This is a genomic window from Acidovorax sp. BoFeN1, from assembly GCF_003345135.1.
GTDB lineage: Bacteria > Pseudomonadota > Gammaproteobacteria > Burkholderiales > Burkholderiaceae_C > Acidovorax > Acidovorax defluvii.
In genome coordinates this window covers 1-45,624 of sequence record NZ_QOZT01000024.1, presented here as the reverse complement: position 1 = coordinate 45,624, position 45,624 = coordinate 1, and the positions used below count along the sequence as shown (strand labels likewise).

The 45,624-nt window shown below is 65.2% G+C and carries 40 protein-coding genes and 1 pseudogene; 17 read left to right on the top strand and 24 right to left on the bottom strand.

All coding sequences use genetic code 11. From position 1 onward, the window contains the following. The 9 genes and pseudogenes from DTW89_RS08060 to DTW89_RS08020 all read right to left on the bottom strand — a co-directional run. Positions 1-3,081: MdtB/MuxB family multidrug efflux RND transporter permease subunit (locus DTW89_RS08060; protein ID WP_114655564.1), on the bottom strand; the 3,081-nt coding region annotated here is incomplete at its 3' end. 36 nt (positions 3,082-3,117) lie between these two features. Beyond that, positions 3,118-4,341 (bottom strand): annotated as a pseudogene (locus DTW89_RS08055) (efflux RND transporter periplasmic adaptor subunit); the annotation flags it as partial. 112 nt (positions 4,342-4,453) lie between these two features. Beyond that, the gene (locus DTW89_RS08050; protein ID WP_114655569.1) at positions 4,454-5,086 is read right to left on the bottom strand and encodes a LysE family translocator; all 633 of its coding nucleotides are present in this window, start codon (positions 5,084-5,086) and stop codon (positions 4,454-4,456) included. A gap of 108 nt (positions 5,087-5,194) precedes the next feature. After that, entirely contained in the window at positions 5,195-5,824 is a 630-nt protein-coding gene (locus DTW89_RS08045; protein WP_114655562.1) for an ABC transporter ATP-binding protein, read from the bottom strand. Between the two features lie 28 nt (positions 5,825-5,852). Beyond that, positions 5,853-6,761, bottom strand: a complete 909-nt coding sequence (locus DTW89_RS08040; protein ID WP_114655561.1) for an EamA family transporter — start codon at positions 6,759-6,761, stop codon at positions 5,853-5,855. Next, on the bottom strand, positions 6,758-7,774 hold the full coding sequence (locus DTW89_RS08035; RefSeq protein WP_114655560.1) for an NAD-dependent epimerase/dehydratase family protein: 1,017 nt from the start codon (positions 7,772-7,774) through the stop codon (positions 6,758-6,760). Before DTW89_RS08035 ends, DTW89_RS08040 begins: the two co-directional genes overlap by 4 nt. Further along, a complete protein-coding gene (locus DTW89_RS08030; RefSeq protein ID WP_114655559.1) occupies positions 7,771-8,706 on the bottom strand; it encodes a bile acid:sodium symporter family protein in 936 nt (311 codons plus the stop codon). The genes DTW89_RS08035 and DTW89_RS08030 overlap by 4 nt, the downstream gene beginning before the upstream one ends. Before the next feature lie 10 nt (positions 8,707-8,716). Then, entirely contained in the window at positions 8,717-10,051 is a 1,335-nt protein-coding gene (locus DTW89_RS08025) for a flavin-containing monooxygenase (RefSeq protein WP_114655558.1), read from the bottom strand. A gap of 33 nt (positions 10,052-10,084) precedes the next feature. Next, positions 10,085-10,909, bottom strand: a complete 825-nt coding sequence (locus DTW89_RS08020) for an SDR family oxidoreductase (RefSeq protein ID WP_114655557.1) — start codon at positions 10,907-10,909, stop codon at positions 10,085-10,087. Between the two features lie 90 nt (positions 10,910-10,999). Here DTW89_RS08020 and DTW89_RS08015 point away from each other — a divergent pair, with 90 nt between their 5' ends. From DTW89_RS08015 to DTW89_RS07990, 7 genes are all read left to right on the top strand, one after another. After that, positions 11,000-11,758 (top strand): IclR family transcriptional regulator, encoded by a 759-nt coding sequence (locus DTW89_RS08015; protein WP_114655556.1) that lies wholly within the window; start codon positions 11,000-11,002, stop codon positions 11,756-11,758. A 20-nt stretch (positions 11,759-11,778) separates the two neighbouring features. Then, positions 11,779-12,147, top strand: a complete 369-nt coding sequence (locus DTW89_RS08010; RefSeq protein ID WP_114655555.1) for a hypothetical protein — start codon at positions 11,779-11,781, stop codon at positions 12,145-12,147. A 138-nt stretch (positions 12,148-12,285) separates the two neighbouring features. Next, entirely contained in the window at positions 12,286-13,254 is a 969-nt protein-coding gene (locus DTW89_RS08005) for an MBL fold metallo-hydrolase (RefSeq protein WP_114655554.1), read from the top strand. After that, on the top strand, positions 13,232-13,834 hold the full coding sequence (locus tag DTW89_RS08000; RefSeq protein WP_114655553.1) for a histidine phosphatase family protein: 603 nt from the start codon (positions 13,232-13,234) through the stop codon (positions 13,832-13,834). Before DTW89_RS08005 ends, DTW89_RS08000 begins: the two co-directional genes overlap by 23 nt. A gap of 208 nt (positions 13,835-14,042) precedes the next feature. Continuing rightward, positions 14,043-14,213: a hypothetical protein gene (locus tag DTW89_RS19515; protein WP_198314713.1), complete on the top strand. Its 171-nt coding sequence runs from the start codon at positions 14,043-14,045 to the stop codon at positions 14,211-14,213. 126 nt (positions 14,214-14,339) lie between these two features. Further along, the gene (locus tag DTW89_RS07995; RefSeq protein ID WP_201740968.1) at positions 14,340-15,029 is read left to right on the top strand and encodes a glutathione S-transferase family protein; all 690 of its coding nucleotides are present in this window, start codon (positions 14,340-14,342) and stop codon (positions 15,027-15,029) included. Positions 15,030-15,089: 60 nt separating this feature from the next. Next, entirely contained in the window at positions 15,090-15,281 is a 192-nt protein-coding gene (locus DTW89_RS07990) for a hypothetical protein (RefSeq protein ID WP_114655551.1), read from the top strand. Here the strand turns inward: DTW89_RS07990 and DTW89_RS07985 are convergent. The 7 genes from DTW89_RS07985 to DTW89_RS07955 all read right to left on the bottom strand — a co-directional run bounded on the left by DTW89_RS07985 (position 15,278) and on the right by DTW89_RS07955 (position 23,457). Next, positions 15,278-16,366: an XdhC family protein gene (locus DTW89_RS07985; RefSeq protein ID WP_114655550.1), complete on the bottom strand. Its 1,089-nt coding sequence runs from the start codon at positions 16,364-16,366 to the stop codon at positions 15,278-15,280. The genes DTW89_RS07990 and DTW89_RS07985 overlap by 4 nt on opposite strands. Before the next feature lie 72 nt (positions 16,367-16,438). After that, positions 16,439-17,065, bottom strand: a complete 627-nt coding sequence (locus tag DTW89_RS07980) for a CoxG family protein (protein WP_114655549.1) — start codon at positions 17,063-17,065, stop codon at positions 16,439-16,441. A 56-nt stretch (positions 17,066-17,121) separates the two neighbouring features. Then, positions 17,122-18,324, bottom strand: coding sequence for a vWA domain-containing protein (locus DTW89_RS07975; RefSeq protein WP_114655548.1), 1,203 nt, complete (start codon positions 18,322-18,324; stop codon positions 17,122-17,124). A 152-nt stretch (positions 18,325-18,476) separates the two neighbouring features. Further along, on the bottom strand, positions 18,477-19,481 hold the full coding sequence (locus tag DTW89_RS07970) for an AAA family ATPase (protein ID WP_114655547.1): 1,005 nt from the start codon (positions 19,479-19,481) through the stop codon (positions 18,477-18,479). A gap of 135 nt (positions 19,482-19,616) precedes the next feature. Further along, positions 19,617-20,408 (bottom strand): FAD binding domain-containing protein, encoded by a 792-nt coding sequence (locus DTW89_RS07965; RefSeq protein ID WP_114655546.1) that lies wholly within the window; start codon positions 20,406-20,408, stop codon positions 19,617-19,619. A 150-nt stretch (positions 20,409-20,558) separates the two neighbouring features. Continuing rightward, positions 20,559-22,946, bottom strand: coding sequence for a xanthine dehydrogenase family protein molybdopterin-binding subunit (locus DTW89_RS07960; RefSeq protein ID WP_114655545.1), 2,388 nt, complete (start codon positions 22,944-22,946; stop codon positions 20,559-20,561). A gap of 40 nt (positions 22,947-22,986) precedes the next feature. Then, a complete protein-coding gene (locus DTW89_RS07955; RefSeq protein ID WP_024815926.1) occupies positions 22,987-23,457 on the bottom strand; it encodes a (2Fe-2S)-binding protein in 471 nt (156 codons plus the stop codon). A 260-nt stretch (positions 23,458-23,717) separates the two neighbouring features. Between DTW89_RS07955 and DTW89_RS07950 the strand changes: the two genes are divergently transcribed. From DTW89_RS07950 to DTW89_RS07940, 3 genes are all read left to right on the top strand, one after another. Further along, complete coding sequence (locus DTW89_RS07950) at positions 23,718-25,067, top strand: helix-turn-helix domain-containing protein (protein WP_236637075.1); 1,350 nt, start codon at positions 23,718-23,720, stop codon at positions 25,065-25,067. A 192-nt stretch (positions 25,068-25,259) separates the two neighbouring features. Next, positions 25,260-27,047, top strand: coding sequence for an ABC transporter ATP-binding protein/permease (locus DTW89_RS07945; RefSeq protein ID WP_236637074.1), 1,788 nt, complete (start codon positions 25,260-25,262; stop codon positions 27,045-27,047). An 85-nt stretch (positions 27,048-27,132) separates the two neighbouring features. Further along, complete coding sequence (locus DTW89_RS07940; protein WP_114655567.1) at positions 27,133-28,821, top strand: ABC1 kinase family protein; 1,689 nt, start codon at positions 27,133-27,135, stop codon at positions 28,819-28,821. Positions 28,822-28,981: 160 nt separating this feature from the next. Here the strand turns inward: DTW89_RS07940 and DTW89_RS07935 are convergent, their stop codons facing one another. The 3 genes from DTW89_RS07935 to DTW89_RS07925 are packed head-to-tail and all read right to left on the bottom strand — an operon-like array spanning position 28,982 to position 31,337. Next, the gene (locus DTW89_RS07935) at positions 28,982-29,809 is read right to left on the bottom strand and encodes a substrate-binding domain-containing protein (protein WP_114655543.1); all 828 of its coding nucleotides are present in this window, start codon (positions 29,807-29,809) and stop codon (positions 28,982-28,984) included. Then, entirely contained in the window at positions 29,806-30,603 is a 798-nt protein-coding gene (locus DTW89_RS07930; protein ID WP_201740967.1) for an ABC transporter ATP-binding protein, read from the bottom strand. Before DTW89_RS07930 ends, DTW89_RS07935 begins: the two co-directional genes overlap by 4 nt. Then, positions 30,600-31,337 (bottom strand): ABC transporter permease, encoded by a 738-nt coding sequence (locus DTW89_RS07925; RefSeq protein ID WP_114655566.1) that lies wholly within the window; start codon positions 31,335-31,337, stop codon positions 30,600-30,602. The genes DTW89_RS07930 and DTW89_RS07925 overlap by 4 nt, the downstream gene beginning before the upstream one ends. 50 nt (positions 31,338-31,387) lie before the next feature. On the opposite strand from DTW89_RS07925, the gene DTW89_RS07920 reads away from it, so the two are divergent. From DTW89_RS07920 to DTW89_RS07910, 3 genes are all read left to right on the top strand, one after another. Continuing rightward, positions 31,388-32,515 (top strand): substrate-binding domain-containing protein, encoded by a 1,128-nt coding sequence (locus tag DTW89_RS07920; protein ID WP_114655542.1) that lies wholly within the window; start codon positions 31,388-31,390, stop codon positions 32,513-32,515. A 181-nt stretch (positions 32,516-32,696) separates the two neighbouring features. Further along, positions 32,697-33,317 (top strand): TRAP transporter small permease subunit, encoded by a 621-nt coding sequence (locus tag DTW89_RS07915; protein ID WP_114655541.1) that lies wholly within the window; start codon positions 32,697-32,699, stop codon positions 33,315-33,317. Between the two features lie 14 nt (positions 33,318-33,331). Then, a complete protein-coding gene (locus DTW89_RS07910; protein ID WP_024815935.1) occupies positions 33,332-35,104 on the top strand; it encodes a TRAP transporter large permease in 1,773 nt (590 codons plus the stop codon). A 673-nt stretch (positions 35,105-35,777) separates the two neighbouring features. On the opposite strand, the gene DTW89_RS07905 is transcribed toward DTW89_RS07910, so the two are convergent. The 5 genes from DTW89_RS07905 to xseB all read right to left on the bottom strand — a co-directional run bounded on the left by DTW89_RS07905 (position 35,778) and on the right by xseB (position 41,559). Then, positions 35,778-36,857 carry a TRAP transporter substrate-binding protein gene (locus DTW89_RS07905; protein ID WP_024815936.1) on the bottom strand — a complete coding sequence of 360 codons (1,080 nt, stop codon included), beginning with the start codon at positions 36,855-36,857 and terminating at the stop codon, positions 35,778-35,780. Positions 36,858-37,008: 151 nt separating this feature from the next. Next, positions 37,009-38,091 (bottom strand): TRAP transporter substrate-binding protein, encoded by a 1,083-nt coding sequence (locus tag DTW89_RS07900; RefSeq protein WP_024815937.1) that lies wholly within the window; start codon positions 38,089-38,091, stop codon positions 37,009-37,011. A gap of 230 nt (positions 38,092-38,321) precedes the next feature. Further along, positions 38,322-40,220: a 1-deoxy-D-xylulose-5-phosphate synthase gene (gene dxs, locus DTW89_RS07895; RefSeq protein ID WP_114655540.1), complete on the bottom strand. Its 1,899-nt coding sequence runs from the start codon at positions 40,218-40,220 to the stop codon at positions 38,322-38,324. Between the two features lie 92 nt (positions 40,221-40,312). Next, the gene (locus tag DTW89_RS07890; RefSeq protein WP_236637073.1) at positions 40,313-41,308 is read right to left on the bottom strand and encodes a polyprenyl synthetase family protein; all 996 of its coding nucleotides are present in this window, start codon (positions 41,306-41,308) and stop codon (positions 40,313-40,315) included. Between the two features lie 8 nt (positions 41,309-41,316). After that, positions 41,317-41,559: an exodeoxyribonuclease VII small subunit gene (xseB, locus tag DTW89_RS07885; RefSeq protein ID WP_024815940.1), complete on the bottom strand. Its 243-nt coding sequence runs from the start codon at positions 41,557-41,559 to the stop codon at positions 41,317-41,319. A gap of 312 nt (positions 41,560-41,871) precedes the next feature. Here xseB and DTW89_RS07880 point away from each other — a divergent pair, with 312 nt between their 5' ends. From DTW89_RS07880 to flhD, 4 genes are all read left to right on the top strand, one after another. After that, the gene (locus tag DTW89_RS07880) at positions 41,872-43,011 is read left to right on the top strand and encodes an aromatic ring-hydroxylating oxygenase subunit alpha (protein WP_114655538.1); all 1,140 of its coding nucleotides are present in this window, start codon (positions 41,872-41,874) and stop codon (positions 43,009-43,011) included. 129 nt (positions 43,012-43,140) lie between these two features. Next, a complete protein-coding gene (locus DTW89_RS07875) occupies positions 43,141-44,052 on the top strand; it encodes a DMT family transporter (protein ID WP_114655537.1) in 912 nt (303 codons plus the stop codon). Positions 44,053-44,109: 57 nt separating this feature from the next. Beyond that, positions 44,110-45,009: a sulfurtransferase gene (locus DTW89_RS07870; protein WP_114655536.1), complete on the top strand. Its 900-nt coding sequence runs from the start codon at positions 44,110-44,112 to the stop codon at positions 45,007-45,009. Positions 45,010-45,241: 232 nt separating this feature from the next. Further along, on the top strand, positions 45,242-45,568 hold the full coding sequence (gene flhD / locus DTW89_RS07865) for a flagellar transcriptional regulator FlhD (protein ID WP_005800286.1): 327 nt from the start codon (positions 45,242-45,244) through the stop codon (positions 45,566-45,568). Positions 45,569-45,624 lie beyond the last annotated feature (56 nt).

Here is a 45,624-nt window from a genome sequence, read left to right as displayed (position 1 = left end):
CCTCTCAGCCCACCCCTCAAACGTCAAATAAATCACCGGCGTCGTAAACAGCGTGAGCAACTGGCTCACGATCAGCCCCCCCACCATCGTCACCCCCAGCGGATGCCGCAACTCACTGCCCACGCCAGTGCCCAACATCAACGGCAACGCACCCAACAAAGCAGCCAGCGTCGTCATCAAAATCGGCCGAAACCGCAGCAGACAAGCCCGGTATATCGCCTCCCGCGCGGGCAGCCCCTGGTCGCGCTGCGCCTCCAGCGCAAAGTCGATCATCATGATCGCGTTCTTCTTGACGATGCCAATCAAGAGCACGATGCCGATCACCGCCACGATGTCCACATCCAGCCCCGCCAGCCACAGCGCCAGCAGCGCCCCCACGCCTGCCGATGGCAAGGTCGAGAGGATGGTGACCGGATGGATGGTGCTCTCATACAGCACCCCGAGCACGATGTACATGGTGACCACCGCCGCCAGGATGAGCAGCAGCGTGTTCGACAACGAAGCCTGAAATGCCAGCGCCGCGCCCTGAAAGCCCGTGTCCACCGCCAGTGGCAACGCACCGGCCTCACGCGCCGCCGCCTGCTCGGCCTGGATGGCCTTGACGGCATCGCCCAGCGCCATGCCCGGTGCGGTGTTGAACGATATGGTGGCAGCAGGCAGCTGGCCGACATGGTTCACGGCCAGGGGCATGCTGCGCTCTTCAATGCGGGCCACCGATGACAGCGCCACCGGTTTGCCGGCGCTGGACGCAACGTAGATGCTGTTCAGCGCCTCGGGGCCCAGCTTGAACTGGGGCGCCACCTCCAGCACCACGCGGTATTGATTGGACTGCGTGAAGATGGTGGAGATGAGCCGCTGGCCAAAGGCGTTGTACAGCGCGGTGTCGATGCCCGCCACCGTCACGCCCAGCCGGCTGGCCTGGGCGCGGTCAATCTGCACAAAGGCCTGCAGGCCCTGGTTTTGCAGGTCGCTGGCCACGTCGGCCAGTTGCGGCAGGGCGCGCATGCGCTGCACCAGGTCGGCCGTGCTGGTCTGCAGCTGCGCCATGTCGGGCGACGAAAGCAGCAACTGGTATTGCGTACGCGCCACGCGGTCTTCAATGGTGAGGTCTTGCACCGGCTGGGCATACAGGCGTATGCCTGCCAGATCGCGCGTGTTGTCGGCCAGGCGGCGCAGCACCACGGGGGCACGGTCGCGCTGGTCGTGGGGCATCAAGTCGATGAGCAGGCGGCCGGTGTTGAGCGTGGTATTGGCGCCATCCACGCCGATGAAGGACGACACGCTTTTGACGGCCGGGTCTTGGAGGATGCGCTCGACCAGCTGCTGCTGGCGCTCGGCCATCGCGGCAAACGAGATGGACTGGTCGGCCTCGGTGGTGGCCTGCAGCGTGCCGGTGTCCTGCACCGGGAAGAATCCCTTGGGCACCCACAAATACAGCACCACCGTCAGCACCAGCGTGGCGCCAAAGGCCAGCCAGGTCAGGCCCCGGCGGTTCAGCACCCACTGCAGCGCACGGCCATAGTGGGCGATGGTGCGGTCAAATAACCGGCCGGTGGCCTGGTACAGGCGGCCGTGGCTTTCTTCGGGCGTGTGGCGCAGCAGGCGCGCGCACAGCATGGGCGTGAGCGTGAGCGACACCACGGCCGACAGCAAGATGGCCACCGCCATGGTGATGGCAAATTCATGGAACAGCCGCCCCACCACATCGCCCATGAACAAAAGCGGAATCAGCACCGCAATGAGCGAAATGGTGAGCGAGATGATGGTGAAGCCGATCTGTTTGGCGCCCTTGAGCGCAGCCTGCAGCGGTGGCTCGCCCTCTTCCACGTAGCGGGCAATGTTCTCGATCATCACGATGGCGTCGTCCACCACAAAGCCGGTGGAAATGGTCAGCGCCATGAGCGTGAGGTTGTTGATGGAAAAACCCGCCAGATACATCACCCCAAACGTGCCCACCAGCGACAGCGGCACCGCAAAGCTGGGGATGAGCGTGGCCGAGGCGCTGCGCAAGAACACAAAGATCACCGCCACCACCAGGCCAATGGCCAGCGCCAGCTCGGTCTGCATGTCTTTGACAGAGGCGCGGATGGTGGTGGTGCGGTCGGTGAGCACCTGCACATCCATCGACGCGGGCAGCGTGGCCTGCAACTGGGGCAGCAGGGCCTTGATGCGATCGACCGTGTCGATCACGTTGGCACCGGGCTGGCGGCGGATGTTGAGGATGACGCCAGCGCGCGATCCGGTTTCGGGCGTGCCCGCCCAGGCAGCCAGGCGGGTGTTCTCGGCATCGTCCACCGTTTGCGCCACATCGCGCAGGCGGATGGGGTTGCCGTTTTTGAAGGCCAGGATGAGGTCGCGGTATTCCTGTGCGGACTGCAACTGGTCGTTGGCGTCGATGGTCGAAGCGCGCGCCGGGCCATCAAAGCCGCCCTTGGCCTGCTTGACGTTGGCGGCCGCGATCACGGTGCGCACATCCTCCAGCGTCAGACCGAGGCTGGCCAGCGCAGCAGGGTTGGCCTGGATGCGCACCGCCGGGCGGCGCCCGCCTGCAATGGCCACCAGCCCCACGCCATTGACCTGCGAGAGCTTGGGTGCCAGGCGGTTTTCCACCAGGTCGTTGAGGCGGATGACGGGCAGCGAGGGCGAGGTGATGGCCAGCGTGAGAATGGGCGCGTCCGCGGGGTTGACCTTGCTGTAGATCGGCGGCATCGGCAGGTCATTGGGCAGAAGGTTGCTGCCCGCGTTGATGGCCGCCTGCACCTGCTGCTCGGCCACATCCAGTGCCATGTCGAGCGCAAAACGCAGCGTGATGACCGATGCCCCGCCCGAGCTGGTGGACGACATTTGCGACAGGCCCGGCATCTGCCCAAACTGGCGCTCCAGCGGGGCGGTGACGTTGGACGTCATCACGTCAGGGCTGGCGCCGGGGTACAGCGTGGTGACCTGAATGGTGGGGTAGTCCACCTCGGGCAGGGCCGAGATGGGCAGCAGCCGGTAAGCCAGCAAGCCTGCAATGAGCAGCGCCACCATGATCAGTGACGTGGCGATGGGGCGCAGGATGAAGATGCGCGAGAGGTTCATGGCAGCAGTGCCGGCACGGCGCGGTGCATGATTTCAGCGCGCAACGGCCGCTGCCTCGATCACGCCCACCTTGGTGCCTTCGCGCAGGCGGTCGATGCCGTCGGTCACGACCTGGTCGCCATCTTTCAGGTCGCCGTCCACGCTGACCCGGTCCCCATCGGTCACGCCGACGCGAACGCGCCGCTGGGTCACCGTGCCATCGGGCTGCACCAGGTAGACATGGTTGTTCTGCACCGCCGTGCCCGGCACGGTGAGCGCATTGGGCAACAAGTTGAGCTGCAGCCGCACATTGACAAACTGGTTGGGGAACAGCCCGCCGTCCTCATTGGCAAACGCGGCCTTCGCCTTGATGGTGCCGGTGCTGGGGTCGATGGCATTGTCGACCGCGCCCAGGCGCCCGCGTGCCAGGCGCTGCTTTTGCTCGCGGTCCCACAGCTCCACGGGCAGCTCTGCACCTTGGTGCAGGCGCTGGTTGATTTGCGCCAGATGCGCCTCGGGCACGGCAAAGGCCGCATCGATGGGCTGGACGAGGTTGATGGTGACGATGCCATTGGCGTCCGCAGGGCCGACCACATTGCCCCGGTCGGCCTGGCGCAGGCCCAGGCGCCCGGCAATGGGCGCCGTGATGCGCGTGTAGCCCAGTTGCAGGCGGGCCGCATCCACCTGCGCGCGTCCGGCAGCCACAGTGCCCTCAAGCTGGCGCACCAGGGCCGCCTGCGTGTCCACCTGCTGGGTGGCAATCGAATCCTGGGCCAGCAGGTCTTTGTAGCGCTGCAGATCGAGTTGCGCATTCGTCAGCAACGCCTGATCGCGCTGCAGGTTCCCCTGCACCTGGCTCAACGCGGCCTGGTAGCTGCGCGCATCGATCTCGGCCAGCAACTGGCCCGCCTTGACCTGTTGGCCCTCTTTGAAATGCAGCGCCGTCAGCTCGCCGCTGACCTTGGCCCGCACCACCGCCGTGGCGCGTGCACTCATGGTGCCAATGGCCTGGACCATTACGCGCACATCCTGGCGCCGCACCACGCCCACCGACACCGGTTGCACCTGCCCGCCAGCACTGAAGCGCCCCGGCCCGCGCGCCTCCGCCGTTGAGGCTCCGGCCGTGGCGCTGGACCCATCTGGGCCTGCCTGGCGCTGTTTCCACCACCAACCCCCGCCCGCTGCGAGCGCCAGCACCACCAGCAACCACCACCAGAACACGCGTCCTTTCTGGCGCAAAGCAGAACGCACCGGGGAGCGAAAAATACGTTGGGACAGCATGGGAGGCGCGGCAAAGTGAAGTCGGGCAATGGTAGCCACCCACCGCAACGCCCCTGATTGCATCCGGCAATGGTCGGCTGCTGTGCCCGGGTTTTACAACGTACTCACGTTGTCAGCGGTTGGTGGCCAGTAACAGGCCGCCTGCTCCCATGAAGAACCCGCCGGTGGCCTTGTTCAGCCGCACCACCCCGCGCGAGGTGCGGATGAACCGGCGAATCTGCCTGCCGCCCGTGGCATACGCCGCGGTGGATACAAACTCGCTGGCCAGATAGATGGACCCCAGCACCACAAATTGCCGTGCGGCGGGTTGCCCCGGATCGATGAACTGCGGAAAGATGGCAGCAAACAGGATGATGGCCTTGGGGTTGGTAATGCCCAGCAGAAACTCCTGCGCGATGAGGGCGCGCAGGCTGAAGGGGGCATCAACCGCCAAAGCACCCTCACCTTCCACCAGCGCCAGACCGCTGAACTCGCGGCTATGCCAGGCCCGCCATCCCAGCCAGAAAAGATAGCCAGCCCCCACCCATTTCACCGCCGTGAAAGCCGCTACAGAGGCCAGCAGCATGGCGCCCAGGCCCACGGCCGAGATGCACAAAAAAATCGCAAACGCCGCCACACGCCCCACCGTGGCCACCAGGGCCGCACCTACGCCAGCGCGGATGCCGTTGTTGAGGCCACAAAAGTTATTGGGCCCCGGGGTCAGCGAGATGGCAATGGCCACGGGCACAAACAAAAGCGCATCCATGATGAAGCGGTCCTTGCAAGCCAAGCCGATCAGCATAAGAACGTGTTCACGTTCTCAGGCAGCCCCCCGGCGGGCCGTTGGTTTGGCGCCGACTCCCTCAGAGGGCGATCAGGTTCGCGCCAGATCGACCACAGTGCCCCAGGGCACACCGGCCAGTTTTTCATAGTGAGCGACCACCACCAGCCGGCCTGGCTGGGCAGCCACCGATGTCAAGGCCCTCGCGAGGTACTGAAAAGACGGCTTGTCCAGCCCTGCCACAGGCTCGTCGATGAGCGTCAGCGGCGCGCCCGAGGCCAGCGCCCCTGCCATCAGCACCTTGCGCTTGCTGCCGGTGGACAACGCATAAAGCGGCTTGTCCAGATGCTCGTTCAGCGAGAACCCCTCGGTGTGCGCGGCCAGCGCAGCGGCATCCCACAGCGGACAGCTTGCGGGCAAGCCATCAAGCCAGGCGCGGGCAGTGAGCTTGTCCAGGTCATCAGAACGCGGATCGACCCAGAAGACCTTCTGCGCGTAGGCCGTGGGCGCGTCACTCAGGCTCACGCCCTGCAGCGTGATGCAACCAGCCTGTGCGGTCAGTTTCCCCGCCAGCAGGCGCAGCAGCGTGGTCTTGCCGCTGCTCTCATCGCCGCGCACCAGCGCAAGACCTGCGGGCAGCGCCACCGACCATTGGTTCAGCACCCCAGATTCGGGATAAAAAAAACACAGGCCCTCCACCTGCAAAACCACGTTGTCGGCCACCCTGTTCCTTTGCGGAAAAGAAGCAATTTTACGAAGCGCGCCGCGCCCACAGCCATCCGCCGACCTGGTTGATCACCAGGCCACACAGTACGGCTGCGGCGCCCGCCCATTGCAGCGGCACTGGTGTTTCACCCAAGAAAACATAGGCAGCCCACAGCCCCACCACGGGCACCAGCAGCGAAAACGGTGTCACCCGCCCGGCGGCATGGCGCTGCAGCAACTGCGTCCACAGCGTGTAGGCCAGCAAAGTGGCCAGAAAGGCCAGGTAGCCCACCGCGAGAAGCGCCGTGCCATCGATGGCCTGCAACTGCGCCGCCAAAGCGCTGGCACCTTCGGTCCACACGGCCAGCGCGAAGAACGGAACGATGGGCACCACGCTGCTCCACACGATGAACGAGAACGGCGCATAGGCTCCCACCTGCGCCGCGCGCCGCGCCACCAGGTTGGACACCGCCCACATGAAGGCCGCACCGAGCGTGAGCACAAAACCGGCCAGCGTCATCTGCCCTGGCCCTTCGCCATGGGCCAGGCCTATCGTCATCAATCCTCCAAACGCCAGCAGCAGGCCCCACCACTGCCAGGGCTTGGCGCGCTCTCCCAGCAAAGGGCCAGCCAGCAGCAAGGTAAAAAACGCTTGCGTCTGCATGACCACCGAGGCCATTCCCGCAGTCATGCCCAGCTGCAGCCCGAGGAACAGAAAACCAAACTGACCCAGCCCCTGCGCCAACCCATAGCCCACCACAAACCGCCAGGGCAAGGCCGGGCGCGGCACGAACAACAGAAAAGGCAGCGACGCCGCAGTGAACCGCAAGGCGCCCAGCAGCATGGGGCTCAGGCCCTGCAAGCCCAGCTTCATGACCACAAAATTCAACCCCCAGATAACCACCACAGCGAGCGCGCGCAGAAGGTCGCTGCGGCTCAGTGCGAGCGCCGTCATGCGGACACCGCTGGCGCCCCGGCAGCAGCCACCGGTCGCCCTTGGTGTGCGCGGGCCGCCACGAAGGCATCAAACGCCTGGGCGCTGGTCTTGCCGGGCACATAGCCCAGCACCTCTTTGAGCGCGGTGTTCAGTAGCACGGGGCGGTAGCGCAGAAAGTCCAGCTGCTCCGGCCCGTAGCGACTCACGCCCAATGTGGAGCCCACCGCCAACGCGGTGCGCAGCAGGCCTGCCGGGAGCTCCAGCACCGGCTTGCCCAGGCGCCGGGCAATTTCGCGCAGGGGCAGCGCGCCATCGCCTGCAAGGTTGAAGCAGCCCGCACGCTGCGTGCGCAGTGCATGCAGGATGGCGCCGGTCACGTCTTCGTCCCAGATGAAGACAAACGGACTCTCGCTGCCGCGAATGGCCAGCAGACGGGGTTTGTCGAACAGGGCGGTGATCTGGTTGTCCACCCGCTCGCCCAGGATGGTGCCGATGCGCAGCACCGTCTGAGCCAACGCGGGATGGTCGGCGCGGTACTGTGCGAGCATCTCTTCGACCAGCCGCTTGTGGTGGGCATACGCAAAAACCTCGTTGCCGCGCAGTGCATCGGTCTCCCGCAGCCAGGCCGGGTGGTCAGCGTGGTAACCATAGGCAGCCCCGCTGGAGCTGACCACGATGTGTTTCACCCCCGTGGCCACACAGGCGGCCAGCACATTCTTGCTGCCCAGGACATCCACGGAATATTCAAATTCACGGCTGGATCCTTTGCCCGGCGTGACGATGGAGGCCAGATGCACCACGCTGTCGACGGCATGGTCGGCGAGCGTCTGCGCCAGCGCGGGGTCACGCACGTCCTGCACCAGATAGATCACGCCAGGCAGGCGGCGCTCGGCAGGCACCTCGCGCACGTCGGCAGCGATCAGGGTGGATACGCCTTCACGCGCCAGCGCAGCCACTACGCCCCGGCCCAGAAAGCCGTCGGCCCCGGTTACCAGCACGCGACGCATTGTCAATGAGGGTGCATCAGTCATGCGCCGGACTCCTTGGCACCAACGACAGGCGGCACCACGGCGGGCCTGCGGCCCCACCATCCTGCCAGCATCAGGCCCGCGACGATGTCCCAGAATCCCCAGACCCCCGCCACCACGGCCATGCCGCCCAGGCCACCAAAGAAGCTGAAGACCAGCACCAGGCCCAGCCCGGCGTTGCGGATGCCCACTTCAATGGTCACGGCGCGGCGGTCGTAATCCGGCAGGCCACTGAGCCGCGCGCAGGCATATCCGGTGCCAAAAGCCAGCGCGTCGTGCAACACCACCGCCAGCAACACCAGCCCCACATAGTCGAGGAAGTAGCGCCAGTTGCCCGCCACGGCGCCGATGATGAAACCGATCAGGCAGACAAAGCTGAAGATGCGCACGGGTTTTGTCACGCGCTTGGTAAAGCGCGGCAGCTTCTCTGCACACAAGATGCCCAGCACGAACGGAATGCCAATGATGGCCACGATGTGCGCCGCCATCTCCGGCGGGTCAATCGCAATGCTGCGCAGCAGCGGTGCCGCCGTGGGGTGCAAGCCGCCCCAGAACGCAAAGTTGAGTGGCATGAGCACGATGGCCAGCGCGTTCGAGATCGCCGTCATCGACACCGACAGAGCTACATTGCCGCCCGCGCGGTGCGTGAGGATATTGCTCACATTGCCCGGCGGGCAACAGGCCACCAGGATCATGCCCAGCGCAATGCTGGGGCCGGGCTTGAGCAGCAGGGTGAGTACAAAGGTCACCGCAGGCAGCACGATGAACTGCGCTGCAATGCCCACTGCCATGGCTCCTGGCATGCGCAGCACGCGCCTGAAGTCGGCCACACGCGTATCGAGTGCGATGCCGAACATGAGAAAGCCCAGCACCACGTTGAGCGCCACGAGCGATGCGGGGTTGAAGTTGAGACGGATTTCGTCGACAGGCAGCATGGTGAGCCTTTCAGGCCAAAGCGGCGGAGGCTGTCCGCACGGCATTGCGGTAGGTGTCCTTGTGCACGTAGTACGCCATGCGTTCGAGCTTGAGGTACTTGAAGCCGCCCGACAGATCGGGCTGCGGGCCTGTCTTGGCCTGGCGCAGCGCTTCGGCGCGCGGCGATCCCTCTGCCTGCGCCTTGAAGAAACGCGCCATCAGCTCGGCCTGCTCGTAGCGGCCCTGCCAGCCGATGCCGCTGGCTTCGATCATGCCCATCACGGCCAGGTTGTCGAAACGCGGCGAGAGGATGTTGAGGTACAGCTGCGGCGCCATGCCCTGCCAGTTGAGCAGGCTGTGGTCAATAAACGGGTAGTGCAGCTTGTAGCCCGTGGCGCACAGCACCAGGTCATAGTCCTGTGCCCTGCCGTCCTTGAAGTGCACCGTGTGTCCCTCAAAGCGCGCGATGTCGGGTTTCACATGGATGTCACCATGGCCCAGGTGGTGCAGCACCAGCGAGTTCACCACGGGGTGGGACTCGTACATCTTGTAATCGGGCTTGGGCAGGCCAAAGCGTGCGGGGTCGCCGGTAAACCACTGCAGCACCACGCTGTCGATCTTCTGCTTGAGCCAGGGTGGCAGCGGGCGCTTGCCACCCAGCGTGTCGGCGGGCTTGCCAAACACGTACTTGGGCACGAAGTAGTAGCCCCGGCGCACCGACAGATCCACACTGCGCGCGTAATGCACCGCATCCACCGCGATGTCGCAGCCCGAGTTGCCCGCGCCCACCACCAGCACGCGTTTGCCCTTGAACAGCTCGGCACTCTTGTAGGCGCTGGTGTGCAGCAGTTCACCGTCAAACTGGCCTTCAAATTGCGGCATGTTCGGCTCGGCCAGTGTGCCGTTGGCAATGACCACACCCTTGAACTCCGCCGTCTGCGCCGGACCACCGTGCTGGCTCCAGGTGATGCGCCACAGCGGCGCGGCGCCCTCTCCTACGGGCTCGACTTTGAGCACCCGCGTGCCAAACCAGTAATGCGGGCGCAAGCCGAAGTGGTCCGCAAAGTCCATGAAGTATTGCCGCATCTCGCGGTGGCTGGGGTAGTCGGCCACATCCGCGCGCATGGGGAATTCGGTGAACTCCGTGGTGTGCTTGCTGGAGATGAGGTGCGCAGACTCGTACACGGTGCTGCGTGGGTTCTCGATGTTCCACAGGCCGCCCACATCGGTGTGCGCTTCGAAGCCCTGGAAAGGCACGCCAGCCTTTTGCAGGTTGCGCGCAGCGGCCAGTCCGCTGGGGCCTGCGCCGATCAGGGCGACTTGCGTTCGGGTGTCCACCACGGTGGGTGTTGTCTCGGGGTTCATGTGTATTTTTCTTTCGGGTGCAAGGGACTTTTTTTACTCACGCGGTTCGCCAGGCGGATACAGGCCGGGGATGGCCGTGGCCCCCGCCTCGCCCACACGCGGCTTGCGGGGCTGGCCCAGCAGCAGACGGTCGTGCAGCGCGCCAGGCAAGAGGTTGAGCAGTCGGGCCAGCCAGCCGATGCGGGCCGGCAGAACGATGTGGGTGCGGCCCCGGGCAATGCCCGCCAGCATGGCCTTGGCCGCCGCCTCGGGCTCCATGAGGCCGGGCATGGCAAAGCGGTTGCCCGCCGTGAGCGCGGTGCGCAGATAACCCGGGCTGACCGTGCTGACGACGATGGACTCGCTGCGCAACTCGGCACGCAGGCTCTCCAGGTAGCGGATCAACCCACCCTTGCTTGCGCAATAGGCGCCGTTGCCAGGCATGCCGCGCCAGCCCGCAATGCTGGCCACCCCCACGAGCGCGCCGCGTCGCTGCGCGCGCATGGCTTTTACAAAAGGCTGAAAGGTGGTGGCCGCGCCCAGCAGATTGACTTCCAGCATGCGGCGCAACACCGCCAGGTCGTCGGCCTCGGCCGTATCGAAGCCACCCGCCACCCCGGCATTGGCAATGACCAGGTCGGGCGTGCCCCGGCGAGACATCCAGTCGGCTGCCATGGCCTGCATGGCGGTGCTGTCCGCCACGTCGGGCGTGTAGACGGCACACCGCATTGGCGCCAGCGCGGCCAGGGCCTGAAGGCTGGGCCGGTGCAACCCCACCAGCGCCACGACGGCGCCCTGGCTTAGCAGCTCGCGCGCCAGCGCCTGCCCAAGGCCGCCGCAGGCGCCGGTGAGTACCGCGTTCTGGAAAGTCTCTGCCATGGAGTCCCTGTGAGATATGGCTTTGCAGCTTAGCCACAATGCTCAATAATCCCGAAATGTTTTACGGATTCGTCTCGAATTTCGGGATTTATGACACGCCCTGACTCATCCCCCAGCCTGCGGCTGTTTGAACTGCTGGAAATCATGTGCGCCCGGGGCCGGCCTTTCACCCTGGCAGATGCCATCGAGGCCAGCGGCTGGCCCAAGCCCAGCGTGCACCGCATGCTCGGTCAGCTCGAAACCGGCAGCTTGCTGGCCCGCGAGCCGGGTGGCCGCCGCTACACCCCGGCCCCGCGCCTGTTGCGCTTGGCCGAGAGCACGCTCAGTGCAGGCACCCAGCACGGTGTGCGCCACGCCGTGCTGCGCCAGTTGGTGGCCGACATTGGCGAGAGCTGCAACCTGACGGCACTGAGCGGCGCCGAGGTGATCTATCTGGACCGGGTGGAATCGGCCTTTCCGCTGCGCATGGAGCTGCGGCCGGGCACCCGCGTGCCCATTCACTGTTCGGCCAGTGGCAAGCTGTTCCTGGCGCACCTGTCGCCCGCGCGCCGGGCCGCCATCCTGGACGGCCTGCCCCTAACCCGCCACACAGCCACCACGCTGACCCACCGTGCCGCCCTGGAGGCCGAACTGGAGCAGATCCTGCGGCAGGGCTACGCCACCGATGCGGAGGAGTTTGTAGATGGCCTGGTCTGCGTAGCCGTGCCGGTGCTGGGCACCGGGCGCCGCCAGGTACGTTGCGCAGTGGCACTGCAGGCACCGGCCGCACGCATGCCCCTGGCCCAGGCGCTGCAGCAAGTGCCCCGGCTGGGCGAGGCCGCCCAGGCGCTGGGCCGCACCTGGGCATGACACTCTCCTGAATGACGAACATGGACCTGAACTATCTGGATTTTGATTACAGCGAAGACGCCGATGGCGTGGGCACTTTTGATGCCATGGCCAGCGTTGCGCCGGCACAGATCGCTGCGTTGCACGCCGAAATCAGTGCCGTGCTGACATGGGCACACCAGCATTGGCCCGATGCCTGCGCCCCCCTCGAAGAAGGTGGCGCGTGGCACTACGACCTGCAAGGCGTGCAAGAGATCAGCACGCCGCTGTTGCTGGATTTTGATGAAACCTCCGGTCAGCTGTGCACTGTGGCAGGCAACCCCGCAGCACCGCGCACCACCATCACCCTGACGATCAGTGGCGGTGCAGACTTTTGCGCAGCGCTGCGTGAAGCTTTCGGGCTGGAATAACCCAAACACCCGGGGCTCACCCTGAGCCGAGCCCCAAAAGCCCCACATTGCAAACAGGTTAGTGCATACGGTCACAGCAGATCCGCAGGCAGCGCTACAGTCGCGACTGATTAGTTCAACCCAATACTGGAGAGTTTTATGCTGTCACGCCGTCACTTCCTTGGCGCAAGCCTGGCCACCACCGTTTATGCAGCGGGCTCGTTTGTCCCGGTATGGGCCCAGAACGCGCCCAACTTCGGCACGCCCACCCTGCCCAGCCCCGGCTTTCGCCGCATGAAGGTGGGCGATGTGGAGGTGCTTGCCCTGAACGACGGCATCACACGCCGCCCGCTGGGCGAAGAGTTTGTGAAAAACGCGCCGCTGACCGAAGTGCGTGCGCTGCTGGCGTCCCAGGGCTTGCCTACGGACTACATCGATGTGCCTTACACCCCTTTCCTGGTGGTGGCGGGCGGGCGCAGGATCCTCATCGACACGGGCCTGGGCGAGTTTGGCGGCCCCACCACGGGCAAGCTGCTGGACAGCCTGCGCGCAGCGGGCATGCAGGCGGCCGACATCGACACGGTGCTGATCAGCCACTTTCATGGCGACCACATCAACGGCCTGCGCAACAAGGCAGGAGAGCTGATGTTCCCCAAGGCCAAGGTGATGGTGCCCGCCGCCGAGCACGCCTTCTGGATGGACGACGCCCGCATGGCCGCAGCGCCCGCCGGCATGAAAGGCGCGTTCGAAAACGTGCGGCGCACCTTTGCCGCCATGCCCGCAGACACGCTGGTGCAGTTTGCGGCGGGTGCGCAAGTTGCCCCGGGTATCCAGTCGGTGGCCGCTTACGGCCACACGCCCGGCCACACGCTGTTTGAGCTGACCTCATCGGGCCAGAAATTCTTTTATGTGGCCGACCTCACCAATGTGCCCGCGCTGTTTGCGCGCAACCCCGACTGGGCGGTGGCATTTGACATGGATGCCGAAGCCGCGCGCAAGGTGCGGCGCGAGGTGTTCCAACGCATCACTGCCAGCAACGCCATGCTGGGCGGTTTTCACTTCCCGTTCCCGGCGTTTGGGCGCATGGAAGCTTCCGGCAACGGCTATGCCTTCCTGCCGGCAGCCTGAACCAGCCCTGACCCGCCGCGCCCTGCTGGCGGCAGGGCTTGGCCTTGCCCCCTTGCAAGGTTGGGCCACACAAAACGCCGACACAGAGGCCCTGCTGCGCAAAGGGGGCGTGGTGGTGGTATTTCGCCACGCCCTTGCGCCGGGCACGTTCGATCCGCCCGGCTTGCGCCTGGGCGACTGCAGTACGCAGCGCAATCTCAGCGACGCAGTCCGGACACAGGCCCGACGCGTCGGCGAATGGTTTAGGGAGCGCCAGTTGCAACCCGCCGCAGTGCGCTCCAGCCCCTGGTGCCGGTGCATGGACAGCGCCACGCTGGCCTTCGGTGCCGCGCAGGCGTGGGCCGCACTGGGATCTCCCCACGGTGCCCCCGAAACCACGGGAGCCAGCCATCTGCAGGAACTGCGCAAGGAGTTGGTCACTGCAACCGGGCGCAGCGGCCGGTTTGAGGCGTGGTTCACCCACATGTTCGTTCAGTCCGATCTGGCCAACGACAGCACCCGATCGGGTGATGCCCTTGTTTTGCAGGCCCACCAACACGCCAACCCCCAGGTGCTGGCCAGACTCTCTGTGGCGCCGTGAGCACGCGTGCTGCGGGTGCAGCCAATGCGGCATCCGGCTGACCGCAGGGTTCATCACGCAATGGAGGGCGCGATTCCCACAGGGCCCAACCCCCCCTTTGCCCCATGCCCTTGCATCCGGCAGATCGAGGAGACAAGACCTCCTGAAAGGCCCTGATATCGGCTGTGGCCTAATATCACTCTTTTTTCCACTATCTCAGAGACCTACCATGGGCAACAAGATCGTTACCGAAGCAGACCGCAAGCGCACCCCCCAACCCAAGCCTCTGCCGGGCGTGAGCCTGCCAACGTCTGGCCGTGGTCAGCGCGTCAGCCTGGAGCGTGGCGTGGCTACGCGCAGCAAGAAGAACCCTGGCAAGCGCTCCAAAAAGGGCGGCTGATCGGCGTGGGGCCAAGCCCCCTCGCCAGCCAAAGGTGCCCTCGCCTTGAGGGCATTCTTTTTTCTGCCCCGGTAAACCTGAAACCAGGGCGCACCTGCCCGACGCAGCGCCGCTAAGATGGCGCGCATGATCACTGTCCACCACCTTGAAACTTCGCGCTCGCAGCGCGTGCTCTGGTTGCTTGAAGAATTGGGTGTTCCCTACGAACTCAAGGTTTACCAGCGCGACAAGGCCACCAGGCTGGCGCCGCCCGAACTCAAGAAAATCCATCCCCTGGGCAAATCCCCCGTGATCACCGATGGCAATGAGGTGATCGCTGAATCCGGCGCCATCATCGAATACCTGGTGGAAACCTATGGCGCCCAGATCGGCGGCGACTTGGCACACCTGCAGCCGACACCGCGCACCACCGAGCACCGCCAGTGCCGCTTTTGGATGCACTACGCCGAAGGCTCGCTGATGAACTGGCTGGTGATGAAACTGGTGTTCATGACCATTCCGACCCAGCCCATGCCATTCTTCGTGAAGCCCATCGCGAAGGCCCTGTGCGGCAAAGTACAAAAGAAGTTGATCGACCCCAACGTGGACACCGCGCTCGACTTCATGGAGAAGCACTTGGCCACCCACCGCTGGTTTGCGGGCGAGCACCTGACCATGGCCGACTTCCAGATGAGTTTTGCCGTGGAGGCCGTCCTCTCGCGTGCCAGCCAGGCCCGCGCATGCCCCCACCTGCTGGCCTACAAAGAGCGCATGACGGCACGCCCGGCCTACCAGCGCGGCCTTGCCAAGGGCGGACCGGTGGTGATGGCGGCCTGATCGCCGGAGGTGTAGAGATGCACATTCCCACCGCCACCGCACGCCCGCAAGGTGCGGCGCATGACCGGGTTCTGCCAGCGGTTCAACAGCCCCGTGGCACCCGACCCTCACTACAGTGGCCCCGCCGGGTTTGAAGAAGTGCTTGGCCTGGCAGAAGACGCCTGCGAAGGCCTGCTGCTGTATGTGCGAAAGCAGCTGCCATGGCAGGCCCAGACAGGAGCCCAGGCCGCAGCACCCCGTTGGCCTGGCTAAGCTGCCCGCACCCCGCACACCAAACCATCTGTTTCGCCCTGAGGCCATTCGCGGACGTTTTTCGCCTGGGCAACCTCCATGTCGCGCGGCAGGGTGACGCCATTCTTCACGGCCAGGACTTCCGCCATCACGCTCACGGCGATCTCAGGGGGGGTTTTGCTGCCGATGTAGATGCCGATCGGCCCGCGCAGGCGTAGAAGGTCTTCTTCGGTCTGATCGAAGTGCTCGATCATGCGGGCCCTGCGGGCTTGGTTGTTGCGGCGCGAACCAATGCCTCCCACATAAAATGCGTCGGTGCTCAGCGCCTCCAGCAGCGCCAGGTCATCGAGCTTGGGGTCGTGCGTGAGGGCCACCACACAGGTGCGGCGGTCAGGCTTGAAGGCCCGCACCACATCGTCAGGCATGTCGTTGACCACGGTGACGCCCGGCACGCCCCAGGCGGCCCGGTATTCGTCGCGCGGATCGCACACCGTCACGGCAAAGCCGCTGAACTGCGCCATGGTGGCCAGGTACTCGGCCAGCTGGCCCGCCCCGATGAGCAGCATGCGGTATTCCGGCCCGAAGCAGTTGGTGATCTGCACAGAATCGGCCACCAGATCGCCGGGGGTGGTTGCCAGCGACAGGGTGACCACGCCGTCGGCCAGACGCACGCTGCGCTGCACCAGCCTGCCGGCTTCCAGCGCCGCGATCAACTCTGCCAGGCTGACAGGATCGGGGTCGTATTCCAGCAGCAATTCCAGCGTGCCACCGCAGGGCAGACCAAAGCGGTGTGCTTCGTCGGCAGACACGCCATATTTCACGAACGTTGGCGGGCCACTGGGAATGCGGTGGTCGGCATCGGTGCGTGCAACGTCTGGCGGCGCACTCTGCGCATAAGCCCGGGTGTGCCGGTCGATCAGGTCGTCTTCAATGCAGCCGCCCGACACCGAGCCCACCACGGCGCCGTCTTCGCACAAGGCCATGATGGAGCCCACCGGCCGGGGCGACGAGCCCCAGGTGCGCACCACCGTGGCCAGCAAAGCACGCCGACCGGCAGCACGCCAGCCGTGCAGGGTGCGCAACACCATCACATCCAGGTTTTCCATGGCACCTTCACCAGTTACAACCGCACCATTTCAGATTTGCATTGCGCTGCGCGCCTTCTGCCGCCCACGCTCCTAGTTCAACCACAACGCTAGCACCACCAGCAGCGCTGCGCCAACCACCCACGCCCATACCGGGATGCCTCCAGGGGGATTGTCCTTACCGGCCGCGGCGCCCGATGCATCGTGCAGTTGGTCGTATTCCGAGGGCACCGTGTCCGGCGCATCGTCATCGCGGGGGTAAAGACGCTGCATCTCGTTGTCAAAACGCCTGAAGAAGTCTTCGGCCATGCTTTTGGCGGCGCCGTCGATCAGGCGCTGGCCCAGCTGGGCGATCTTGCCGCCCACGCTGGCATGCACCGTGTAGTTGAGCTCGCAACTGTCCTGCCCTGCCCCATCAACGAGCAGCGGCACCAGCAGAACCCGCGCCGTGCCCTTGCCAAAGCCGGCCACGCCGCCCGAACCGTCAAAGGCGATGGTGTAGCTCTCGGGCGGCACGATGTCGGCCAGCGTGATCTTGCCCGCAAACTTGGCAGACACCGGGCCGATCTTGACGGCCATGGCCACGGCGTACTGGTTGTTGCCCGCGGGCGCGAACTTGTCGCAACCGGGGATGCACAGCTTGAGCACCTCGGGATCGTTGAGCGCCTCCCAGGCCTGTTGCTGGCTGACGGCTAGGGTGCGGCTGGCTTGCATTTCCATGGGGAATTCCTCTCGCGTGGGTCTGAATCATCGTGGTGATCTGCTGTTTTGTGCAACTACTGGCGCAACACCGCGGCCATGCTGCCCGCCAGATCCTGCAGACGACCCAGGTTGTGCACCGCAACCATGCCGTGGACTTGCCGGTGCAGCACCGACGCCCCACGCGCTGTGGGCGCATAGCCGTCAAAGCGCAGCAAGGGGTTGAGCCACAGCAGACGGCCGCAGTGGCGCCGCAACCAGCCCAGCTCTTGCTCCAGCACCTTGGGCGCGCCGGTGTCCAGGCCATCGCTGATCAGCAGCACCAGCGTGCGCCGCCCCACCAGCCGCCGGGCATGGTGCAGGCGCAGTTGCGCAAGGCTGTCACCCATGCGCGTGCCGCCGGCATAGTCGGTGATGGCATGGCTGGCCCGCTGCAGCATGGCGTCGGTGTCGGCCAGCCGAAAGGCGGGCGTGAGGTCGGTCAGCCCTGTGCCAAACGCAAACACATCGCGACGCAAGGCGGCGCCGGTGTGGCGCGGCGCGGTGGCAGCGTGCAAAAACGCCAACAGCAGCCGCGCATACCGCTCCATCGAGCCCGACACATCCACCAGCACCAGCAGCGGCAACGGTTGCTGGCGGCGCTGCAGCAGTGGGATGCGCAGCACCTCGCCCCCATTGCGGGCCGCGTGGTGCATGGCACCGGGCCAGTGCGGGCGGCTGCCGCGCACGCCCGGCCGGGTGCGGCGGGCCGCATAGCGTGGCAGGGGCAAGGCAATGTCACGCGCCAGGCGCTCCACCAGCAGGTATTCGCTGGCCGAGAGCTGGTTGAAGTCGGCCTGGCGCAGGCGCTGCAGGTCGCTGGCCGTCATGGCGGCGTCGAAATCCACCTTGTCGTCCTCGCGGGGCGGCGCATTGCGCGCGGCCCGCACAGGGGCCAGCGCCTCGCTCACGCGCGGGCGGCGCCTGGCGGGCTCAGTCCTGGATTCGGCGCTTGGCAGCATCTGCGCCAGCAGTTTCTGGGCCACATCGGGGTTGCGAAAGTAGGCATCAAACAGCTCACGGAACACCAGGCGGTCCTGCTCGCGGCTCACCAGCACTGCCTCCAGGGCGGCGCAAAAATCATCGCGCCGCAGGCCTACCAGCATCACCGCCTGCTGGGCCAGCGCCATGCGGGCCGCATCCACGCACACGCCTGCGCGGCGCAGGGTGCGGCCAAAGCCGCTCAGGTTGTCGGCCAGCTTGCCGGTGCGCGCATCGCCGAGTTGGGAAACCGTGGTCATGATGGCGCTTGACCAGGGTTCACGCGGTTCGATGCGCCGGGCTGGCTGCTGGCCTCAGCCAGCCCAGCCCGGACAGTGCTGGCGAAGGCTCCTGCGCACCGGGCCACGCAGTGCTGCGTGATCCCTCGTTGGCTGCTGAACCGCCGCACGCCTCAGCCCTCTGCCGCCAAGGGTTTGAGCAATTGCGTTGCCATGTCGGCGGTGAGCGCCGCCACATCCTCGCGCTGCTTGAACAAAATGCCCGCCGTATCCGTCACCACTTCAGGGTCTACCACGATGGTGTCGAGCGCCACCAGCGCCTTGGCCCACTCCACGCTTTCGGCAATGCCCGGCGCACGCTGAAAGGCGTTGGCAAACGGCTGGCTGCGCAGCCGGCCCACAAAATCCGCCACCTGCGTGGCCAGCGCTTCGCTGGCGCCCGGCACCTGGGCGCGCACGATGGCCAGCTCGCGCTCGCGCTCGGGGTAATCGAGCCAGTGGTAGAGGCAGCGGCGCTTGACGGCGTCGTGCAGGTCGCGCGTGCGGTTGCTGGTGAGAATGGTGACCGGCGTGGCCGTGGCGCGCACGGTGCCGATCTCTGGAATGCTGACCTGGTACTCGCCCAGGTATTCGAGCAAAAAGGCCTCGAAGGGCTCGTCTGCGCGGTCCACCTCGTCGATCAGCAGTACCGCGCCGGGCGCGGGGGCCTGCAGGGCTTGCAGCAGCGGGCGGCGGATGAGGTAGCGGTCCTGGTAGACCTCTGCTTCGATATCGCGCGCGGCAGTGGCCGTGGGCGCTACCGAGCCGCCGCCGGGCCGCCCCCAGGCGGCGAGCGCCCCCTCGGGGGGCAGCGACGACACGTCAGTGCGGAGCGTGGGGTTCAACATTTCAGCTGCCCGCATGTGCAGCAGCTGGGCAGCGTAATTCCACTCGTACAGTGCCTCGCGCTGCTCCAGGCCGTCGTAGCACTGCAGGCGGATCAGGCTGCGCGCAAGCACCTTGGAGAGCGCCTGGGCCAGCGCCGTCTTGCCCACGCCGGGCTCACCCTCCAGAAGCAGCGGGCGCTGCAGCTTGAGCGCCAGGAACACCGCCGTGGCCAGCCGCCGGTCGGCAAAGTAGCCCACACCCTGCAAGGCCAACACCAGGGCATCAATGGAGGACAGCGCGGGCGCGGTCATGGGCGCTGGAGGGGAAACAGTCATTGCTATATTTTTTATAGCTACTAGCGCTTTATGGATAAGCGCTAGAGGCCAATTTCATTCAAAGACCCGCCCAGGGATACTGTGCGGTTGCAGCGGATGCGCTCCTGCCCGTCAGCCCAACATCTGCGCTACCGCCCGCTGGGTTTGCACGGTGATGAGGTTGGCCCGGTAGGCGGCGCTGGCGTGGATGTCGGCATTCAGATCGCTCGCGTCCACCCTCACGGCGGCCGCCGATTGCGGCGTAAAGCTCTGGTTGAGCGCCGCCTCCAGCCCGGCATGGCGAAACACGCAGCTGGCCGCGCCGGTGACGGCCACGCGCACGCCGCCATCGGTTTGCGCCACAAACACGCCCACCAGCGAAAAGCGCGAGGCCGGCTGCCTGAACTTGAGGTAGGCCGCGCGCTGGGGGATGGGAAAGCGGATGGCGGTGATGATCTCGCCCTCTTCCAGCGCCGTGGTGTACATGCCCACAAAAAAGGCATCGGCCGCAATCTCGCGCTGGTTGGTGATGACCGTGGCGTTGAGGCCGAGCACAGCGCTGGGATAGCAGGCGGCGGGGTCGTTGTTGGCTACCGAACCCCCCAGCGTGCCGCGTGCGCGCACCTGGCGGTCGCCGATGTGCGCGGCCAGGTCGGCCAGCGCAGGGATGGCGGCCTTGACCTCGGCACTTGCAGCCACATCGGCGTGGCGCGTCATGGCGCCAATGACCAGCGCGTTGCCATCGCGGCAGATGCCCGCCAGCTCGGGAATGCTGTTCAGGTCAATGATCTTTTCGGGATTGGCCAGGCGCAGGCGCATCGACGGCAGCAGGCTTTGCCCACCGGCCAGCAGCTTGCCACCCTGGGCGATCAGGTCCGCGGCGGCGGCGGTGGAAGACGGGGCTTCGAAGGTGAATGCGTACATGTTCTGTCTCCTATGGTTTCCGATGCAGGTGCTTGGGTAGCAACCCGCGAACGGCGTGCGGCTCAGGCCAGCGGCCGCCGCGCAAGGGCCGCCCCACCGCGCTGGCGGCGTCCCCCTGGGGGGAAGGCGCGAAGCGACTAACGGGGGGCTTCATGCTTTTGCGTTTTGAATGGCTTCCCACACGCGGTGCGGCGACGCAGGCATGTCAAAGTCCCTCACCCCCAGCGGGCGCAGCGCATCCAGCAGGGCATTGATCACCGCCGGTGGCGACCCAATGGCGCCCGCCTCCCCACAGCCCTTGGTGCCCAGCGGGTTGTGGGTGCAAGGCGTGCAGACATGGCCCAGCTGGAACGTGGGGAAGTCATCTGCGCGTGGCATGGCGTAGTCCATGAGGCTGCCGGTGAGCAGCTGGCCGGTTTCGCGGTCGTACACGCAGTTTTCCATCAGCGCCTGGCCAATGCCCTGCACCAGGCCACCGTGCACTTGGCCCTCCACGATCATGGGGTTGATGATGGTGCCGAAGTCGTCCACCGCCGTGAACTTGTCCACGCGCGTGCTGCCGGTGGCCGGGTCAATTTCCACCTCGCAGATGTAGGTGCCTGCGGGAAAGGTGAAGTTGGTGGGGTCGTAAAACGCGGTTTCGTTGAGCCCGGGTTCGAGCTTGTCAAGCGGGTAGTTGTGCGGCACGTAAGCCGTCAGCGCCACCTGGCCGAAGGGGATCTTCTTGTCGGTGCCACGCACGGTGAATTCGCCGTTGGCAAAGTCGATGTCGGCGTCGCTCGCCTCCATCAGGTGCGCGGCAATCTTCTTGGCCTTGGCCTCGATCTTGTCCAGCGCCTTCATGATGGCCGCGCCGCCCACGCTGATGGAGCGCGAGCCATAGGTGCCCATGCCAAACGGCACGCGGCCGGTATCGCCATGCACGATGTCCACGTTCTCCACCGCCAGCCCCAAGCGCGCCGCCACCACCTGAGCAAAGGTGGTTTCATGCCCCTGGCCATGGCTGTGTGAGCCGGTGAACACCGTCACGCTGCCCGTGGGGTGCACGCGCACCTCGCCGCATTCAAACAGGCCCGCGCGTGCGCCCAGGGCCCCGGCGATGTTCGATGGCGCAATGCCGCAAGCTTCGATGTAGCTGCTGTAGCCGATGCCGCGCTTCAAACCCTTGGCCTCGCTGGCGGCCTTGCGTGCGGCAAAGCCTGCCACGTCGGCCAGTTGCTCGGCCTGGGTCATGCAGGCGTGGTAGTCGCCGATGTCATATTGCAGCGCCACGGGCGTCTGGTAGGGGAAGGTGGTGATGAAGTTGCGCTTGCGGATTTCGTCCTGCGCAAGGCCCATGTCCCATGCGCAGCGCGAAACCAGGCGTTCGAGCAGGTAGGTGGCCTCGGGCCGGCCCGCGCCGCGGTAGGCATCCACCGGCGCGGTGTTGGTGAACCAGGCATCCACCTCCACGTAGACCTGCGGTGTGCTGTATTGCCCAGCCAGCAGCGTGGCATAAAGAATGGTGGGCACCGCGCTGGCAAAGGTGGAAAGGTAGGCGCCCACGTTGGCGTTGGTGTGCACGCGCAGGGCCAAAAATTTGCCGTTGGCATCCATGGCCATTTCGGCGTGGCTTGCATGGTCGCGGCCATGCGCATCCGACAAAAACGACTCACTGCGGTCGGCCACCCACTTGATGTTGCGGTTGAGCTTTTTGGAGGCCCATGTCAGGCACACATCTTCGGCATACAGAAAGATCTTGGAGCCAAAACCGCCGCCCACATCCGGCGCAATCACACGCACCTTGTGCTCGGGCAGGCCCATCACAAAGGCGGTCATCAACAGGCGCTCGACGTGCGGGTTCTGGTTGCTGACGTAGAGCGTGTAGTCGTCGTTGGCGCGGCTGTAGCTGCCAATGGCGGCGCGCGGCTCCATCGCGTTGGGAATCAGGCGGTTGTTGATCAGATCCAGCTTCGTGACATGCGCGGCGTTGGCGAACACCGCATCGACCGCACCCTTGTCGCCAATCGCCCACTTGAAGCAATGGTTGTCGGGGGCGATGTCGTGTACCGACGCGCCGTCCACGGCACCGGCGGCCGCATCGGCCACGTTGACCACGGCAGGCAGCACGTCGTAGTCCACCTCCACCAGCTCGGCGGCGTCGCGCGCCTGTTGCTGGGTTTGCGCCACCACCATGGCCACATGGTCGCCCACGTAGCGCACCTTGCCTTGCGCCAGGATGGGGTGCGGCGGCTCTTTCATGGGCTCGCCATTGGTGCTGGTGATGAGCCAGCCGCAGGGCAGGCCGTTGATGTTGTCGGCCGCCACATCGGCACCGGTGAACACACCCAGGACGCCGGGCGCAGCCTGGGCGGCATCGACGTTGATGCGGTTGATTTTTGCGTGCGCGTGCGGCGAGCGCACAAACACGGCGTGGCTTTGCGCGGCCAGCACCACGTCGTCGGTGTACTGGCCCGCACCGGTCAGGAAGCGGTAGTCCTCCTTGCGCCGGAGCGACTCACCGATGTGCGGCAGCTTGGAAAAGTCGGATGCACCCATGGTCTTGTCTCCTTGGATTCTTGTGTGAATGGGCTGGCGCTCAAGCCGACGCCATGGCCTTTTGGCCCACCTGCACCGCACGCACGATGTTCTGGTAGCCCGTGCAGCGGCAGATGTTGCCTTCGAGAAGCTCGCGGATCTCGCCCTCGGTGGCGCCCGGGTGGTTCTTGCACAGGTCCAGGGCGCTCATCACCATGCCGGGGGTGCAAAAGCCGCACTGCAGGCCGTGGCACTCTTTGAATGCGGCCTGCATGGGGTGCATGGTGCCGTCGGGGGCGGCCAGGCCTTCGATGGTCTGCACATCGGCGCCTTGCGCCTGCACGGCCAGCATCGAGCACGATTTGACCGCCCTGCCGTTGACATGCACGGTGCACGCGCCGCACTGGCTGGTGTCGCAGCCCACATGGGTGCCGGTGAGCAGCAAGTGCTCGCGCAGCGCATGGACAAGCAGGGTGTTGGGAGGAACATCAACGCTGGCGGCGCGCCCGTTGACGGTGAACTGGACTTGCATCTGGCTGTCTCCTGAAACGGCGTTGGCTGGAACTGCAAGCCGCATCTTGTGCCGCACACATTCACCCATTCCTAGGGACAACCCTCGTTTTTCCAGAGCCTGCAAGGGATATTCTCAAAATGAAACATGTTGCAGCGCACACCCGCAGCATCATGCGCACTGCCTGTTAAACCAGCACGCCCCACAGCACACCCCGCGCTGTGCCGTGCATGCCGGGTAGCTTGGGATGACCTGCGCAACCCACCTCTTCGGGAGTCCTCATGCTTGCCGTTGCCCCGCCACCGCCCACCGAGCGCCAGCACCTGATCGCCCAGGCGCGCAGCGCGCTGCTCTGCCGGGGGCCACAGCCCGCGCCGCCAGGAGGCGGCCAGACCTGGAGCATCGGTCGCGAAAGTGCGCCCCGGCGAGGACCGTTGTTGCCGGATCTACACCCCCGTAGCCCGGCCATGGGGCTAAAAGACGGCAATCACTTGACCGCTGCGGCCCGCTTGCAGCCGACGGTGTCCAGGTCCGACAGCCTTCTGACCATCGAGCCCTGGATCGTGCGCTCGTGGCAGCGTTGCCTGGCCAACGGGCACCAGCCGGCGCAGCCACTGGCCTTCAATATGGTCAGCGCCCCCGCCGTGCAGCGCACGGCCGACCAGCACGCCGCGCTGCTGCAAGCCGCCCGGCCGGTGCTGGCGCAACTTACCCGCGCCATTGCGGGCATGCACTACTTCGCCTTGCTGACCGACGCACGCGGCGTGGTGATCGAGGTGCAGGGCGCGGTGGACCGCAACGACCCCCGCGCCCACGCCATCGGCCGCGTGGGCATCGACCTGTCCGAGGCCGCCGTGGGCACCACGGCCATCGGCGCTGCGCTGGCCGAGCTGCAGCCCGTGTGGCTGCACCGGGGCGAGCATTTCTTTGAGGTGAACAGCGGCTACAGCTGCGCTGGCGCGCCCTTGTTCGGCACCCACAGCCAGTGCGTTGGCATGCTCGACCTGACGGGCGTGGACGTGCCCGAGCGGCCCGAGTTGCGCCACCTGGTCGCCCGGTCGGCCCGAGCCATCGAAGACGCCTTGTTGCTGCAACTGCCGCACGCGCTGCTGCTGCGCATCAACTGGCCGGGCAGCACGCTTGGCGGTGAAGGCAACGGCCTGATGGCGCTGGACGCCGAAGGCACCGTGGTGGGCACCAACAGCATGGCACGCCAGCTGGTGCCACAGCCGCTGCGCGAGCCCGGCGTGCCGGTGCACTGCAGCGATCTGCTGGCCCTGCCCTGGCCGCTGCTGTTTGATGCAGCGCAGCGCCAGCCTGCCGCGCCGATGGACCTGCCGTTGTGGTCGGGCCTGCGCCTGCAGGGCCTGGCCCAGCGCAACACGGCAACCCGCCACGGCGTCGGCGTGCGCACGCCACTTCCACTGTCCCTGCCGCACGCCGCCCCTGCGGTGCCCGTCCCCAGCGGCCCGGCACCGCTGCGCGCAGCCGAAGCCGCCCTCATTCGCCAGGCCGTACAGAACGCGCGCGGCAACGTTGCCGAAGCCGCACGCGCCCTGGGCATCAGCCGCGCCACGGTGTATCGAAAGCTCGGCGCCCCTAAAGGACATGGCACAGCAAAGTATGATTAAAAAGTGCCTCTAGCCCTTTATAGATAAGCGCAAGCAGCTATTATTTTGATACTTCTGGTGTGCCACCCGATACCCGCTGGCAGGGCGCTTTGATCCGGGTTTGACCTCGGCTTCGTCGCGGCACCCGGCACGGCCAGCGGCACATGGGTGTCTGCGCCCACCGGTGCGCGCCCTCCCCGGCTTGCGGCGACAATGCGCCGGGCAAGCCGCGCACCACCCGAGTACCCCATATCCAACGAAGAGCCGTCAGGCTTCAACACCCGCCTGTGGCGCCGTTTCGTGCAGATTGCACGACCCTACTGGCAATCCGAAGAGCGCTGGCGCTCGCGTGGGCTGCTGGCACTGCTGGTGCTGTTGCTGCTGGGGCAAACCGCCTTCAACGTGTGGTTCAACCACGAAACCGGCGAATTCACGTCCGCACTGGCCGCGGGCGACGCAGACCGCTTCTGGGCATCCATCCGGCGCTACACCCTCATCCTGGTGGCGGCCGTGCCCATTTATGCGCTGTATTACTACGTGCGGGACTCGCTGGGCCTGCGCTGGCGGCGCTGGCTCACGCAGCATTTTCTGGGGCGCTATTTCGACCAGCGCGCCTATTACCGGCTGAACGCCATCGTGGGCATCGACAACCCCGACCAGCGCATTGCCGAAGACATTAACGCGTTCACCCAGCAGTCGCTGTATTTTTCGATGATCGCGCTGGGCTCGGTCATTCAGTTGATCGCGTTTTCGAGCGTGCTGTGGACCATCTCGCAAGGGCTGGTCTATTTTCTGATCAGCTATGCCATCTTCAGCACCGTGTTCACTGCCAAGGTGTTTGGCAAGCGGCTGATCGGGCTGAACTACCGCCAGCTGCAGCGCGAGGCCGATTTCCGCTTCAGCCTGGTGCGGGTGCGCGAGCACGCCGAGCCCATCGCCTTTCACAACGGCGAGCAGCGCGAAATGTCGGCCCTGCGCCGCATTTTTGATGCGCTGTATGCCAACTACCAGCAGGTGCTGCGCTGGCAGTTCAAGCTCAAGCTGTTCCAGTACACGCACAGCTTTCTGACCATCGTGCTGCCCAGCGTGATCATTGCCAACCAGGTGCTCTCGGGTGAGCTGGAGGTGGGCCGGGCCATCCAGGCCGCTGGTGCTTTTGCCGCCATCCTGAGTGCGCTGACGGTCATCGTCGAGCATTTCGAAAGCCTGAGCCGGTTCTCGGCGGGCGTAGACCGGCTGCACGCGTTTTCCACCACGCTGCACGACCAGGCCCACACTCCCGCGCGCCCCGCGCCGGACGGTGCCAGCGAGCCCAGCCTCGAACCCGCAGCGCAGATCCACACTGCGTCAGGCTTTGAGCTTGGCGTCACGCAGCTCACGGTGCTCACCCCCAACCGCGAGCACCTGCTGCTGCGCGACCTCACGCTCAGCGTGTCGCCGGGCAGGGGCCTGCTCATCGTGGGCCCCAGCGGCGCGGGCAAAAGCTCGCTGCTGCGCGTGGTGGCCGGCCTGTGGACCACGGGGTCCGGCGAGGTGAAGCGCCCCGCCGACCCCGACATGCTTTTTCTTCCCCAAAGCCCCTACCTGCCCCTGGGCGACCTGCGCTGCCAGCTGCTCTACCCCCAGACAGAGCGCGAAATCTCCGACGCAGAACTGCAGCAATGGCTGGAACGGGTGAACCTGCCCACACTGGCCGAGCGCTTTGGCGGGCTCAGCGCCCACCTGGACTGGGCCAAGGTGCTGTCGGTGGGCGAACAGCAGCGCCTGGCCTTTGCCCGCGCCCTGCTGGCCAAGCCGCGCTACCTGCTGCTGGACGAGGCCACCAGTGCGCTCGACACGGCCAACGAGGCCCTGCTGTATGGGCAGCTGGCGGGCCTGTCGATCACGCCGGTCAGCGTCAGCCACCACCAGAGCGCTTTGGGATACCACCACCAGGTGCTGGAGCTCACGGGCGATGGCTTGTGGGCCCTGCACGCGGCGGCCGACTACCGCTGGACATGAAGGCCGGGCCGCACACGCACTTGCCCCCAATGCAATGGCACTGCCCTGTGGCGCCCGCGTGCAGGCGCCGGACTATCATTGCTCCATGCTGATCGAGACCCTGGGAACCGCGCGCGATCTGGGCCGCCTGAAAGAAATTTTGGGCGTGATGGTGCGCCATGGGTTTGGCGACACCGTGCGCCGTCTGGGCCTGGCCGACAAGCTGGAGCGCGCAGGCCAGGCCCTGCACTGGGACCTGGCCGGTGACCTGACCCGCATCGAGCCGCCCGTGCAGGTGCGGCTGGCGCTGGAGGAGTTGGGGCCCACATTCGTGAAGTTCGGGCAACTGCTGGCGGGCCGTGCCGACCTGTTCGGCCCCGACTGGATCGCCGAGTTTGAAAAGCTCCACAGCCAGGTGCCGGCCGTGCCCCTGGAGCTTCTGCGCCCCCAGCTGCGCGAAGATTTGGGCGGCGAGCCCGAAGATGTGTTTGCACGCTTTGACACCGAGCCCCTGGCCGCGGCATCGATTGCGCAAGTGCACCGCGCTCAGCTGCACGATGGCAGCGAGGTGGTCGTCAAGATTCGCCGCCCCGGCATCAGCGAGGTGATCGAGGCCGATCTGCGCCTGCTTGCACGACTGGCCGCGCTGGCCGAAGCCGAGCTGCCCGCTCTCACCCCCTACCGTCCGCAGCAACTGGTGCGCGAATTCGCGCGCTCTTTGCGGCGCGAGCTCAACTTGGCGAGCGAATGCCGCAGTGCCGAGCGCATTGCCGGCAATCTCACCAGCCTGCCTTTCATCGTGGTGCCGCGCGTGCACTGGCAGCACACCAGCGAACGCATCAACGTGCAGCAATTCATCCAGGGCGTGCCTGGCGGGCAGCTCGATGCGCTGACACCCGAAGCCGGTTTTGACCGCACCGTGCTGGCCCGGCGCGGCGCCCAGGCCGTGCTCCAGATGATTGTGCAAGATGGCATCTTCCATGCCGACCCGCACCCGGGCAATGTGTTTTACCTTGCAGGCAACCGCATCGCCTTCATCGACTTTGGCATGGTGGGCCGCTTGTCAGAGCGCAGGCGCATCGAGTTGCTGCAAATGCTGCTGGGCCTGGTAGAGCGCCAGCCGCAGGCGGTGGCCGATGTGCTGCTGGACTGGGCGGGCGACGCCCATGGTGTGGACCCAGGGCAACTGGAGATGGAGGTGGAAGCCTTTGTCGACCAATACCACGGCGTGCCCCTGGCGCAGCTGCAGCTGGGGCAAATGCTGGCCGATGTGACCAGCATCCTGCGCGAACACCACCTGGGCCTGCCGCCCGACCTGGCACTGCTCATCAAGGCCTTTATTTCGCTGGAAGGCATGGGGCGCAATCTCGACCCGCAATTTCACATGACCACCGAAGCCCTGCCGCTGCTGCGCCAGGTGCTGCGCGCACGCTACCAGCCGCGCGCACTGGCCGGCCGCGCCTGGCAGACCTTGCGCCGGGCGCTCGACACCGCAGAGCAATTGCCCGACGACCTGGCACGCCTGCTGCGCAACGCACGCCGGGGCCGCCTGCAGGTGGGCATCGAGCTGGCCCACCTCAAGCGGGTGGGCGACCAGATCGACCGCTCTGCCAACCGGCTCGCAATGGCACTGATCATTGCCGCCCTCATCATTGGCTCTTCCATCGTGATGACCGTGCAGGGCGGGCCCACGCTGTTCGGGCTGCCGGCCTTTGGCTTTCTCGGCTTCTTTGGCGCCGTGGTCTGCGGGTTGTGGCTGGTGCGCGCCATCTGGCGCAGCAGCAGGGACCGGTAGCCCCCTGATGCGCCCAGTGCCTTCCCCAGAGGAGGACGCCCCCGGCCCCGGTGGCCTGGCAAATCCAGTTCCACTGGTCGCACGGGTTGGGGCACGCCAGGGGCTGGACCGCTGGATCTTTTTGAATGGCCTTGTTTGACGCGCTTAGACGCGCGATTTGTTACTTCGCAGCGTTCGGGAAGAACAGCTGCTCGCCGCCAATCTTGTAGTTGGCAATCGCCGTCTGGCCTGCGGGCGAGACCACCCAGTCCACGAATTTCTGCGCGTCCTGCGCCTTCACATGCGGGTGCCGGGCGGGGTTCACCACCATCACGCCATACTGGTTGAACAGGCGCGTGTCGCCCTCCACCAGCACGGCCAGATCGGCGCGGTTCTTGAAGTTGAGCCAGGTGCCGCGGTCGGCCAGCGCATAGGCGCCGCTGGATGCGGCAATGTTGAGCGCGGGGCCCATGCCACAGCCGCATTCCTTGTAGCCGCTGCCCTTGGCGGCATCGGCGCCGGCCAGCTTCCAGTAGCGCAGCTCGGCGGCGTGCGTGCCGCTCTTGTCGCCGCGCGAGACAAAATCGCCATTGCCAGCGGCCAGCTTTTTCAGCGCCCCGACGATGTCCTTGCCCTTGACACCGGCGGGATCGTTCTGGGGGCCCACCAAGATGAAGTCGTTGTACATCACGGGGTAGCGCTTCACGCCCCAGCCGTCGGCGACAAACTTTTCTTCGGCCACCTGGTCATGTACGAACAGCACATCCGCGTCGCCGCGGCGCGCCGTGTCGAGCGCCTGCCCTGTACCCAAGGCCACCACCTTCACATCCAGGCCGCTGGTCTTCTTGAACTCGGGCAGCAGATATCCAAACAGCCCCGACTGCTCGGTGGACGTGGTGGACGCCATGGTGATGGACTGCGCAAACGCCGGTCCGGATACTGCAAAAACAATAGCAGGCAGCGCTTTACGCACAAGCGCCAGAGGCCAAAAAGACTTCAAATTCTTCATACCATTTCTCCTTTGACAAACAATCGGGCGGCGTCGGGCAGGGGGCCGTTGAAAAAATCGTGCACCGGCAAATCGGCCAGCACAGCGCCGTGTTCCAGATAAATCACCCGGCTGGCCAGCCGCTTGACCTGGCCCAGGTTGTGGCTGCTGAAAACCATGGTCACCGGGTGGCCGGGGCCCGCCTGGCCATGGCTGGCGGCAAGGTCGGCCATCAGCAGCTCGACCTCGCGCTTGGCATGGGGGTCGAGGCTGGAGGTGGGCTCGTCAAGCAGCAGCACATCGGGCCGCAGCGCCCAGGCACGCGCCAGCGCCACCCGTTGCTGCTGCCCCCCCGACAGCGTGCGCGCGTTTTGTGCCGCAATGCCATCCAGCCCCACGCGCTGCAATGCCAGCAACGCCTGCGCGCGCGCCTCGCGCCAGCGCACGCCATGCAGCCACAGGCCCAGCGCCACGTTGTGCTGGGCACTCATGCGCAGCATGTGCGGGCGCTGGAACAGCATGGCCTGGCGGCTGCCATCGCCCCGCAACAACTGGCCGCTGCTGGGTTTTGCCAGACCATGCAGCACACGCAGCAGTGTGCTTTTGCCGCAGCCGTTGGCCCCGATCAGCGCCACGCGCTCGCCCGGTGCCACCGACAGATGCACACCCTGGAGCGCCTGCACCAAGCCATAGCGCACTCCCACGCCGTCCAGTGAGAAAACGGGGGGATGGTCGGGCGCAGCCACCGATGTCCGGGCCACCATCTCCACATGGGGCCAGGGCGCAGCGCCATTCACGGACGGAACAGCGCTCATGCCAGCACTCCGGGCAGCGCGCCTTGCGAGGTGCCATCCACGCCTTCACGCCAGCGCCGCAACGCAGCGATCAGCACATTGAGCGCCAGCACCACCGCCAGCAGCACCAGGCCCAGGGCCAAGGCCAGCGGCAGATCGCCCTTGCTGGTTTCGAGGGCGATGGCGGTGGTCATCACGCGCGTGAAACCGTCGATATTGCCGCCCACAATCATCACGGCGCCCACCTCGGAAATGGCGCGCCCGAACGATGCAATCAGCACCGTGAGCAGGGCATAGCGCTCATCCCAGGCCAGCAACAGGCTGCGCATCACGGGGCCGGCCCCGATCGACTGCAACTGCTCGCCATGGCCGCGCTCGGCATCGGCCACCAGCTGGCAGGTCAGGGCCGTGACCACCGGCAGCACCAGCAGGGTCTGGGCAATCACCATCGCCTTGAACGTAAAAAGCCACCCCAGGGCGCCCAAGGGGCCGCTGCGCGACAGCAGCAGATACACCACCAGCCCGACCACCACCGAAGGCACGGCCAGCATGGTGTTGAGCAACGCCAGCACGGCGCCCCGGCCCGCAAACCGCGCCACACCCAGCCACGCGCCCAGCACCACACCGGCACCACAGGCCAGCAGGCAAGCCGTGCCACTGACCGCAAGCGAGCGGCCCACAATGGTCCACAACATGGGATCGGCCGAAAACGTGAGTTGCAGCGCCGTGATGGCGCTTTCAGAGAGTGTGGACATGGATTCGACTATCGTATGCACCGAATCAATCTCCAGCGATATGAACACCTGTGCATAGGGTCCAACTTCACTACACGCTCAGCCGCGATGCCGGCGACGCCCTGATCCGCAACCCGCTGCCCGAGATGCTGGAGGCGGTGGCACAGCAGGGCTCCATTTCTGGCGCGGCGCGCGCGCTGGGGTTGTCCTATCGCCATGTGTGGGGCGCCCTGAAACGCTGGGAAGACCAGTTGGGTGGCGAGCTCGTTACCTGGGGCAAGGGCCAGTCGGCGCAGCTCAGCGAGTTCGGCACCAAGCTGCTGTGGGCCGAACGCCAGGCCCAGGCCCGCCTGGCACCCCAGATTGCTGCCCTGCACGCGGATCTGGAACGCGCCTTTGCCGTGGCGTTTGACGACAGCACCCATGTGCTCACCATGTATGCCAGCCACGACGATGCCCTGGGCGCACTGCGCGCCCACGCCGCCACGCCCGACGACTGCGGCGCGCTGCACCTGGATATCCGCTTCACCGGCAGCGTGGACGCCATCCGCGCGCTGAACGAGGGCCGGTGCACGCTGGCAGGGTTTCACACGCTCGAAGACCCCGCCGCCGATTCGCTGGCAGCGCGCACCTACCGCCCACTGCTGCAACCGGGGCGCCACAAGATCATTGGCTTTGCGCGGCGCACCCAGGGGCTGATCGTTGCGCGCGGCAATCCGTTGGGGCTGCACACCCTGGCCGATGTGGCGCGCACCGGCGCACGGTTTGTGAACCGGCCGCTGGGCACCGGCACCCGCGTGCTGCTGGGTGACCTGCTGGCCATGGCCGGGCTCACCCCCGAAGACATCACCGGCTACGAGCTGAACGAGCCATCGCACGGCGCCTTGGCGCAGGCCGTGGCGGCCGGCGCTGCCGACGTGGGCATGGGCATTGCCCTGGCGGCCCACGCCCGGGGGCTGGATTTTGTGCCCCTGGTGCATGAGCGCTACCACCTCGCCTGTCTCAAATCCACGCTCGACCAGCCCGCCACCAGCGCCTTGCGTGCAGTGCTGCAGACGCCAGCCTGGCAGGAACGCATGCATGCCATGCCAGGCTATGCCCCCATGCACTGCGGCGAAGTGCTGGCCATGAGCACGGTACTGCCGTGGTGGCGATTCAGTGGTCGCAAGCGTAGCGCAGGCACTAGGCAGAAACCCTAATTGCTATGCTTTTGGAAGCTACCTAACAAGCATCTGTCGAGGGATAACACCGTCACGCTGCCGTCAGCCTCGGAATACAGTGCTCCGTAGAATTGCGCCCTTGTAAAAGTTTGTCGCGCCTTTCCGCCCACCGGCGGCCTGGCAGCGACATCGTGCGCATAGCCTTTTTCTTGGAGACACCATGCAGGCTTTACTCAAACTGTCCCGAGGGGTCGACTGGCTTAACACCCAGGTCGGCAAATACGTTGTCTGGCTCATTCTGGCGTCTACCTTGGTCAGTGGCATCAACGCCATTGTTCGCAAGGTGTTCAACGTCAGCTCCAACGCCTATCTGGAAGTGCAGTGGTATCTGTTTGCCGCCTCGTTCCTGCTGGCGGCGGGCTACACGCTGCTGCAGGGCGAACACGTCAAGGTGGACGTGATTTCCAGCCGCCTGTCCAAGCGGGCGCAGATCTGGATCGACATTTTCGGTTTTCTTTTCTTTCTCACGCCGTTTTGCGCTGCCGTTCTGTGGTTCGGCATCCCGTTCTTCTGGAAAGGCTATGTCTCGGCAGAAATGTCGAGCAATGCCGGTGGCCTGCTGCGCTGGCCGGTGTACCTGATGATGCCGCTGGGTTTCGGGCTGCTGCTGCTGCAAGGCTGGTCTGAACTCATCAAGCGCATCGCTTTCCTGAAGGGTCTGATCGAGGATCCCACCGCCAAAAAGGTGGAAAAGACGGCCGAGGAAGAACTCGCCGAATCCATCCGCCGCCTGCGCGAAGCTGCCGCAGGCAACGGCACTGGCGCCACCAAGGCCGACTGAACGGAGACACGATCATGGAATTTTTCGTTCAAAACCTCGCCCCCATCATGTTTGCGGGGCTCATCTTCTTCCTGCTGCTGGGTTTCCCCGTAGCGTTCAGCCTGGGCGCCTGTGGCCTGTTCTTCGCCTTCATCGGCGTGGAACTCAACGTCTTGCCCGAAGCCCTGCTGCAGGCCCTGCCGCTGCGCATCTTCGGCATCATGCAAAACGATACGCTGCTGGCCATTCCGTTTTTCACGCTCATGGGGCTGATTCTTGAGCGCAGCGGCATGGCCGAAGACTTGCTCGAAACCATCGGCCAGCTGTTCGGCCCGGTGCGCGGCGGTCTGGCGTTTGCCGTGATCTTTGTGGGTGCGCTGCTGGCAGCCACCACCGGTGTCGTGGCGGCATCGGTCATCTCCATGGGCCTGATCTCGCTGCCCATCATGCTGCGCTACGGGTACGACCGTCGCATTGCAGCCGGGGTGATTGCGGCCTCGGGCACGCTGGCGCAGATCATTCCGCCTTCGCTGGTGCTGATCATTCTGGCCGACCAGCTGGGCCGCAGCGTGGGCGACATGTACAAGGGCGCTTTCCTGCCCGGCATGATGCTGACGGGTTTTTATGCCCTCTACGTGGTCATTCTGGCCGTCTTCAAGCCCCACTGGGTTCCCGCGATGCCGGTCGAGGCCCGCACCCTGCGAGAAGACAACGGCAACAGCGGCCTGCCATCGCTGGCCATACTGACGGCGCTGTGCACGGCCGCAGCGATCTATGTGGGCAAAAACATGCCTGCCGTTCACACTTGGTGGGAAGGCGAGCTGGTCGAGAAGGTTGCGCTGGACGAAACCATTGTGGTGGCCATGTGTTCTGGCGTGGCGCTGGCATTCCTTGCCGCCATGTTCAACAAGGTCACGCGCCTGGGCCTGCTGTCGCGCATGGCCGAACGGGTGACCTTCGTGCTCATTCCCCCGCTGCTGCTGATTTTCCTTGTGCTGGGCACCATTTTCCTGGGCGTCGCGACGCCCACCGAAGGCGGCGCGATGGGTGCACTGGGCGCTTTCGTGATGGCCATGGCGCGGGGTCGCCTGAGCTTTTCACTGCTCAAGCAGGCACTGCACACCACCACCAAGCTGTCGTGCTTTGTGGTGTTCATTCTGGTGGGCGCCACGGTGTTTGGCCTGACCTTCCAGGGCGTGGACGGGCCGCTGTGGGTGGAACACCTGCTGGCCGGCCTGCCAGGTGGTCAACTGGGCTTCCTGATCGTGGTAAACATCATGATCTTCTTCCTGGCCTTCTTCCTGGACTTCTTTGAACTGTCGTTCATCGTGGTGCCCCTGCTGGCGCCCGTCGCCGACAAGCTGGGCATTGACCTGGTGTGGTTTGGTGTGCTGCTGGGCATCAACATGCAGACCTCGTTCATGCACCCGCCGTTCGGCTTCGCGCTGTTCTACCTGCGCAGCGTGGCCCCGGACAAGGAATACGTGGACAAGCTCACCAAGAAACTGATCAAGCCCGTGACCACCATGCAGATCTACTGGGGTGCCGTGCCGTTTGTGGCCATCCAGCTGATCATGGTGTCCCTGGTGATCGCCTTCCCAGGCATCGTTTCGAGCGGCCTGGACAAGGCCGAGGTGTATGACCTGGACAAGGTGCGCCTGGAAATGGAAGCCAACATGCCCGCCCCCATGGACCAGGCCGATCCCACCGAAGGCATGACGGGGGGTGACAGCACCGCTCCGGCCACCGACGACCCCCTGAAGGCGATGCAAGATTCGCTGGCCACGGAGCCCGAAAAGAAAGACTGATCCACGCGGGGGCCTCGCAAGGCCCCGCACAGCCAGCGCATTCGAAAGCCAAGCCCCCGCCGGTGCACTACCGGCGGGGGCTTTTTTTCTGCGCCCTGGCTTGCGCGCCCACCCGTGCCAGCGGACATGGCGCGCGTCACCCGCGTTGCCTCAGTACCTGACGCACCGCACCAAACCGCGCTCCCCAAGATGCGGGTATCCCCACCATGCGTTGCTGCCCACTGCACGCCACCACGCATTGCGCCTTACGCAATGACGCATCGCGCGTCTCTGGATCGACACAGTGGGCGGCCGCCATCTGCTGCGCCGCTGTGGCCGCACTGGTCTGTTTTGGCACTGCGGCCCCTGCGGACTTCTCACTGATGGATACGGCCCGACAAAGCCGAGCCGCTCGCACTGAAGCTCATCAAAGGGCATCGACGCGCTGGCGCGGCACTTGAGACATCAAAGAGCCCAAAGGGCCGGGTCAATAGCCACCCTGCACGCTTCGTTTCCCCGCCCCAGGAGCGCCCCAGGAGCGGTTGACGCCACGCAGTTGCGCGCGCCCGTGTGTGTTGTGATCCACGCGTGGGCGGCTTGCCCGCGCAGCTGTGAGCCAGCGCGGGACGCAAAAAAGCCCGCTAGGCGAACCGGGCGGGCTTCGGGGAAAACAACGCAGGTGCGCTGGGCCCGATCAGAGCTTTTGCGACGACATGAAGCTGTCGAAACGCGACTCGGCAAAGCGGAACCAGAGAATCTGGTCGCGCTGGAAATTGCGATAGTCGGCGTAGATCTTCTTCCACTCTGGATTGCTCTTGTCCAGATCGGCATAGAGTTCCATGGTGGACTTGAACGATGCATCCAGCACGGTTTGCGGGAACGGCACCACCTTGGTCTTGGCAGCCACCAGTTGCTTGAGGGCACCCGGATTGCGCGCGTCGTAACGGGCCTGGGTGGTCACGTGGGCTTCGTGGGCAGCAGCGCGCACAATGGCCTTGTTCTCGGCAGACAGGCCGTCCAGCGCCTTCTGGTTGACATAGAACTCCAGGTTCAGACTGCCTTCCCACCAGCCGGGGTAGTAGTAGAACGGCGCCACCTTGTTGAAGCCCAGCTTCAGATCGTCGTAAGGTCCGATCCACTCGGCCGCGTCAATCGTGCCTTTTTCAAGAGCCTGGTAGATTTCGCCGCCCGGAATATTCTGGGGCACACCACCCATGCGCTCAATCACCTTGCCGGCAAAGCCGCCCACGCGGAACTTCAACCCCTTGATGTCCGCAGGAGACTTCACTTCCTTGCGGAACCAGCCGCCCATCTGTGCGCCCGTGTTGCCGCCCAGGAAATTGACGATGTTGTATTTGGCATAAAACTCGCGCATCAGCTTGGTGCCGTTGCCGTCCACCATCCACGCCGTGAGCTGGCGGGAGTTCATACCGAATGGAATGGCGCCACCAATGGCGAAGGCTTCGTTCTTGCCAAAGAAATAGTAAGGAGCGGTGTGGGCGATTTCCACCGTGCCGTTTTGCACGCCGTCCACCACGCCAAACGCAGGCATCAGCTCGCCGGCCGCGTGGACAGAAATTTCAAACTTACCGCCAGACATTTCCTTGACGGCCTTGGAGAACACTTCGGCAGAGCCGAAGATGGTGTCCAGGGACTTGGGGAAACTTGACGCCAGACGCCAGCGCACAGCAGCCTGGGCGTGAACAGCCGGGGCAATACCCGCTGCGAGCACGCCGGCAATACCGGTCTTCTTGATCAGGGAACGACGATCCATGGTGATTTCCTTCAATACACATGCGCTTTTGGCACACGATGGGCCCAAAAAAACCGGCGTCAGCGCTGCCAAGGGTGTGCAGCACCGGAACCGGATCGAGAAAGAATGGGGCGAGGGCCCACCAGAGGCCTGCCGCCCAAGCGTGGGCTGATTACAGCTTCACGCCCGTCATGTAGTTGTCAAAGCGCAATTCGGAATACCGCGCCCACAGCAACTGGTCGCGCTGGAATGCACGCATGTCCTGGTGAATGGTCTTGAACTCAGCCGACTTGGCTTCGTGCTCGGCAAAGACCTCCATGGAAGCCTTGTAGCCAGCGTCCATGATTTCCTTGGGGAAAGCCTTGAGTTGCGTCTTGGCGGCCACCAGGCGCTTGAGCGCGATAGGGTTGAAGGCGTCGTACTTGGCGGTCATGTCGCGTGCAGCCACGGTGGTGGCGGCATCCACAATGGCCTGGAATTCCGGGGTCAACGCCGCGTAGGCCTTGGTGTTGATGAAGAACTCCAGCTCGGCACCACCCTCCCACCAGCCGGGGTAGTAGTAGAACGGCGCAACCTTGTTGAAACCCAGCTTTTCATCGTCGTAAGGACCGACGAACTCTGTGGCATCGAGCGTGCCTTTTTCCAGCGCCTGGTACACATCACCCCCGGGCATGTTCTGCGGGACCACGCCCAGCTTCTGCATGGCTTCGCCGAACAGGCCGCCACCCATGCGCATCTTCAGGCCCTTCAGGTCGGCAACCGTCTTGATTTCCTTGCGATACCAGCCGCCCATCTGCGTGCCGGTGTTGCCTGCGCTGCGGCTCTTGATGTTGTAGTTGGCGTAGAACGCATCCATCAGCTTGCGGCCGTTGCCGTGCTCCATCCAGGCGTCCATCTGACGCGCCGTGAGGCCGAAAGGCACCGCGCAACCGAACGCGAAGGTGGAGCTTTTGCCCGTGAAATAGTAGGGCGCCGTCTGGGCCATTTCGATCGTGCCGTTCTGCAGGGCATCCACCACGCCGAAAGCGGGCATCAGCTCGCCGGCGGCATGCACGGACACCTCGAACTTGCCACCCGAGAGCGCACGCACCGTCTTGGCGAACATTTCAGCGCTACCGAAAATGGTGTCCAGAGATTTGGGGAAGCTGGAAGCAAGGCGCCAGCGCACAGCGGCCTGGGCATGGGCGGCAGGGGCGATGCCCGCGGCGAGCACGCCTGCAATACCAGCGTGCTTGATGATGGAACGACGATCCATGAGATTCTTTCCAAAATGATGATCACAGCGCCTCTTGAGGGGGCCCGAAGGCACCGCCCGGATGGAGGCGTATCGAAAGGCAATTGTAGAAACATGGCGGGGGCGCCCGTTGCGGGTTATCCCGCGGAATCCCCCATGCGGCACCCTGTATTCAGGGTTTTGCAAGCTTGAGGCCCTGAAGCGTTGTCCCTCGAACGCCTCGTGGCGTTGAGGCCTGGTTCAGCGCGCAGTCAGAGGGCCGGGGCAGGACCGAATCGCGCCGCGATGGCCAGGCGGATGCCTTCGGCGTCCAGACCCTGCAGCGACAGCAGCTTGGCCGGATCGCCATGCTCGATGAACACGTCAGGCAACCCCAGCTGCAAGACAGGCACCACCACCTTGGCAGCGGCCAGCGCTTCCATCACGGCACTGCCAGCGCCGCCCATGATGGCGCCCTCTTCCAGCGTCACGAGGGCATCGTGGCGCGCTGCCACTTCGAGCAACAGTGCGGTGTCGAGCGGCTTGGCCCAGCGCATGTTGACCACGGTGGCATCCAGGGCCTCGGCCGCCTGCAGCGCGGGATACAACAAGGTGCCAAAGGCCAGAATGGCGATGCGCGGAGTCGCCGCATCGACCTGGCCGCCCTTGCGCTCGCGGCGGATTTCGCCTTTGCCGAACGGCAGGCCCTCCAGCCCGCGCAGGGGCGCCACGCCCGCGCCACTGCCGCGCGGGTAGCGTACGGCAACGGGATGGTCTTGCGCGAACGCGGTGCTCAGCAGCTGGCGGCATTCGCGCTCATCGGCCGGGCAGGCCATGCTCATGTTGGGAATGCAGCGCACAAAAGGGATGTCGTATGCACCCGCATGGGTGGCGCCGTCGGCCCCCACCAGGCCGGCCCGGTCCAGTGCAAATACCACGGGCAGGTTCTGCAGGGCCACGTCGTGGATCATCTGGTCGTAGCCGCGCTGCAAAAAGGTGGAATAGATCGCCACCACGGGCTTCACGCCCTCGCAGGCCATGCCAGCGGCAAAGGTGACGGCATGCTGCTCGGCGATGCCTACGTCGTAATAACGGTCGGGGAAACGCTTGTGGAACTCGACCATGCCTGAACCCTCGCGCATGGCCGGGGTGATGCCCACCAGCCGGTCATCCTGCGCCGCCATGTCGCACAGCCATTCGCCAAACACCTGCGTGAAGGTCTGTTTGGGCGCGGCCGTGCTTTTGACCAGCCCCACGGCCGGGTCGAACTTGCCCGGACCGTGGTAGGCCACGGGATCGGCCTCGGCCAGCTTGTAGCCCTGGCCTTTTTTGGTGACCACATGCAGGAACTGCGGGCCTTTGAGCCCCTTGATGTTTTCCAGCGTGGGGATCAGGGAATCGAGGTCATGCCCGTCGATGGGCCCGATGTAGTTGAAGCCGAATTTCTCGAACAGTGTGGCCGGCACCACCATGCCCTTGGCCTGCTGCTCCAGCCGCTTGGCCAGCTCCAGCAGCGGGGGCACGGGGCGCAGCACGGTCTTGCCCACATTCTTGGCGGCAGCATAAAACTGCCCGCTCATGAGCTGGGCCAGATAACGGTTGAGCGCGCCCACGGGCGGGCTGATGCTCATGTCGTTATCGTTCAGGATGACGAGCAGGTTGGCGTCGGCCACACCGGCGTTGTTCAGGGCCTCGAAGGCCATGCCAGCGGTCATGGCACCGTCGCCGATGATGGCCACGGCATGCCGGTCTTCGCCCTTGCGCTGCGCGGCCAGCGCCATGCCCAGCGCGGCAGAGATGCTGGTGCTCGAATGCGCCGTGCCAAAGGTGTCGTAGACGCTTTCAGCGCGCTGCGGAAAGCCCGAGATACCGCCCAACTGCCGCAGCGTGTGCATGCGGTCGCGTCGGCCGGTGAGGATCTTGTGCGGGTAGGTCTGGTGGCCCACATCCCACACCAGCCGATCCTCGGGCGTGTTGAACACATGGTGCAGCGCCACGGTGAGTTCGACCGTGCCCAGATTGGAGCTGAGGTGCCCGCCCGTCTGGGACACGCTTTCGATCACGAACGCACGCAGCTCGGTGGCCAGTTGCTTGAGATCGGCGCGCGCCAGGCGGCGCAGGTCAGCCGGGTCATTGATGGTCTGCAGCAGGGGGAAGGATGTCGTGGACATTTACTATTATTTTGATAGCTTATAGCGCTTGATACACAAGGGCTAGAGGCCAATTTGACATAAAATTCAACGGCATCGAACCCCACCCGGGCTCAATACGATCGGTTCACCACCATGTCGGCCAGCGCCGCCAGTGCGCGCGTGTCCGCCAGGCCCGAGGCCGCCAGCGCGTCATGCGCCTGCGCCAGCAACTCCTGCGCATGGGCCTGCGCGGGGGCCAGCCCGAGCAACGAGACATAGGTGGGCTTGTCGCTGGCAGCATCCTTGCCGGCGGTCTTTCCCAGCGTAGCCGAGTCGGCGACCACATCCAGGATATCGTCCACCACCTGAAACGCCAGACCCAGCGCCGCACCGTAGTCTGCCAGCGCTTTTTGCGCGGCCGCGCTGGACGTTCCGCAGGCCACGCCCATCATCACGCTGGCCTGCAGCAATGCACCGGTTTTAAGGCGGTGCATGTTGCGCAACTGGTCCTGCGTCAGCGCCAGCCCCACGCTGGCCAGGTCAATCGCCTGTCCGCCCGCCATGCCTGCAGATCCGGCGGCGCGCGCCAGCTGGCGGCACAGCGTGGCCTGCACGGCCGGGAGAATGCGCTCATCCTCCGGTGTGAGCAGCTCGAACGCAAACGCCTGCAGACCGTCGCCTGCCAGCAAGGCCTGCGCCTCGCCAAACTGCACATGCACCGTGGGCTTGCCCCGGCGCAGCACGTCGTTGTCCATGCACGGCATGTCGTCGTGCACCAGCGAATAGGCATGGATCAGCTCGACGGCGCACGCGGCGCGCAGGGCCGCCTCGTCCATCCCGGCGCGCAGGGCCGCCTCGTCCATCCCGGCGCGCAGGGCCGCCTCGCCCAGCCCCGCGCGCGACGCCACCTCGCGGTCCATATCGCCCGCCCCGTTCTGCACCGCCTCATAGGCCGCCAGCACCAACAACGGCCGCAGGCGCTTGCCACCATCGAGCACCGCGTAGCGCATGGCTTCACCCAGGCGAGCAGGGGCATCCTTGCCCACCCACTGGCCCAGGGCCTGTTCGACCTGATCGAGATGGTGCTGGCTCCAGCCTGCCAGGTCAAAGGCCGGGCGAGAACTCATTGCGGACGTCATTCCTGCGTCCATGGCTGCAACGCGCCTTCGTCCAGCACCTTGATCTGGTCCTGGACTGCATCGAGCCGGTGGCGGCAAAAAGCCAGCAGGGTGGCCCCGCGCTGATAGCCGGCAAGCATCTCCTCCAGCGGCAACTGACCTGCCTCGATGCGGCCCACGAGCTGCTCCAGCTCTTCCAGCGCCGCTTCGTAGCTGGCAGGTTCGGCGGGCGGGGCTTTGGAGGCAGGGGCCTTGGGCATGGGCAGGACGGCAGAAATTGCGCAGGTTAAACGCGTGATTTTAGGCGCAGCGACTGGAACGCCGCCGCCGCCCGCCCGCAGGAGTCCCTTGCCCTCACATGGAGGGGGGCATCAGTGCTCCCCGAACCGCCCGGAGGGATACAGAACCAGTCGCTTTAGCTGGTTTGGCAATACACGTAAGAGGGGTGCGGGAATAACCCCACCGCCTATAATCCCATTCCCGTCGAGCCGGCTAGTCACCTAGCCGGTTTCTTTTTTTCCAGATGCGCACAGGCGCACCTCCCTGTGGGGAGTCTTTAGGTCAGGTCACCCATGTCTGATTTAAGTCTTCGACTGCAGCAGGCCGCAAGCCAACTACCAGTTTCAAGCTACTTTGACGAAGCGCTGTTCCAGCGCGAATTGGAAACCATCTTCCAGCGCGGGCCCCGTTATGTGGGGCACCAGCTTTCCGTGCCCAACCCGGGCGACTACCACGCCTTGCCCCAGGAGGGCGAAGGGCGCGCGCTGGTGCGCAACGCCCAGGGCGGTGTAGAGCTGATCTCCAACGTCTGCCGCCACCGCCAGGCCATCATGCTCAAGGACCGCGGCTCGCTGAACACCCAGCAAAAGGGCAGCGCGGGCGGCAACATCGTGTGTCCCTTGCACCGCTGGACCTACAAGGACAACGGCGAGTTGCTGGGCGCCCCCCATTTCTCGCACGATCCCTGCCTGAACCTCAACAACTACAAGCTGCGTGAGTGGAACGGCTTGCTGTTTGAAGACAACGGCTTCGACGTGGCGGCCGATCTGGCCGGCATCGGCCCGCGCGCCGACCTCGACTTCACCGGTTTTGTACTTGATCGCATCGAACTGCACGAGTGCAACTACAACTGGAAGACCTTCATCGAGGTCTATCTGGAGGACTACCACGTCGGCCCGTTCCACCCAGGCCTGGGGCATTTCGTCACCTGTGACGACCTGCGATGGGAATTTGGCAAAAACTACTCGGTGCAGACCGTGGGCGTGGCCAACCGCCTGGGCAAGGCGGGCAGTCCCGTGTACGAGCGCTGGCACGAGGCTTTGCTGGCCTACCGCAACGGCGAGCCGCCCACGCATGGCGCCATATGGCTCACGCTGTACCCGCACATCATGGTCGAGTGGTACCCGCACGTACTCACCGTGTCCACACTGCACCCCATCAGCCCCACCAAGACGATGAACATGGTGGAGTTCTACTACCCCGAGGAAATCGCGGCCTTCGAGCGCGAATTCGTCGAGGCACAGCAGGCGGCCTACATGGAGACCTGCATCGAGGACGACGAGATCGGCGAGCGCATGGATGCCGGCCGCAAGGCCTTGCTGGCGCGTGGCGACAACGAAGTGGGCCCCTACCAAAGCCCCATGGAAGACGGCATGCAGCACTTTCACGACTGGTACCGCGAAGCCATGGGTACGGTGACTCCAAAGGCCTGAATACAGCGCCCAAACGCACCCAATACGCCAGACAGCGCTCGTGCGCTCTTATTACAATAGCTGTCAACGCTTGCAAACAAAGCGCTGGCAGCTTTTTTACTTTCCGACCTAACTTATCCACCTGATCCCATGCAAGCCCTCTGGATGGTGCTGGCCGCGTTCCTGTTTGCAAGCATGGGCGTGTGCGTCAAAATCGCCTCGGCCCACTTCAACGCGGCCGAGTTGGTCTGCTATCGCGGCCTTATCGGCATCGTGATCCTGTGGCTGCTGGCGCGCTCGCAGCGCGTGACGCTGGCCACGCGCTACCCCGGCATGCACGCCTGGCGCAGCCTGGTGGGCGTGGCATCGCTGGGAGCCTGGTTCTACGCCATTGCCCACCTGCCCCTGGCCACAGCCATGACGCTCAACTACATGAGCAGCGTCTGGATCGCCGCCTTTCTGGTGGGCGGCACGCTGCTGGCCTGGCGCCCTTCGGCTGCATCGCCGCGTCCGGCGTTTCAGGGCCCGCTGGTGCTGACGGTGCTTACCGGGTTTGTCGGCGTGGTGATGATGCTGCGCCCCAGCCTCGACCAGAACCAGGCGTTTGCGGGCCTGATCGGGCTCATGTCGGGCATGACGGCGGCATTTGCCTACATGCAGGTGGTGGCCCTGTCGCGGCTGGGCGAGCCCGAGTCGCGCACTGTGTTCTATTTTGCGGTGGGCTCGGCCGTGGCCGGCGGTCTTGCCTTGTTGCTGACCGGCACCTCGGCCTGGCCGGGCTGGCCCGCGCTGTGGCTGCTGCCCATCGGGGTGCTGGCAGCGGGCGGGCAGCTGTGCATGACACGCGCCTATGCCAGCGCCAAAACCCAGCGCGGCACGCTGGTGGTGGCCAATCTGCAGTATTCGGGCATTGTGTTTGCCGCCATTTACAGCGTGGCGCTGTTTGGCGACCAGATTCCGCCCTTGGGCTGGGTCGGCATGGCGCTGATCGTGGGCAGCGGCATCGTGGCCACCGTGCTGCGCGCCCGCGCTGCGCCGGGAACTCCGGCCGAAGAACATTGACACAATAAAGGCCATCCTTTTGACCTTGCCGGTGCGTCTGCGCGCACCCGACCGCCCATGACCTACACCACCCTGGTATCCGCCACCGAACTGCAATCCCTGGTCGCCAGCGGCGCACCACTGATGGTGTTTGACTGCAGTTTCGATCTCACCCAGCCTTCTGCGGGTGCGCAGCAATATGCCGATGCCCACATTCCCGGCGCCATCTACGCCAACCTCGACACCGACCTGAGCGCGCTGCACGGCGCGCCCGGCGCCACCGGCACCGTTACGGCACACGAGGCCGACGAACCCGCCTCGGGCGGGCGCCACCCGCTACCCAGCCGCGAGCGCTTTGCCATCTGGCTGTCGAGCGTGGGCTTTGCCAATGGCATGCAGGCCGTGGTGTACGACCGCAACGGCGCCAACTACTGCGGCCGCCTGTGGTGGATGCTCAAGTGGGCCGGTCACGATGCAGTGGCTGTGCTCGACGGCGGCTTGCAAGCCTGGCAAGCAGGCGGTGGTGCCGTTGCCAGCGGTGCCGAACCCGCCCGGTTCCAGTCCAACTTTGAGTTGCGTCCCCCTCTGCGCCAGCTGGCCAGCGCGGCCGATGTGTTGGCCGCACTGCAGCAACCGGGCCAGACCCTGATCGATGCGCGGGGCGCGCCCCGGTACCGCGGCGAGGTCGAGCCACTGGACCCCGTGGCCGGGCATATTCCGGGCGCACTGAATCGCCCGTTTGGCGACAACATTGGTGCCGATGGCCGCTTCAAGCCTGCTGACGTGCTGCGCACCGAATTCGAAGCCCTGCTGGCGGGCCGCAACGCATCCACCGTGGTCCACCAGTGCGGCAGCGGCGTGAGCGCACTGCCCAACATGCTGGCCATGGAAGTGGCCGGACTCGGAAAAACCACGCTTTTTGCAGGCAGCTGGAGCGAATGGTGCAGCGACCCTTCGCGCCCGGTGGAGCGCGGCTAGCGCCTGCAAGCGGGTTGTCCACAGCAGGCCGCTGGCCTGCCAGGAGGGGTTGCGGGGCTGCGGCGCTTGTAAGGCAAATTCCTACAAGCCCCACCCCGAAACCAGACACGCGGCACATCCAAACCCCGACTTAATTTTTGATTGGGGCAGTTTCACAATCCATTTCACCGGATCACGCAAAACCTGCAGTCAGCAGGCAACGCCAGAACCGGCCAAGAAAAGGAAAGCTGCCATGACCAACGAACAACTGCTCGCCGAAATTCGCGAAGCCAATCTCACCTACCTGATGCTGGCGCAAAACCTGATTCGCCACGACAAGGCAGAAGCAGTGTTTCGTCTGGGCATGAACGAAGACGCTGCCGATATTCTGGCATCGCTGTCGGCAGCGCAAGTGCTCAAACTGGCCTCCCGCAACACCCTTCTTTGCAGCTTCCGGGTAGACGACAACCTGGTGTGGAGCTTGCTGACCAACCACTCGGCCAAAAAGGTGGGCAACGAAGCCACCAACACGCTGCACGCCAACATCCTGATGGCCAGCCGCGTGTCCGAAGTGCTCTGATCCTGCACTGCACTTCCCGCTTCCCGCACCCCGCCCTCTGCCACCGAAAGCCACCA

What these genes read in the sequence shown, in the direction of transcription:
- DTW89_RS08025 (WP_114655558.1), bottom strand. Translation starts at nt 10,051, where the DNA reads ATGAACCCCGAGACAACACCCACCGTGGTGGACACCCGAACGCAAGTC.
- DTW89_RS07910 (WP_024815935.1), top strand. Translation starts at nt 33,332, where the DNA reads ATGGAATTTTTCGTTCAAAACCTCGCCCCCATCATGTTTGCGGGGCTC.
- DTW89_RS07970 (WP_114655547.1), bottom strand. Translation starts at nt 19,481, where the DNA reads ATGACCGCGCCCGCGCTGTCCTCCATTGATGCCCTGGTGTTGGCCTTG.
- DTW89_RS07960 (WP_114655545.1), bottom strand. Translation starts at nt 22,946, where the DNA reads ATGGGTGCATCCGACTTTTCCAAGCTGCCGCACATCGGTGAGTCGCTC.
- DTW89_RS08015 (WP_114655556.1), top strand. Translation starts at nt 11,000, where the DNA reads ATGACACGCCCTGACTCATCCCCCAGCCTGCGGCTGTTTGAACTGCTG.
- DTW89_RS07880 (WP_114655538.1), top strand. Translation starts at nt 41,872, where the DNA reads ATGTCTGATTTAAGTCTTCGACTGCAGCAGGCCGCAAGCCAACTACCA.
- DTW89_RS07905 (WP_024815936.1), bottom strand. Translation starts at nt 36,857, where the DNA reads ATGGATCGTCGTTCCCTGATCAAGAAGACCGGTATTGCCGGCGTGCTC.
- DTW89_RS07930 (WP_201740967.1), bottom strand. Translation starts at nt 30,603, where the DNA reads ATGAGCGCTGTTCCGTCCGTGAATGGCGCTGCGCCCTGGCCCCATGTG.
- DTW89_RS07890 (WP_236637073.1), bottom strand. Translation starts at nt 41,308, where the DNA reads ATGAGTTCTCGCCCGGCCTTTGACCTGGCAGGCTGGAGCCAGCACCAT.
- DTW89_RS07900 (WP_024815937.1), bottom strand. Translation starts at nt 38,091, where the DNA reads ATGGATCGTCGTTCCATCATCAAGCACGCTGGTATTGCAGGCGTGCTC.
- DTW89_RS08020 (WP_114655557.1), bottom strand. Translation starts at nt 10,909, where the DNA reads ATGGCAGAGACTTTCCAGAACGCGGTACTCACCGGCGCCTGCGGCGGC.
- DTW89_RS08005 (WP_114655554.1), top strand. Translation starts at nt 12,286, where the DNA reads ATGCTGTCACGCCGTCACTTCCTTGGCGCAAGCCTGGCCACCACCGTT.
- DTW89_RS07915 (WP_114655541.1), top strand. Translation starts at nt 32,697, where the DNA reads ATGCAGGCTTTACTCAAACTGTCCCGAGGGGTCGACTGGCTTAACACC.
- DTW89_RS19515 (WP_198314713.1), top strand. Translation starts at nt 14,043, where the DNA reads ATGGGCAACAAGATCGTTACCGAAGCAGACCGCAAGCGCACCCCCCAA.
- DTW89_RS07990 (WP_114655551.1), top strand. Translation starts at nt 15,090, where the DNA reads ATGACCGGGTTCTGCCAGCGGTTCAACAGCCCCGTGGCACCCGACCCT.
- DTW89_RS07950 (WP_236637075.1), top strand. Translation starts at nt 23,718, where the DNA reads ATGCTTGCCGTTGCCCCGCCACCGCCCACCGAGCGCCAGCACCTGATC.
- DTW89_RS07940 (WP_114655567.1), top strand. Translation starts at nt 27,133, where the DNA reads ATGCTGATCGAGACCCTGGGAACCGCGCGCGATCTGGGCCGCCTGAAA.
- DTW89_RS07965 (WP_114655546.1), bottom strand. Translation starts at nt 20,408, where the DNA reads ATGTACGCATTCACCTTCGAAGCCCCGTCTTCCACCGCCGCCGCCGCG.
- DTW89_RS08010 (WP_114655555.1), top strand. Translation starts at nt 11,779, where the DNA reads ATGGACCTGAACTATCTGGATTTTGATTACAGCGAAGACGCCGATGGC.
- DTW89_RS08030 (WP_114655559.1), bottom strand. Translation starts at nt 8,706, where the DNA reads ATGCTGCCTGTCGACGAAATCCGTCTCAACTTCAACCCCGCATCGCTC.
- DTW89_RS07945 (WP_236637074.1), top strand. Translation starts at nt 25,260, where the DNA reads ATGCGCCGGGCAAGCCGCGCACCACCCGAGTACCCCATATCCAACGAA.
- DTW89_RS08035 (WP_114655560.1), bottom strand. Translation starts at nt 7,774, where the DNA reads ATGACTGATGCACCCTCATTGACAATGCGTCGCGTGCTGGTAACCGGG.
- DTW89_RS07935 (WP_114655543.1), bottom strand. Translation starts at nt 29,809, where the DNA reads ATGAAGAATTTGAAGTCTTTTTGGCCTCTGGCGCTTGTGCGTAAAGCG.
- DTW89_RS07985 (WP_114655550.1), bottom strand. Translation starts at nt 16,366, where the DNA reads ATGGAAAACCTGGATGTGATGGTGTTGCGCACCCTGCACGGCTGGCGT.
- DTW89_RS07875 (WP_114655537.1), top strand. Translation starts at nt 43,141, where the DNA reads ATGCAAGCCCTCTGGATGGTGCTGGCCGCGTTCCTGTTTGCAAGCATG.
- DTW89_RS07995 (WP_201740968.1), top strand. Translation starts at nt 14,340, where the DNA reads ATGATCACTGTCCACCACCTTGAAACTTCGCGCTCGCAGCGCGTGCTC.
- dxs (WP_114655540.1), bottom strand. Translation starts at nt 40,220, where the DNA reads ATGTCCACGACATCCTTCCCCCTGCTGCAGACCATCAATGACCCGGCT.
- DTW89_RS08040 (WP_114655561.1), bottom strand. Translation starts at nt 6,761, where the DNA reads ATGACGGCGCTCGCACTGAGCCGCAGCGACCTTCTGCGCGCGCTCGCT.
- DTW89_RS07980 (WP_114655549.1), bottom strand. Translation starts at nt 17,065, where the DNA reads ATGGAAATGCAAGCCAGCCGCACCCTAGCCGTCAGCCAGCAACAGGCC.
- xseB (WP_024815940.1), bottom strand. Translation starts at nt 41,559, where the DNA reads ATGCCCAAGGCCCCTGCCTCCAAAGCCCCGCCCGCCGAACCTGCCAGC.
- flhD (WP_005800286.1), top strand. Translation starts at nt 45,242, where the DNA reads ATGACCAACGAACAACTGCTCGCCGAAATTCGCGAAGCCAATCTCACC.
- DTW89_RS07925 (WP_114655566.1), bottom strand. Translation starts at nt 31,337, where the DNA reads ATGTCCACACTCTCTGAAAGCGCCATCACGGCGCTGCAACTCACGTTT.
- DTW89_RS08050 (WP_114655569.1), bottom strand. Translation starts at nt 5,086, where the DNA reads ATGGATGCGCTTTTGTTTGTGCCCGTGGCCATTGCCATCTCGCTGACC.
- DTW89_RS07955 (WP_024815926.1), bottom strand. Translation starts at nt 23,457, where the DNA reads ATGCAAGTCCAGTTCACCGTCAACGGGCGCGCCGCCAGCGTTGATGTT.
- DTW89_RS07870 (WP_114655536.1), top strand. Translation starts at nt 44,110, where the DNA reads ATGACCTACACCACCCTGGTATCCGCCACCGAACTGCAATCCCTGGTC.
- DTW89_RS08000 (WP_114655553.1), top strand. Translation starts at nt 13,232, where the DNA reads ATGCCTTCCTGCCGGCAGCCTGAACCAGCCCTGACCCGCCGCGCCCTG.
- DTW89_RS07975 (WP_114655548.1), bottom strand. Translation starts at nt 18,324, where the DNA reads ATGACCACGGTTTCCCAACTCGGCGATGCGCGCACCGGCAAGCTGGCC.